This window comes from Idiomarina aquatica (assembly GCF_004362895.1).
Classification (GTDB): Bacteria; Pseudomonadota; Gammaproteobacteria; order Enterobacterales; family Alteromonadaceae; genus Idiomarina.
Window position 1 is genome coordinate 1 of record NZ_SNXI01000019.1, and the last position, 46,221, is coordinate 46,221.

A 46,221-nucleotide genomic window follows, 5' to 3' on the forward strand; every position below is an offset into this window, starting at 1 on the left:
GGCATTATCCTCGGGCAATAAAAAGGCGACCGCAACGTTATCCGATGCGGTCGCCTTATAAAGCGGCTAGCCATTAGCTTAACTGACAAGCATTAAGCCATCAGGCTCCGTTTTTATTTGCGCATGGTTAGGCTAAATTACGCGAGTTGTTGTTGCAGATGAGAAACAACGTCATCAATGCTTAATTTAACCTTGTCACCGCCTTTGCGTGACTGATACTCAACCATCCCTTCATCCAGGTTACGTTCGCCAATAACGATTTGATGAGGGATACCCACCAGCTCCATATCGGTAAACATAACGCCGGGACGCTCTTTACGGTCATCGAATAACACATCGATACCAGCGTCTTGCAGGGCTGCGTATAGCTTCTCGGTAGTTTCCTGAACGCGAGCTGATTTGTGCATATTCATGGGGATCAACACGGCCTGGAATGGCGCCAAATTATCCGGCCACTGAATACCACGGTCATCATGGTGTTGCTCAATTGCCGCCGCCACGATACGCGATACGCCAATACCGTAACAGCCCATGGTGAGGGTTTCGTGTTTGCCGGTTTCTGACAATACACCAACCTTCATCGCGTCACTGTACTTTTTACCGAGCTGGAAAATATGACCGACTTCGATACCGCGGGCAATTTTAATCTGACCCTGACCACAGGGGCTGGGGTCGCCCTCAACCACGTTACGCAGATCGGCAACTTCGGTTAAGGTCGCATCGCGGCTCCAGTTAACACCGGTTAACCAAACACCGTTTTCGCCGGCGCCACAGGCGAAATCAGCCAGGTTTGCCGCCGAGTGGTCAGCTATAACAAGGCCGTCAAATTGGGTTGGCCCGGTAAATACACTGTGCACACCGGTTAGCTTATGGTTGTCGAGCAAATTAATTGGGCTGGCCACTGCCGGGTGCTTTTCGGCTTTAATGGTATTGAGTTCGTGATCGGCACGAACAACTAACAACACATACTCTGCTTCGACGTTATCGCTGGCTTGTGCGACAACGCATTTTACCGCCTGTTGAGCATCCACTGACAAAGGTTGCAACAATGCCGCAAGATCATCACCTTTTACGTCGTGACGCTGCAGCTCCATAGTCGGCGCAGCGCGTTCAGTTGTCGGCGCTAACGCCTCCGCCATTTCGACATTGGCAGCGTAATCGGATTGGTCTGAAAACGCGATAGCATCTTCGCCGGAGCTGGCTAATACGTGAAACTCGTGCGATGAGTGACCACCGATAGAACCTGTGTCTGCGATAACAGGTCGGTAATCCAGTCCCAACCGCTCAAAAATACGACAATAAGCCTGATACATTTGATCGTAAGCTTGTTGTAACGATTCTTGCGTTAAATGAAACGAGTAGGCATCCTTCATCACAAACTCCCGCGCGCGCATCACGCCAAAGCGGGGTCTAATTTCGTCACGGAACTTGGTTTGTATTTGGAATAGTGTCAATGGTAGCTGTTTATAGCTGCTGATTTCTTTGCGCACCAGTTCACTGATTATTTCTTCGTGTGTTGGCCCCAGCAAAAAGTCGCGTTGGTGGCGATCTTTCAGACGCAGCAATTCCGGACCGTAGTCTTCCCAGCGACCTGATTCCTGCCATAAGTCTGCCGGCTGTACCATCGGCATCAGAATTTCCAGCGCATTAACGGCTTCCATTTCTTCGCGTACGACTTTCTCTACTTTACGCAGCACGCGTAAACCACTGGGCGTCCAGGTATATAAACCAGATGCCACTTTACGGATCATGCCCGCACGAAGCATCAATTGATGGCTGATGATCTCCGCGTCAGACGGGGTTTCCTTTAGGGTAGACAGTAAATATTGGCTGCTGCGCATGATGTCTTAGTCTCGTTTTATTTAACCCGAAAAAATTAGGCCGAAGTTTAACAGTGTCTGCCGCTTGTCAAAAGTCTTTTTGCTGACGTATTTCGGTTATTGTCAGGCATTGGCCGGTAACGTACCAGTTAAGTTCAAGATCATACAGCTGACTGACGTAATGTCGCTCAGGTTGTTTGCTGGCATGGTAGGCAGGGCGGGGGTCCTGGCGAAGAACCTCAATGATAACCTGGCGCAGGTTTTGATAGTGCTCAGACTTGGCCGCATTGCTGGTTAGCTCATCAATAAAGGCTTCTGCTGTTGCACTAAAACAGACCTCAAGCTGGTTGGGTTCATCGCCGGCAAACGCACTGCTTGCTTCAGGTATCGCGTCGACGTAAGGAACATAAGGCTTAATGTCCACGATGGGAGTTTGGTCGAGCAGATCAGCACCTGATACAACCAACTTTATTTGCGGTTTAACGACAACATCGACAAGTTTTACCACCGACATACCCAGGTTATTCGGCCGAAAGGGAGACCGCGTCGCAAATACGCCCAACTGCTTGTTGCCGCCCAAACGGGGTGGCCGAACACGTTCACGCCATTGGTGGCTGCGGTGCTGGTTAAACTCAAATATCAGCCACAAGTGAGAATACTGTTGTATGCCCTCGATACTGGCAGTATGGTCAAAGTCACCGACAAACGACACGGTGCTGATAACAGAAGGCGCTAATCCCGGTTGTCTGGGAATACTAAACTTGTCGGTAAAGGGTGATGTTATTAACGCTATAGGTTGCACAATATTGTCCATTAACGGATTAAAGTAAAATTTCGCTTTTTTCGCTAGATAATGATGTTATTCACCATGCTTATGGTGTGGTGGGCGGTCGAGTTAATAATAACCCATTGAAAAATATAAATAAATTAAATTGGCACACAGATTGCTCCAACTATTTTGAATGTCATGGCGACTGACTTAATAACACGCACTGACTAACTTAATCAATTTGTTGGATAAAAGAACAAAAAGGAATCTGTAGCATGTTTAAGCAAAAAGTATGGCCGATAGCAATTGGATTAATTGGTTTGGTAACACTGAGTTCGGCGGCTTGCGCCAAAGAAGAAGTGGTATCGCAGCATCAATTTACGGTATCGCAAACCACCGAAATAAGCATTGATAACTCGGTCGGCGAAATCGAGTTTATACGCGGTGACACCGATCAAATGGTAATTGAACTGACTATCAAGGAAACTGACGACGGCTTCTTTTACGGTGGTGGGGATGTTTACGCGGTCGACCTTGTCAGTGACTGGTCTGGTGAACAACTGCGTCTGTCAATTGAGCCTGACGAAGATGTGCAGGCGCACTGGCGCATAACCATGCCTAAAGTTGCGGAAATCAGCGTTGATATGGGTGTGGGCGAAATAAGCGGTGAAATTTATACCACACACAGTAGTTTTGACCTGGGTGTTGGTGAGATCAATCTTGATGTTTATGGTGAAGACATTGCCCGGATAAGTATTGATGCAGGGATTGGTGATAGCAAAATTACCGGCTTCAGTCAGGGCAAAAACGAAACCACTCGCGCGATGGTCAGTTCAGAGTCTGATGCGCATGGTAATGGCCAGTATCGATTAACTGCCGACGTTGGGGTTGGCGAAGCGCGTTTAAACGTCAAAGGCCTTAAGTAATCAACAATTAGCGCGCAGTTGTACCCGCTTTGGCAAAACAGCTGACCTGCGTGTAGCAACGCGAGTCAGCTGTTTTCGGTAATTGGTAGCATTGTAGTTGCAGTACACTGTCAGCACCGAAGCGAGCAGCATCTTCCCGCAAAAACTGCAATGCTTGTTGTTTTGATGCCGCGGGTTGATCTAAACGTGTTTGACAGCTATCGCCGGTAACCACACTCAATATGCGATAATTGGATGGCACCGAGCCTTCAATAACATCAATGTCATCGGGGTCAGTAACGGCAGGGGAGTTGTTACCCCCCGCAACCGGTTTACCGACGTCAAACGGACTTTGCCAGGATATGTCAGCACAACCGACAGTAAATACCGAAAGCACAGCAGTTAGCATGATTATTTTTAGTTTTTTTGTCATTGCTTTTGCTACCTAATGCCATCCCAATTTCACTAAATTAAGCCTTAGCGTATCAGAAAGTCGCTTAATGGACGACCGTTATCCACCGCTTTTTGCAGGGCTTTGGGCATGCGACCCTGGCCGGTCCAGGTTTTACGATCACCATTTTCGTCGGTAAATTCGTATTTTGGTGGTTTGGGGGCGCGTTTGCGGCTGGCTTTTGCGATTGGCTTACCACCAATTTCGTCTTCCAGAATGTCAGAAATATCAATGCCGGCTTCCTGCATTGTGCGTTTCAGTTCAGCAATTTTTTCGCGTTTTTGCTGACGCTCACGTTCAAGTTCTTCGGCCTCAGCTTCGCGTTTATTAACGACATTATTCAGTTTGTGTTGAACTTCTTTTAATTCGTCAATTGATAAGTCTTTTAATGCCGCATTTAAGCGACGTTCGTGATTAATAATTCGAATAAAGTCACTCATGTATTTTAGTCCTTAAACTATCGGTTTTATTATGAAACTAACAGGCGTTTATATTATAGGCTATTAAATAAAAAAACGAGCCGCAGCTCGTTTTTAAATGGTATAAACAGTTGTAATACAAAAGCACAATTACATATTAGGGTAGGTGGGGCCACCACCACCTTCGGGAACAACCCAATTAATATTCTGCGACGGGTCTTTAATATCACAGGTTTTGCAGTGAATGCAGTTTTGTGCATTTATTTTAAATACTTCTTTGCCATCTTCTTCTACAACTTCGTAAACACCAGCAGGGCAATAGCGTTGTGCAGGCTCAGCGAACTCGGGCAGATTGACCGTTAATGGAATATCTGCATCTTTTAACTGTAGATGACAAGGTTGATCTTCGGCATGATTAGTATTCGATAAAAATACCGATGACAGTCGATCAAAGGTTAATTTATTATCCGGTTTAGGATATTCAATAGGTTGGTGCTGAGCCGACTTTTCTGTGCATTTATAATCTGGTGTCCATTCTTTAAATTTGAACGGAAGTTTGCCGCCAAAATAATTTTGGTCCAACATATTATAAGCGCCGCCAAGCGTTGTACCCAGCTTATGAATAGCACCACCGAAATTACGTGAGCGATACAATTCATCAAATGCCCAGGATTGCTCAAATGCCTGAGTAAAGTCGGTTAACTCGGTGTGTTGCTGTTCGTTTTGCAATGCATTAAAGATTGATTCTGCGGCAATCATGCCGGATTTCATTGCGGTGTGATTACCTTTAATCTTAGCAAAATTCAGGGTGCCGGCATTACAGCCCACCATCAAGCCACCGGGGAATGTCATTTTAGGTAGCGAGTAATAGCCGCCTTTAGCAATTGCGCGGGCGCCATAACTGACACGTTTACCGTTCTCCAATACAGCTTTTATTGCCGGGTGGGTTTTATAGCGTTGAAACTCCTGGAATGGGTTCAGGTACGGGTTTTTGTAATTAAGGTCGATGATCAAACCTACATAAACCTGGCCATCTTCCGCGTGATATAAATAACCACCGCCGGAACCGTTATCGTTTAATGGCCAACCCGCGCTGTGAACCACTTTACCCGGCTCGTGAACATCGGCAGGCACGTCCCAGATTTCTTTAAAGCCAAGACCATAGTGTTGCGGCGTGCTGTCTTTATCCAGCTGGAACTGATTAATGAGTTGCTTACCCAAGTGGCCACGGCAGCCCTCTGCAAAAACGGTATACTTTGCCCGTAATTCCATACCCGGCATATAACCGTCTTTTTCACTGCCATCGGCGCCAACGCCCATGTCACCGGTTTGAATACCAGCGACACTACCGTCCTCGTTGTAAAGCACTTCGCTGGCAGCAAAGCCGGGGAATATTTCTACGCCCAATTGCTCCGCCTGCTCCGCCAGCCAACGGCATATGTTGCCCATACTGACAATATAATTGCCTTTATTATGGAACGTTTTAGGCACTGCAAAGCCGGGAACCTGAGATGCGCTTTGGTGGTCTTTCAGCAATAAAATCTCATCGCCGGTTACGGCAGTATTGAGTGGTGCTCCGCGCTCTTTCCAATCGGGAAAAAGTTCATTCATTGCTCGCGGCTCGAATACGGCGCCGGATAATATATGGGCACCGATGTCAGCGCCTTTTTCGACCACACAAATCATTAGTTCTTGATCATTGTCTTTTGCCAGCTGACCTAAGCGGCATGCTGTGGCAAGACCTGATGGACCAGCGCCAACAATAACAACATCAAAATCCATGCTTTCACGTTCCACGTTTACCTCCCCTCCACTAAGCGATCTGAATTGGGATCAGCCCGTGATAATTTTCGAGTAATTCGGTGATTTTTTCTGCCGGTAATGGGCGACTAAACAAATAACCCTGCCCAACGCCGCACTCGCGACTCATTAAAAAGTCGACTTGCTCAGGGGTTTCGATACCCTCAGCAACTAATTGAATATTTAAGTTTCTGGCTAAATTAATAATCGTTTGAACGATAACAGCATCATCTTCATTATCTGGCAGGTCGTTAATAAATGAGCGGTCAATTTTTAACGAGGTTACCGGAAAGTTTTTTAAATAAGATAATGATGAATAACCCACACCAAAGTCATCGATAGCCAAACTCATACCATTGTCACGTACCGCGTGCATAAAGTTGGTATGCGATTGAATGTTTTCGATAAAGACTTGTTCCGTTAATTCTAATTCAATTTTATCAGCCGGAACTTGCGCGCCGTGCACGGTACTCATAATGTCATCGACTAAGTGCGGAAGATGTAGCTGTTTGCCGGAAATATTAATCGCCATGGTGAGGTCTTCAAAGCCCGCTTTATGCCAATGATGTAATTGATTACAGGCTTCTTTTAAGACAAATTCTGATAATGGAATAATAAGTCCGGTATCTTCGGCTATCGGAATAAACTGATCAGGGCCGATCACGGTACCGTCTTCCTGAACCCATCTGACCAAGGCTTCTAAACCAACAATACGGTGGCTCAGTAATTCCACTTTGGGTTGGTAATAAACAACCAAAGACTCGTTTTCTACCGCATAACGAAGTTGTTTAACCAGCTCCAGCTTTTTCGCTAAATCACGGTGTACGGCTTTATTGTATAAATGATAGGTATTACGACCATTGTCCTTGGCTTGATAAAGTGCAGTGTCGGCATTACGAATTAAGTATTCGGCATTAAAATCTGCATCATTGGCAAAGGCAATACCGATGGACGCGCTGATAAATAATTCGTAATCATCAACAAAAAAGTGCGAATCAAGTGCTTTAAGTAACTGTTGTGTCAGGTCAATGACCTGCTGGCGATTGTCGGGTTTTAAAATAGCCAGCAGAAATTCATCGCCGCCGGAACGAGCCAGCCGGGAGTTTTTCGGCGCCAACTTACTAATACGGCGCGCGACCCGGCGTAATAGCTCGTCACCAACGGTATGGCCTAAGGCATCGTTAACTTCTTTAAACCGATCCAGGTCGATAAAAAGAATGGCGCTGTTGGCGCTGAGTTCAGTATTTTTTAATTGCTCATTAAGAATACGCATCAAAGCGTTACGGTTAATCAGATTAGTCAGTGCATCGTGTTCGGCCAGGTAAGCCATTTGTTTTTCGATGCGCTCACGTTCATCAATTTCGGTGTAAAGCTCAATATTTGCATCGGCCAGCTGCTGTGCTTTATAGCGACTTTGCGCGAGAATAAAAATTACGAAGGTGAGCATTGCAGTAATCAATAAACCGGCAAGCAATATAGCGATAGAAACACCACCGCGAAGCTGCGCCAGTTTATTCGACGTGAGCCAGATATTGAGTTGCCAAGAGTTCCCGAGTATTTGTAGCTGCCGTGTTTCCGTCCAGCTTTCCCGCAGGCTCATGTCACCGGCAAACTGATAGAGGGTTTTGCCCTGGTGGTTCAGTGACAACTGAAAACCCTCACTGATATTGCCGCGGATTACGTTATTGAGTAGATCCTGCATACTGATGATAAGGCCGAGAAACCCCTGTTTATCGTCGTTTTCTATGCGCGCAAACATGGCAACATCACTGCTTAAGCGGCCTAAGTTACCGGCACTTCCAACCATGGCATGACGGTTACCGGAAGACACCTGCAGGCGTTCAACTAAATCTGAGTCTTTAAACACCGTCCCTAACAGTTGGGGTTGGCGACTTGGCGGGAAAAAGCGTTGAATCTGCAGGGTTGGGGACAACCACGCAAGGCCCTGTACGCTTTGATAATAAAGCGTGATTAGTTCAGCGTCACGTTGCCAACTTTGCTCCAGTGAAGGTTGGTTTTGTTCCCATTCACGTGCCAATAACTCAGTTGCAAATAAGTGCGCCGTCATATTTTGACGTATTTCGCGCTGTAGATTGAATGCCTCTGTTTGCAGTGCATCCCGGGCGGCTTCATTTTCGCTTTGGCGCAAATAGCCGAACGCTGCAAGTGACACAATAATGCCAGCGCAGGCGGTCAGTAGAACTTGTTTAGCCCCTGGAAATAACGTCATAACGGCCTTTTAAAACTACGATTTATTATTACTCTTGCTGCAGCTCCGGGCGATCGCGAAATTCGTTTAACGCTTCCGGGTTTGCAAGAGCGTCCGTATTGTTAACGGTTTCACCATGGATCACCTGACGAACCGCTAATTCAACAATCTTACCACTGATTGTGCGGGGGATGTCACGCACTTGTAAAATAATAGCGGGAACGTGGCGCGGTGTCGCGTTTGCCCGGATGGTTTTCTTTATTTGCTGACGTAAGTCATCATCTAATGTGATGCCATCACGCAACTTAACGAATAACACAACGCGTTCGTCATCGTCTATCTGTTGGCCGACAGCAATACTTTCCAGCACCGCATCTATCTTCTCTACCTGGCGGTAAATTTCCGCCGTACCAATACGTACGCCACCCGGGTTTAGCACCGCATCAGAGCGGCCGTAAATAATCACACCATCATGTTCGGTAAGTTCGGCAAAGTCACCGTGAGCCCAGGTATTTTTAAAACGCGCGAAGTAGGCATTAAAGTACCGCTGGCCGTCGTCGTCATTCCAAAAACCAACCGGCATGCAGGGGAATGAGTTTTCACACACTAATTCACCTTTTTTGCCGCGGATGGCCTCGCCATTCTCGTTATAAATAGCAACCGCAAGTCCCAGTCCGCGGCATTGTAATTCGCCACGGTAAACGGGCAGGATAGGGCAGCCTAGTGCAAAACAAGAGACGATATCGGTACCGCCGGAAATCGATGACAAACAGAGGTCGGTTTTGATATCGCGGTACACGTAATCGAAACTTTCCGGCGGTAGTACCGAGCCGGTGGTTAATATGGCACGGAGTCTATCTAATTGGTGTGATTTACGCGGTTTTACGCCGGCTTTTTCCAGTGCCGCTAAATACTTAGCGCTGGTGCCAAACACAGTAATGCCTTCCTGCTCGGCAACGTCCCATAAAAATTCGGGTTCTGGTGCAAAGGGTGAACCGTCAAACAGTACCAGGGTGGCGCCGTGAGCCAGCCCGCTGACTAACCAGTTCCACATCATCCAGCCACAGGTAGTGAAGTAAAATAGGGTATCTTCGGCACGCAAATCGGTGTGCAGACCGTGTTCTTTTAAATGCTGTAACAAGGTACCGCCAGCGCCGTGCACAATACACTTTGGAACCCCGGTGGTGCCTGACGAGAACATGATATACAGGGGGTGATTAAAGTCGGTGGTAACAAACTCAATGTGGCGGGCGTCATTATCAATAAACGCATCGTAGCCCACCACAGTGTCACCGGCGAGGGTGTCGGATTGATCACTGAAATTAACAACGACCACGCACTCAACAGTATCTAGCTGACTGACGATATCCGCGACTTTGTCTTTGATATTAAGATTTTTGCCGTTGTAAAAATAACCATCAACCGTCAGCAGTACTTTTGGCTCGATCTGACCAAAACGGTCCAGCACCCCCTGCACACCAAAGTCGGGTGAACATGACGACCAGATAGCGCCAAGACTAGTGGTAGCTAACATGGCAACGATAGTTTCGATGCAGTTTGGCATCATCGCGGCAACGCGATCGCCTTTGCTAACGCCTTGTTGCTTAAGCCCCTCGGCAAATTGAGCCACCTGTTGGTAAAGCTCACTGTAGGTCAGTTGCTGACGGGCGCCATTTTCACCGCGAAACACCAGTGCAACTTTGTCATCACGATGACGTAACATGTTTTCAGCAAAGTTAAGGCTTGCTTGCGGGAACCATTTAGCGCCCGGCAACTTATCTTTTTTCTCCACCACGGTTGCGCCTTTATCGCCGATAACCTGAAAATAATCCCAAATCATCGACCAAAAGGTTTCGTTGTCGTCCAGCGACCATTGATATAAATCGTGGTAGTTGGCTAACGTCTGTTGGTGATCGGCATTAACTTGCTGTAAAAAGTGCGTCATATTGGCGTCAGCGATGGTATCTGCTGACGGCTGCCAAAGTTGTTCTGTTGTCATTATTTACTTCCCTTGCTTTGCCAGTTCGGCTAGTGCGACCTGAGAGCGTGGACCATGGCTTAAATGTTGGCAAATGGCATCGCCGGCGGCAATGAGTTTTTGTAAATTGACCCCTGTTTCGATGCCCATACCGTGCAACATGTAAACCACGTCTTCGGTGGCAACGTTACCACTGGCGCCTTTTGCATAGGGGCATCCCCCTAAGCCGGCGACTGCGCTGTCGATGGTTGCAACGCCAAGCGGCAGGCAAGCGGTAATATTAGCCAACGCCTGACCATAGGTATTATGAAAGTGTAACGCCAGGTGTTCCATCGGTACTTCGGCAGCCACCGCTTCCAGCATGGCCCGAGCTTGCCAGGGCGTGCCGACACCAATGGTATCGCCCAGTGAAACTTCATAACAGCCCATGTCATAAAGTGTTTTGGCGACACGTACAACATCGGTTAGAGGAACCTGACCCTGGTAAGGGCATCCCAGTACACACGAGACATAGCCACGTACGCGGATACCTTTTTCCTGAGCGGCGCTTATTACCGGCTCAAAACGTGCCAGTGACTCATCGATGCTGCAGTTGATGTTTTTTTGGCTGAACGCCTCAGAAGCGGCACCAAATACTGCAACTTCGTCGGTATTGACCGCCATGGCGTTTTCAAAACCTTTCAGGTTAGGCGTTAAGCCAGCATAAGTTACGTTATTGTCACGGTCGATAGCTTGCATAACGTCGGCACTGTCTGCCATTTGCGGAATCCATTTCGGACTGACAAAACTGGCCGCTTCGATATAACCTAACCCGGCCGCTGTTAATTGGTTAACCAAATCAATTTTGGCCTGGGTCGGCACGGCTTTCTCGTTTTGCAAGCCGTCGCGCGGACCCACTTCAACAATTTTAACGTGTTTGGGCAGGGCGTTAGTTGGCGTTGCCATCAGGCCTCCTCAGTCATAGCAATGAGCTCGTCACCATCACTGACGAGATCGCCGGCAGCATAGAATACATCAGTGACTTCACCCGCGTGGCCGGCGCGAATGGTGTATTCCATCTTCATCGCTTCCATAATCACCAGTGGTTGATCTTTCTCGACGCTATCACCTTTGCTTACCAGCACCTCCATAATGGTGCCATTCATGGGTGCGACTAAACCACCATGGGCGGCTTCATCAACCAGCGTATCGGTAACTTTATGGCGGTGCAGGGTAACCGGGCCTTGCTCAGTAAATACAGTCAACTCCTGGTCATCAGCGCAGACAAAGCGTTGGTAATGGCGGCCGTTACACACGACCGTCATTTGGTCATCGTTGATGCTAACCTGCCATTGCAACTCGCTGTCTGCAGCTTCGGTTACAAATACCGCATCGCGTTGTTCAATGGTGATGCTGTGCAACTGGTCTTGATACTGCAGTTCAACCGTATGCAAGTCGGCATCATTCATGCGTAAGGCATTGGCTTGATGCCAGGGACTATCGGTAGCAAAGTACGCGGTAGCAGAGTGCGCCTGCTGGCGACTGACAATATCGTAGAGTGCCGCTTCGGTGGCAACCTGATTAACATCGATATCAAGCTGCGGCATCAAGCTCTGCTCATGCTGCTGAATAAACTCGGTAGTCAAGTTCATTTGCACAAATTCAGGGTGGCTGGCTAAGCGATGTAGAAAATCAATATTGGTGGTTAAACCGGTTAACCGGTACTGCCGCAGCGCACGCTGTAATTTCAGCAATGCACGATCACGATCAGTATCCCAGACAATCAACTTGGCAATCATCGGGTCGTAAAACGAGGAGATCTCATCACCTTCGGTAATACCTGTGTCTATACGTACGCCTGGTTCTCCCTCGGGCGTGCGCAAATGCCGGATGGTACCGGTACAGGGCAGAAAGTCATTATCCGGATCTTCGGCATAAATACGCGCCTCAAAGGCATGGCCATTAACCTGAATGTCGTTTTGCGCCAGTGGTAACGGTTGTCCTGAGGCAACTAGTAACTGCCATTCCACCAAGTCCTGCCCGGTAATCAATTCGGTAACCGGATGCTCAACCTGCAAGCGTGTGTTCATCTCCATAAAGAAGAACTCACCGCTTTGGTCATATAAAAACTCGACCGTGCCCGCACCGACGTAGTCAATCGCCTGCGCTGCTTTAATCGCAGCTTCGCCCATGGCCTGGCGGGTGCGTTCGGTTAATGCCGGCGCCGGTGCTTCTTCCAGAACTTTTTGGTGACGACGCTGCACCGAACAGTCACGCTCAGCTAAGTAAACCGCGTTACCGTGTTCATCGCAGAAGACCTGAATTTCGACATGGCGAGGATTACGAATAAAGCGTTCGAATAACACCTTATCGTTGCCGAAAGACGATTTAGCTTCGCGTTTGGCCGAAGCGAGTGCTTGGTCAAACTCTGCTAAGCTCTCGACTACGCGCATGCCCTTACCACCGCCGCCATAAGCCGCTTTTAGCAATAACGGGAAACCCACTTCTTCAGCTTTTGCTTTTAAGGTTTCTGCGTCTTGCTCGCTGCCATGGTACCCCGGCACCAGCGGTACGCCGGCTTCCTGCATAATCGCCTTGGCGGCACTTTTAGAACCCATAGAAGCGATTGAGGCGACTGGCGGGCCGACAAAAATAATGTTTTGTTGCTGGCATAAGTCAGCAAAGTCTTCGTTTTCTGACAAAAAACCATAACCCGGATGGATCGCTTCAGCACCCGTTTGTTTGGCGGCAGCAATGATCTTATCGCCGCGCAGATAGCTTTCACTGCTGGCAGCAGGGCCAATATTGATGGCTTCATCCGCAAGTTTTACGTGACGCGCATGGCTGTCGGCATCAGAGTAAACTGCAATGGTGCGGATACCCATTTTTTTAGCCGTGGCGATAATACGACACGCAATTTCACCACGGTTGGCAATTAATAACGAGGTAATCATACCGTTTCCTAATTAGCTGTCGTTGCGCCAGGCGGCGGGGCGTTTTTCTAAAAATGCACTCAAGCCTTCCTGACCTTCATCCGAAACCCGAATTTTTGCAATGGCTTCGATGGTGTGTTTTCGTACCGAGGCGTCAATAGGGCGTGAGCCCACATTAGCGATAAGTGACTTGCAGGCATCCAGCGCCTGCGGGCTATTATTAAGCAGCGCGTCCAGCCATTCGGCTAATGCCGGTTCAAAGTCATCGACAATGCGGTGTACCAGTCCCAGTGCCAGCGCCTGCTCGGCAAAGAAACGTTCAGCCGTCAGCATATAACGGCGTGATTGCCGTTCGCCAATGGCTTTAACCACATACGGACTGATGACTGCCGGAATTAAACCGATTTTGACTTCGCTTAAGCAAAAACTGGTTTTAGGTTGCGCCAGCACCATATCGCAACACGCTGCTAAGCCAACAGCGCCACCAAATGCAGCCCCCTGAACCAGGGCAATGGTAGGTTTAGACAATTCATCTAACCGTTGCATGAGTAAGCTTAATTCGCCGGCATCATCAATATTTTGCTGGTAATCTTTGTCAGCCATGGAGCGCATCCAGTTAAGGTCAGCGCCGGCAGAAAAGTTTTTGCCTGCAGATTGCAGTACCAGAACACGCACCGCGTCATCGTTTTCTGCACTATTTAATGCCTCGATAAGTTCCGCGATCATGACATCGTCAAACGCATTATGTACGTCGGGACGGTTAAGGCTTAATCGCGCAACGCCCCGGGCGTCAACCTGATAACTTGTATATTGGCTCATCAGTCGGGCTCCGATTACATGCGGAAGACGCCGAAGCGGCTGTCTTCGATCGGTGCATTTAACGACGCGGCAATACTAAGGCCTAGAACGTCGCGCGTCTGCGCAGGGTCAATAATGCCATCATCCCATAAGCGTGCCGACGCATAATAGGGGTGCCCCTGCTGTTCGTACTGGTCGACAATCGGTTGCTTGAGCTTTTGCTCTTGCTCGTCACTCATCGACTCGCCTTTGCGGGCCAGGTTATCTTTGGTTACCTGCGCCATGACACCGGCAGCTTGCTCACCACCCATAACCGAGATACGTGCGTTTGGCCACATAAACATCATGGTTGGGTCATAAGCACGGCCACACATACCGTAGTTGCCGGCGCCATAGCTACCACCGATTAACACGGTAAACTTGGGCACCTGTGCACAAGAAACGGCCATGACCATCTTAGCACCGTGTTTGGCAATGCCTTCGGCTTCATACTTTTTCCCGACCATAAAGCCGGTAATATTCTGTAAAAACACCAGCGGAATTTTGCGCTGCGCGCACAGCTCGATAAAGTGAGCGCCTTTTTGCGCGCTTTCCGAGAATAAAATGCCATTGTTAGCAACAATACCTACCGGATAACCATGAATGCGGGCAAACCCGGTTACCAACGTATTACCATAGTTGGCTTTGAATTCGTCAAAGTCAGAATCGTCAACGACACGGGCTATTACCTCGTGGACGTCATAGGGTTTGCGCAGATCAGTACCGACAATGCCGTATAACTCTTTGCTGTCGTAGCGCGGCGGTTTAACCTCGCGACGATCGAGTTCGGTTGGTTTAGGACGGTTCAATCGAGCTACTGAGCGACGTGCCAATGCCAGCGCGTGTTCGTCGTTATGCGCAAAATGATCGGCCACGCCCGAGATACGGGTGTGTACATCGGCGCCGCCGAGTTCTTCGGCAGAAACTTCTTCACCGGTTGCCGCTTTAACCAGTGGCGGACCTGCGAGGAAGATAGTGCCTTGTTCTTTTACAATCACACTTTCATCAGCCATCGCAGGTACATAGGCGCCGCCGGCAGTACATAAGCCCATGACCACCGCAATTTGCGGAATACCCTTGGCTGACATGTTGGCCTGATTAAAGAAAATACGGCCGAAATGTTCTTTATCGGGGAATACTTCGTCCTGACGCGGCAGGTTAGCACCACCCGAATCGACTAAATAGATGCAGGGCAGGTGACAGCGCTCGGCAATTTCCTGCGCGCGAAGATGCTTCTTAACCGTTAGCGGATAATAAGTCCCGCCTTTAACCGTGGCATCATTAGCAACGATCATGCACTCGACGCCCTCGACCATGCCAATGCCGGCAACGACGCCAGCTGACGGAACATAATCATCGTAGCAGTCCCAGGCAGCGAATTGGCCAATTTCTAAAAACGGCGAGCCGGCATCAAGCAACTTGTTGATACGGTCACGGGGCAGTAACTTACCCCGTGACAGGTGGCGTTCCTGATATTTGGGGCCACCACCTTGTTTGATTTGCGCGACTTTTTGTTGCAGGTCATCGACCACACCTTGCATGGCCGTGTGATTGGTTTTGAACTGCTCGTCGCGGGTATTAACTTTACTGGTTAAAATCGCCACGGTTGCTCCTTATTTGGATTCGCTGAATAGCTCGCGACCAATCAGCATGCGACGGATTTCGGATGTACCGGCACCAATTTCATAGAGTTTTGCATCACGCAGCAGGCGCCCGGTTGGATACTCGTTAATGTAACCATTACCACCCAACAGCTGAATGGCATCCAGCGCTAACTGGGTTGCTAATTCGGCTGAGTACAGAATAGCACCGGCGGCATCTTTACGCGTGGTTTCGCCGCGGTCACATGACTGTGCAACGGCATAAACGTAAGCGCGCGCGGCATTGGTGCGGGTATACATGTCCGCCACCTTGCCTTGCACTAGCTGGAATTCGCCAATCGCTTTACCAAATTGTGTACGGTCATGTACATACGGCACCACGGTATCCAGACAGGCTTGCATGATACCTAACGGACCTGCCGCAAGTACGGCACGTTCATAATCCAGACCGCTCATAAGAACTTCGACACCGCCATTATATTCACCAAGGATATTCTCAGCCGGTACTTCAGCATCTTCGAATACCAATTCACAGGTATTAGAACCGCGCATACCTAATTTATCCAGTTTCTGCGCTTGCGAGAAGCCGGGGGTACCTTTTTCTACGATAAATGCGGTGATACCGCGTGAATTTTTCTCTGGGTCGGTTTTTGCGTAAATAACAAAAACGTCAGCATCCGGGCCATTGGTAATCCACATTTTGTTGCCGTTCAAGACGAACTTGTCGCCTTTTTTCTCGGCTTTAAGCTTCATGCTGACGACGTCAGAGCCAGCGTTTGGCTCACTCATTGCCAACGCACCGACGTGTTCACCGGTACAGAGTTTAGGTAAGTATTTTTGTTTTTGCTCGTCGTTGCCGTTACGGGCAATTTGGTTTACACACAAGTTAGAGTGTGCACCATAGCTTAAACCAACCGATGCAGATGCGCGGCTGATTTCTTCCATCGCGATAACGTGTTCCAGGTAACCCATACCTGAACCACCGTATTGTTCATCGACCGTTAGCCCTAACAGCCCCATGTCACCCAATTTGCGCCACAAATCGCCGGGGAACTCATTTTTTTCGTCGATTTCCGCTGCGCGCGGCGCTATTTCGGCGCGTGCAAAGGCATTAACCTGCTCACGCAGCATATCGGCGGTTTCACCCAGACCAAAATTGAAGGTGGTGTACTGACTGATCATAAAGACTCCTGAAATTAAACTTCTTTTACCGACGGTTTGATGTTTTCCAGTTCATCCTGACAGCGTTGTTCCAGGCCGGTCAGTTCCGTCAGCAATACGTTGATATCTTCCATTTGCTGTCGCAGCGAGTGTTTTTTCTCTGCGATAAGTTCCAAAACTTTTTGCAGTTGAGCGGCCGAACTATTGTCGGCGTCGTAAAGCTCGAATAAGCGTCGCGTCTCGGCTAATGAAAAGCCCAGTCGTTTACCGCGCAATACCAGCTTTAAACGAACTCTGTCTTTGTTGGTATAGATGCGATGCTGCCCCTGCCGCTTGGGCGAGAGCAAGCCTTCGTCTTCGTAAAAGCGAATGCTGCGGGTGGTAATGTCAAATTGTTTTGCCAATTCGCCGATCGTATAAGTTATTTTATTGCTCATCAGACTTGCTTTTTGGATGTCCTAAGATCTAAGCTTAGAGGAAGTTTACGTTAACGTAAAGTGCAAATCAGCCGTATTTGGAGGAAGAATGTCGAGCGACGCTATTGTCATCGTGGCCGCTAACCGCACGCCGATGGGCGGTTTTCAGGGCAGTTTAAGTGAAGTTAGTGCGCCCAACCTGGGTGCTACCGCTATTAAAGCCGCATTGAACAACAGCGGGTTGTCAGCCGAAGATGTTTCGGAAGTCATTATGGGTAATGTACTGCCCGCAGGCTTGGGTCAGGCACCCGCGCGCCAGGCAATGCTTTACGCGGGTCTGCCGCGCTCGACAGGCGCTACCACCATTAATAAAGTGTGTGGCTCTGGTCTTAAGGCAGCGATGCTCGCGCACGACTTAATTAAAGCGGGTTCGGCAGATGTTGTCGTTGCCGGAGGCATGGAAAGCATGTCTAACGCGCCGTACATGTTGCCAAAAGGGCGCAGCGGCTATCGTATGGGTCATGGCCAGGTGCTGGACCATATGATGCTTGATGGGCTGGAAGATGCCTACGAGCATCAGGCAATGGGCTGTTATGCGCAAACCACCGCTGATGACTACGGTCTTAACCGTGAAGCAATGGATGATTTTGCCATTAACTCCTTGACCAAGGCTCAAAAAGCCATCAAAGACGGTCTGTTTAACGGCGAAATCACACCGGTGACATATAGCACCCGCAAAGGTGATGTGACGGTAGACACCGACGAGCAACCGGGCAAAGCGCGGATGGACAAAATTCCTCAACTTAGACCTGCGTTTAAAAAGGACGGCACTATTACCGCGGCTAATTCAAGTTCCATTTCTGACGGTGCCGCGGCATTAATATTGATGCGCGAAAGCGAGGCGAAAGCCAAAGGTCTGACCCCATTGGCTCGCGTAATGGGTCATGCTACGCACTCGCAGGCGCCGGCAGAATTTACCGTTGCGCCGATTGGCGCGATGAACAGTCTGCTCAGCAAGCTGGACTGGCACAAAGACGACGTTGATCTATGGGAAATTAACGAAGCCTTTGCCATGGTCACGATGTTGGCGATTAACGAGATGAAACTGGATGCCAGTAAAGTTAACGTCCACGGTGGCGCCTGTGCCTTGGGTCACCCTATCGGTGCCAGCGGCGCACGTTTACTGGTAACACTGCTACATGCGCTTAAACAAACCGGTCAAAAGCGCGGTATTACCTCGCTGTGTATTGGTGGTGGCGAAGCCGTGGCACTCGCGGTCGAGATGCTTTAAGCGGCACGTAGCTGATTAACTCGTCCGGCGAGCCAGACGGCAAAAATAATGACAGCACCACCGATTAGCAGGCGACTGTAATCGGTGGTTTGTTGCCAAAATAGCACGTTGACGAGTATGCCCGCCGGGATTAGGGCGTTATTCATGGTAGCAAGTTGGCCGGTATTAACTTGTTTGCTGGCAATGTTCCAGCCCAGGTAACCCAGCCCGGAGGCGACAACGCCAAGCCATAGCAGGATGCCCCATTGCAGGGTAGACGAAGGCATTAGTTGGGCGTTGCCGAATAACGCAAAACCGATGGCAGCAACTACAGTGGCGCCAAAGAAAAACGCCGCAAATTGTTGTGTTTGGGCAAGTGCCGGGCCAGTTGGTAAACGTTTATAAGCAACCTGGCCTAAAGCAAAGCAGGCGTTGGCGGCCTGAATTAATAAAAAGCCGGTGACAAAATCGTCCGACAATGGTTGATAACGAATAACGGCTGCGCCAATAACAGAAATCGCAGCGGCCAGCCACCAAAGCAACGGCAGGTGGCGGCGATTTAAAATGAGTTCGTCGATGAGTGTGATGTAAAGCGGGGTGAAGATAGTGAACAACAACACCTCGGTGACGCTCAAATAGATAAACGCGTGGTACAAAAATAGGTACATGGTGCCAATTTGTATTGCGCCAATAGCGGCTAACTTGGCCAGTTGTGCGGGCTGCGAGCGTAAACTGCGCCAGCGGAAAAATGGCAAAATGGTGAGCAGTGCCAGTGCCATACGCACCAGAACGACAAAATAGCCGTCAACCTGGCCGGCCAGATAGACGCCAATCAAAGAAAAACTGGCGGCCCAGAGTAAAGTGATCAGTATGAGAAGAGTCATGCGTGGCTCACCAAATTAAATTTAAATCGTCCGACGACGTGTCAATGGGCGATAAGATAACACAACAAGAAGGTGAATTATGTCTAAGAAAGTGCCTCTGTATATCGACGGTGAATTTGTCGCGTCGAAGTCTGAACAGTGGATTCCGGTAACGAACCCGGCAACTCAGGAAGTTATTGCTGAAGCACCTTGCGCAACACAAAGCGAGATGGAAGCAGCGGTTGCCAGTGCCCGTGAAGCCTTCAAGACCTGGAAGGAAGTTGCGGTATCTGAGCGAGCGCGGGTAATGATGCGTTATCAGGCACTGTTAAAAGAGCACCATGACGAAATTGCCGAAATCCTGGCGCAGGAAACAGGCAAAACCTTTGAAGATGCCAAGGGTGATGTATGGCGCGGTATCGAAGTCGTTGAGCATGCGGCTAACATCCCTTCGCTGATGATGGGCGAGACGGTTGAAAACGTCGCGCGTTCTATCGATTCATACAGCTACACACAACCGCTGGGCATTTGCGCCGGCATTACGCCGTTTAACTTCCCGGCAATGATCCCGTTGTGGATGTTCCCGGTCGCGATTGCGGCAGGTAATACCTTTATTCTTAAGCCGTCTGAGCAAGACCCGTTAACGCCAACCCGTCTGGTTGAGTTATTTGAACAAGCAGGAGCGCCTAAAGGCGTGCTGCAAGTCTTGCATGGTGGTAAAGATCAGGTTGACTTTATTCTCGACCATCCGGAAATTCGCGCACTGTCATTTGTCGGTTCGGTCCCGGTTGCTGAGTATATTTATCGTCGCGGCACCGAAAATGGCAAACGGGTACAGGCCTTTGCCGGCGCTAAAAATCACTGTGTCATTATGCCGGATGCGAATAAACAGCAAGTAATTAATAACCTGGTGGGCTCGTCTGTAGGCGCTGCCGGTCAACGTTGCATGGCGATTTCGGTTGCGGTCTTTGTGGGCTCAGCGAAAGAGTGGATTCCGGAAGTGGCAGAAGCGATTGCGAAGGTTCGCCCGGGCGCCTGGAACGATGAAAACGCGGCCTATGGTCCGGTCATTAGTCCGCAAGCCAAAGAGCGCATCGAAAAAATCATTACCGAAGGCGAACAAGAAGGCGCCAAGCTACTGGTTGATGGGCGTAACTACGAAGTTGAAGGCTTACCTAAGGGTAACTGGGTTGGACCGACCGTATTCTCGGGTGTGACTCCGGATATGAATATTTATAAGACCGAAGTATTCGGCCCGGTACTGAGCATTACCGAAGTTGATACGCTGGAAGACGCACTGGAGATGGTTAATAACAATCCATACGGTAACGGCACCTCGATCTTTACCGCAAGCGGTGCCGCTGCGCGCAAATATCAGCACGAAGTCGAAGTGGGTCAGGTGGGTATCAACATTCCGATTCCGGTGCCACTGCCGTTCTTCTCGTTTACTGGCTGGAAGCGTTCATTCTTTGGCGATTTACATGCTTACGGTAAACAAGCTGTGCGTTTTTACACCGAGACTAAAACAGTCACCGCGCGCTGGTTCGAAAGCGATATCGAAGCCACCGGTCCAAACATGTCGATCCACCTGAAGTAAACGGGGTATTGCGATGAATTTTGAGTTAACCGAAGACCAACAAGCCTTTGTCGATACGGCAAAGGCATTTGCCGATAAAGAGCTGGCACCCTATGCAGCACAGTGGGACGAGGAGTCTCACTTTCCCATAGAGGTGTTTAAAAAAGCCGGTGAAATGGGCTTTATGGGTATGTACACCCCGGAAGACGCCGGTGGTTTTGGCATGAGCCGACTGGATGCGGCGCTGATATTTGAACAGCTGGCCGGTGGGTGCACCGCGACCACGGCGATGATGACCATTCATAACATGGTCAGCTGGATGATTGGCTCGTTTGGTCAGTCAGAGGTTGTGGAGCAGTGGGTACCGGAATTGGTAACAGGCGAAAAACTCGGTTCTTATTGTTTGACCGAGCCGGGTTCAGGCTCTGATGCTGCCAGCCTGCGAACCAGTGCCAAAAAAGACGGCGACGAGTACGTCATCAACGGCTCTAAAATGTTTATCTCCGGTGCCGGCTCAACCGATGTGTTAGTGGTGATGGCACGTACCGGTGAAGACGGCCCCAAAGGTATTTCAGCGTTTGTGGTACCTGCTGATGCTGAGGGTATCAGCTACGGCAAAAAAGAAGCGAAAATGGGCTGGAACGCCCAGCCAACACGTTTGGTCACTTTCGAAGATGTCCGTATTCCGGCAAAAAACTTGCTGGGCAGCGAAGGTGAAGGCTTTAAATTTGCCATGATGGGACTGGACGGTGGACGTATTAACATTGCCGTTTGTTCTGTTGGTACGGCGCAGGCGGCATTAAACACCGCTAAAGCGTACATGCAGGAACGCACCCAATTTGGTAAGCCGTTGGCGGCATTTCAGGCGCTGCAGTTTAAGTTAGCCGACATGGCGACTGAACTGGTGGCTGCACGTCAAATGGTGCGTCTGGCAGCATCAAAAGTTGATAATAATGATGCCGATAAAACCACCTACTGTGCGATGGCCAAACAGTTTGCTACCGATGTTGGCTTTAAGGTGTGTAACGAAGCACTGCAATTGCACGGCGGCTACGGTTACATCAAAGAATATCCGTTAGAACGCCATGTGCGTGACGTGCGTGTACATCAAATTCTCGAGGGCACTAACGAGGTGATGCGTCTAATCATTGGACGTCGTTTATTAGCCGACATCGACCGCGAAATTTTGTAAGGAGTTTCCATGCAAGACGTGGTATTGATCGAAGAAATCAACGCCGGTGAGAAAGTCATCGGCGTTGCCACATTAAATGCCGAAAAGTCACTTAATGCGCTGAGCCTGGCAATGGCCGAGAAATTGTTGCCCCAGTTAAAACAATGGGCTGACGATGATCGTGTCGCCTGTGTTTGGTTACAGGGCGCCGGCGAAAAAGCGTTCTGTGCCGGTGGTGACATCGTCGCGATGTATAAAGCCATGCAGGCCGAGCCGGGTAAGTTAGTCAGCGAAGTTGAGAACTTTTTCACCCAGGAATATCAACTGGATTATGCCATCCAAACCTTCCCTAAACCGCTAATTTGTTGGGCCGACGGGATTGTTATGGGCGGTGGTATGGGGCTGATGAATGGTGCCAGCCACCGCGTGGTTACCGATCGCTCTTTACTGGCGATGCCGGAAGTGACCATTGGTTTGTATCCGGACGTTGGAGCGACTTACTTTCTTAACCGCATGCCGCAGGGTTGTGGGTTATTTTTAGGTATGACCGGCGCCACCATGAATGCCAACGACGCGCTGTTTTTAAACCTTGCCGACCATTATCTGGGGCACAGCCATAAGCAAGCATTGCTGGAAAACCTGCAACAATTGCCGTGGGGTGACACAGGAGCCTTGAATAAACAAAAGGTAACCGACCTGCTCAACCAGATGGCCGCTGATGATGCGACGGACATGCCGGCCCCGCAGGTTGAACCAATGCATGCGCACATTAAGTCGCTGACTGCGGCTAACGACGTAACCGAGGTGGTCGCAGCAATTACAGCGGACACCACCGACGATAAATGGTTGAGCCGCGCGCGCAAAAATTTGGCCAATGGCTGTCCAATGACAGCTCACATTGTCTGGAATCAGTTACAACAGGGGCGTGACTTGTCTTTACCGGATTGCTTCCGGTTAGAGTTGACCTTGTCATGTAACTGCGCTGTTCGGGGCGATTTTGCCGAGGGTATCCGGGCGTTGTTAATCGACAAAGACAAGAACCCACAGTGGCAACATGCATCAGTCGCTGACGTTGATGCAGAGGATGTTGATGCCTTTTTTATGCCGCCCTGGGGCGATCGCACACATCCGTTGGCTAAACTCGAACACGTGCTTGAATCTGAGTAAAGCAACAGTTTAAAAAAGGAGTGCCGAACATGGCAACCGTAGCGTTTATTGGATTAGGTAATATGGGTGGGCCGATGGCGGCCAACCTGGCAAAAGCCGGACATCAGGTTAATGCCTTTGATTTGTCTGAAGCCGCCCTAAAAGCAGTGGAAGAAGCTGGCGCAAAAGCATTTAACAGTGCGAAGGACGCAATTAACGGCGTTGAGTTTGTGGTGTCGATGTTACCGGCTGACCATCACGTAGAAGGTGTTTACCTTGGTGATGATGGCTTGGTTAATTATTTAACCAAAGACCAGTTGGTGATTGATTGCAGTACTATCTCGTCAGAAGCCGCCATGTTTGTTGGCGGTGAGCTGGAAAAAGCCGGCATTGCCTTTATCGATGCACCGGTTTCCGGCGGTGTTGGTGGTGCTAAGGCCGGTACCCTGACGTTTATTTGTGGCGGCACAGAAAGCAATGTTGACCGTGCTCGTGTAGTGCTGAACGACATGGGTAAAAACGTATTCCGGGCCGGCGATGTTGGTGCCGGACAGATTGCTAAGATCTGTAACAACATGCTGTTATCCGTACTCATGGTAGGGACCTCAGAAGCCCTGCAGTTGGGTAAAGCCAATGGTCTGGACCCAAAAGTTTTGTCAGAAATTATGCTACAAAGCTCGGGACGTAACTGGACGCTGGAAGTTTATAATCCTTGTCCCGGTGTTATGGAGAACGTGCCATCGAGTAATGACTATCAGGGCGGTTTCCTGGTTGACTTGATGGCCAAGGATCTTGGCTTAGCGCAGCAAACTGCGCTAAAAGTCGGTGCTGCAACGCCGATGGGCGCGTTAACGCGTAACCTCTACCATAGCTGGTCACAGCAGGGTCATGGCCGCCAGGACTTTTCCAGTATTTTCAATTACGTTCAGCCAGCGCCAAAAAAGTAGTCAACAGGGGATTTATCTATGCAAGTTAAAAACAGTGTGATCGTCATCACCGGTGGAGCACAGGGGCTTGGCCTTGCCATGGCGGAAGACTTTGCTAAGCAGGGCGCCAAGCTCGCTCTTATCGACATTAACGGTGACGTATTAGGTGATGCGCAGGAACAATGCGAAAAGCTCGGCGCCGCTAAAGTTGTTGGTTACGAAGTTGATATTACCGATGAAGAGTCAGTAGAAACGGTATTTGAGCAAATTCAGCAGGAATTTGATGGTATCGATGTACTGGTTAACAACGCTGGCTTGCTTCGCGACGGTCTGTTAATTAAATTTAAAGACGGCGAATTGAAGCAAAAAATGCCATTGCAGCAGTTCCAGTCAGTGCTGGATGTCAACTTAACCGGTACCTTCTTGTGTGGTCGTGAAGCAGCTGCACAAATGGTAAAAGCCGGCAAAAAAGGCGTCATCATTAACATTTCCAGCGTTGCTCGTGCCGGTAACATCGGCCAGACCAACTATGCCGCAACTAAAGCCGGTGTGGTAGCGATGACAGTAACCTGGGCACGTGAACTCGGCCGTTATGGCATCCGTTGTGGCGCCATTGCACCGGGCTTTATCGAAACACCGATGACCGCCCAAATGAAACCCGAAGCGGTTGAACGAGCGTTATCTATGGTGCCGCTAAAACGTTGGGGTCAACCTAACGAAATCGCTCACAGCGCGCGTTATATTATCGAAAACGACTTCTTTAGTGGTCGTGTGGTCGAAATCGACGGCGGTGTGCGCTTGTAAGCACGATTTGTGTAAGCGATGCCATTAAAAGGCGTCTCTGTTATAGTGTCCGCATTCACTAGTGGCACCATGACAGAGGCGCTTTTTTTATGCACATGCGGTTAAAAACGATGAGGATAATAACTAACCATGCGTAAGTTACCGCCATTAAACGCGCTAAAATCGTTTGAAGTCGCTGCCCGCCATTTAAGCTTTACTAAAGCGGCGGAAGAACTGTTTGTGACTCAGGCGGCTGTCAGTCATCAGGTCAAAGCGCTGGAGGATTTTTTACAGCTCAAACTTTTTATCCGCCGTAACCGCTCGTTGTTGTTGACCGAAGAAGGGCAGGCCTATTACCTGCAGTTACGGGATATTTTTGAGCAATTAGTACAGGCGACCGATAAACTTCGCTTAGTTTCTGAGCGTGGCGCTCTGACCGTTTCGGTACCGCCCAGCTTTGCCATCTTATGGTTTGTACCGCGACTCAGTAGTTTCCGCGAAGAACACCCTGATATGGATATCCGCATTAAGGCAGTTGACGAAATCACCGGCTCACTGACTGATGACGTCGACGTTGCTATTTACTACGGCGATGGGCGCTGGCCACATGTTAAAAGTTACCGCTTACACAAAGAATATTTGTGGCCCGTTTGCTCGCCGCTGTTGATCGAACGCGCAGGTATTGAGCAGCCCGAAGACCTCCTGAAGCAGCCCTTATTGCATGACGAAACCCGTAATGCCTGGAAAGACTGGTTCGAAATGGTCGGTATTGATCAGTACCGCGGTGATAATGGTCCGGTTTTTAGTCACTCCAGCCTGGCTTTGCAAGCCGCAGTGCACGGGCAGGGGATTGCATTGGCTAACAATGTGCTGGCCAAGCCCGAAATTGACAGCGGCCATTTAGTCAGAGTTTTTCCGCAAGCCCTGCAGCGTAATAAAGCCTTTTATTTGGTATGTCGTGACAATCAGGCAGAAGTGGGTAAAATCGCGACCTTCCGGCAGTGGATACTGGACTTAGTAGAAAAAGAAGAGCAAGAGTTTAGCGAATGAGTTTAAGTCAGCAGGTACACTACCAGCAGCAAAATTTAGCTGGTCGGCAACGGATCGTTTTTTTGCATGGCTCCGGCGGCGGGCCCGATACCGCATTTATGAATTACTTTGCGGATAACTGCGTTGCCGCAGGTTACGAAGTGGTGCGCCCGGACTTCCCTTACTGGCAAAAAGTTCGCGAAACAGGCAAACCGCGCCCGCCAAATAAAATGCCGGTATTGGTCGATGCGATTGCCGAGCTGCTTAACACCTTGCAGCAAGACAATAAGCCGCTGGTATTGATGGGTAAATCGTTAGGCAGTCGGGTTATGTTACGCTTGGCCGAACAGCATAAACCGCACGCATTGGTGGCACTGGGCTTTCCTTTTAATCCGCCATCAAAGCCGCAAAATTCGCGCCTAGAGGAACTATCCATGGCGCAGGCTCCGGGGCTAATTTTGCAAGGTACGCGTGACCCCTTTAGTAAACCATTGCGGCAACAACCCTTTAATTTACCGGCAAACTGGCAGCTGCAGTGGTTGGAAGGCGCCGACCATGGCTTTGCAGCCACTAAAGCAAAATCGGCCCAGACACCGCTTATCTGGCAACAAGCCGCCGATGCCATACGAGGATTTATTGCATGAGCCAATTATTTTTGATTATTGCTGCGTTGTTAGGCGCGACAGGCGTTATGCTGGGCGCATTTGCCGCCCACGGACTGCGCGGCAGACTACCCGAGAACTTATTTAATGCGTTTGAAACGGGCGTAACCTATCAATCTTACCATGCGCTGGCTCTTATCGCGCTGGCGTTATGGTTAAAACAAACCAGCTCGCCATGGTTAGTTGCCAGCGGTTACCTGTGGCTGGCCGGGGTTGTATTATTTAGCGGCAGCCTTTATGCATTAGCACTGACCGGTATTAAATGGTTTGGCCCCATAACCCCTATCGGTGGGGTGTTGTTTATTTTAGGTTGGCTCGCTTTGCTAGTCGGCGCAGTAAAATTAGGAGCAGTGAGTTAAATGAGTGGCATTATTTTATTGTGTCGGGCAGGTTTTGAAAGCGACTGTGCGGCAGAAATACAGGATAAAGCAACCGAGCTGGGTATTTACGGCTATTGTCAGACCCAGCCTGATCAGGCTTACGTAACCTATCACTGTCAAGCCGAAGAAGCTGATCACATTGCCCGCAAACTGGCATTAAAAGAGCTGGTATTTGCCCGCGAAATGTTTGTACTGTTGAGCGCAATCAAACTCGCCGGCGTCGAAGATCGCGCCAGTGCGGTATTAGAGGCGTTGTTACCACACCAGGAGAGCTTTGCCCTGGCCGGCGATTTACGGGTCGAAACACCGGACACCAACGAAGCCAATCAACTCTCTAAGTTTTGTCGAAAATTCTCGGTACCGCTACGCCAAACGCTGCGCAAAGCCGAATTGCTAAGTAACAAGCCACTGGCTAAACGCCCCTTACTGCACGTGATGTTTGTTAACTCGGCACACGCATTAACGGGTTATTCATACAGTTATAATCAAACCCCACATGTTGGTGGTATCCTGCGCTTAAAAATGCCCAAAGACGGGCCGAGTCGTTCAACCTTAAAACTCGATGAAGCATTTCAGGTTTTTGTCCCCGAACACGAACGCGACAAGCGCATTCAAGCCGGTATGAAAGCCGTGGACTTAGGCGCCGCTCCCGGTGGCTGGACTTATCAATTAGTGCGCCGTGACATGATGGTTCAAGCCGTCGATAATGGCCCCATGGCGGATTCCCTGATGGAAACCGGGCAGGTTCAACACATCAAAGAGGATGGCTTCAAATTCCGGCCTAAGCGCAAAAATATCAATTGGTTAGTCTGCGATATGGTCGAGAAACCCGCACGAGTTGGCGAGCTAATGACAAGCTGGTTACTGGAAGGCGATTGTCAGGAAGCAATTTTTAACCTGAAACTTCCAATGCGCCAACGCTACGCCGCGGTTAAAGAGTACCTGGCACAAATTACCGAGCAACTACAAACGCACGGAACCAAGCCCTTCGAGATACAGGCCAAACATTTGTACCACGATCGCGAGGAAATCACGGTTCACTTACGTTGGTTGCCTAAATCCTAAATATAGCATGCGCTTGAAAACCATAAGCGGCAGCGTCGGTGGAGTCAGCGGTTAGGTCTAGTGATGTAGGCGGTGGATTGCTAAGCGGGGGTGTCTGCAGCCAGGGATGGCTGCAGACAAGCACCCAGGGATGGGTTTACGGCGTCCCTCGCTTAGTAACCACCGCTTGCATCGCTAAAGACCTAACCGCTGCCTTCAGCGACGCTGCTGTCCCCCGGGTTTCGAGCGCTATAGCCGCTCAATAACCGCGTCAGTAAAGTCGGTGGTACCGTGACTGCCACCCAGGTCGCGCGTGGTGCGGTCGCCGGATTCGATGACGTCAGCTAGTGCTTTGACAATTTTGTCGGCTTGCTCTGACATACCCAGGTATTCCAGCATTTGTACTGATGCCAGGATGACGGAGCTTGGGTTGGCCAGGTTTTTGCCGGCGATATCCGGGGCTGAACCGTGAACGGCTTCGAAGATCGCACAGTCTTTGCCGATATTTGCTCCCGGAGCCATGCCTAAACCGCCAACTAAGCCTGCGCACAAGTCAGACACGATATCGCCGAACAAGTTAGTGGTGACAATAACGTCGAAGTCTTCCGGGTTCATGACCAGACGCATGCAGGCGGCGTCGACGATCATTTCGGCTGATTCGATATCCGGATATTCTTCGGCAATTTCGCGTGCGACTTTCAGGAATAGGCCGGAGGTTGATTTAAGAATATTAGCCTTGTGTACTGCGGTGACTTTTTTACGGCCTTCGCGTTGGGCTAGTTCGTAAGCAAAACGAACAATGCGCTCAGCACCCTGGCGGGTGATTTTACTCATTGCCTCGGCTTCTGAGCCGTCTTCTGATACTTTCTGCCCTAATCCTGAGTACATGCCCTCGGTATTTTCGCGAACGGTAATAATATCGATATTGTCGTAGCGCGCTTGCGTACCTTTAAAGGATTTGACCGGACGCAGGTTGGCATACAAACCAAACTGCTTGCGCAGGCTCACGTTAATCGAGGTAAAACCTTCAACCACTGGTGTTGTTAGGGGACCTTTAAGGGTAATGCCATTGCGTTTTATCGCGTCGAGGGTGTTTTGTGGCAATAGTTCACCGGTTTTTTCTAACGCGGTCAGGCCGGCGTCGACAAATTCGTAATCGAAGTCACAGCCGACTTTGGTCAGAATTTTAATCGCTGAATCGACGATGTCCGGACCGATGCCGTCGCCGGGAATAACGGTAATTTTTGTACTCATAATGGTTCCTATATCCGTGTTACTGCATTACAACAGCGGGAGGTTTTTTTACGGCCTTTTTCTGCGGCAAAGTCTAGCACTGAAGGCTGTTGCAGACCAGTTAACTACTATCACTGAAATTGATTATAACTATACTTTTGGTAAATAAGTTAACGAGACGCGGATAACTCGGTCAACGGGCAATAAGGCAAACTTTTAGCGGTGGCTTCCGCCAACGCGCGATCGACTGAGCTGCTATCCAGTTTTAGCCGCGTCATGGCATCCGAGAATTGTTGTTTGGTCTGGTTGCTAAAAGCGGCATTTGGATGGAATACCCGCAACACCAGTAGATTGCAGATTCCCATTAAGGCAACCAGCGGATGGTCACTGTTGCCATCTACCAACATATGTAATTGTTTTTCTAATTGCCAGCGGGCGATGAGCTGACGCGCCAGACGCTGCTCGCCAACGGTGGTTTTAGTGTTATCGTTCAGACCAAGCCAACTGTGTTTAGTTAAACTATTTATTTGCTTTACGTCGGGCCAGTGTGATGCTCGCAATAGGCTGGGTTCACGAAATAAATCGGCGGCGGTGAGCAACGTCAGCAGTGGTGCCGGTGTTGGCAGCGGTGTTTTATTTGCGCGACTGAGTGCCGACAGAAGCTCAGTCAGTAAATTGAGCCGCTGCATTAATGACTGCTGCAGAGGTACCCGCTGTTGCATAAACTGCTGTTGCAGGGATGCCGTTGCTAATACGACTGAGGCTTTGGTGCCGCCCAACCATAAGTACAAATGTTTAAGGTCCATGCGCCAGGGGTCATTAGCCTGAAGATTTTCCTGAGCTGCAGCCATCCGAATACTCTCTGCCAGCAGCGGGCGTTGCTGAATGTGCCGGATAACCGGCGCCAGAGCGCCGCTACCGCTAGTATAACGTTTTATCGCCGATAGCAGCGGTTTCGGGGCTTTAAAGCTAACACTCGGAAGGTTCTGGTTCAGGGCACGGATATAGTCGAGTTGTTTCAGTATGTCATTATTTGGGTTGATGTCTGCCAACTGCCAGTTTTGGCATTCATTCGCGGTGATGCGCGTTAGCTTTTGGCGTTGCGCATCAAAGGTAAGCCAGCCGTCTGCTTCAGTTGTAAGCAGATAGCGTTGCTGTCCACTGGTGGTATTTTCCAGCAGCGCGCCTGTAGCCATTGTCGGCGGGCTGTTTAATTGCCTGGCGAACAACCAATAGCGGAAGCGGTATGGGCCGGTTAACAGTTGGCTGATCCCTTCAACGTCAGCTTCCAGTCGGGCATCAGCCAGGCACAATACCCACTGACAAAAATAATAACTATCGCTGGTACTGTTTACTTGCTGAGATTTAAATGCAGCGCACCATAGCGGCTGTTTTAAGCCAAGATCCTGCCATTTAGACAATGAGTCGTTTAGCGCGCGACAAATCACAGCAGCTGCCAGCACCCGTCGGGAGTGGGTATGAAGCTGTAATTGAATGGCTAGTTTCATGGCATCGACGGCGGCAACTATTGCGCGGGCACTGCTTTTATCTAGCTGATAATCGGGCAGGTGATACACCAATAGCTCTGGATAGCGATGGCGGCTATATTCGCTATCCAGTTGTTGTACCCATTGATAAATCGTAGCCGGCGTTGCTGATTGGAACGCTGATACTGCGCTTTCAATCAGTGCCTGTGAACGACTCATTGCAGTTCCTGATAGTCCTGATAGGCGTCATTTCCCCAGCCTACTAATTCGTTATCACGGAATAGCAGTGGGGTGCATTCATCCTTGGTGGTAATGCCGTCTGAGGTAACGTGATGCGTGCGGTAAAACAAAACCTGATGAGCACCGTTTGAGGTCTCTTTAGCTTCGTTAATATCCGGTGACCCCAGCATGCGAATAACATCGTCTTTACTCATACCAAACTCGAGTTGACCGATTTGCTTCGCATTGTAGGTTTCGCGCTCTTGCCACTTCATATCAGCGGGGTCAGCCTGGTAAAAAAACAGTACCAGGCCCACCACCGCAAGATAAGCGAAAATGCCGCCTGCAATGAGTAATACGATTTTACGCATGTGATCAGGCCTTAGTTACTCGGTCACAACTTTATAACACGGGTGATAAACCGAGCCGGGTAACTTCATTCGACCTTGCTCAACAAAGGCACGCAGTAATTCGTCCAGACGCTTCATCAGTGAGCGCTCGCCATTGATGGTAAACACACCGTGTTTACGGATCTGGCGAATACCTTCGTCTTTAACATTACCCGCGACAATCGCTGAAAACGCGCGGCGCAAATCGGCAGCAAGACGTTCTTTGGGCTGGTCGGGGTGTAAATTCAATGACGCAACGTTCTCATGTGTCGGTGCAAACGGACGCTGAAATTCTTCGTCAATTTTAAGCGTCCAGTTAAAGTAATAGGCATCGCCTGAGTCACGACGATACTGCTTAACAGCAGCCATACCCGCGTGCATGTGCTGAGCGACTGCAGCAGGGTCGTCAATGATAATGCGGTACAGATCTTTGGCTTCGTCACCGATAGTGGCGCCAATAAACTCATCCAGTGCATCAAAGTAAGCACGTGATGATTCAGGACCGGTTAAAATGACCGGCAGGCTTTGGCGCTTGTTATCAGGATGCATCAAAATACCCAACAGATAGAGCAGTTCTTCTGCGGTACCTGCGCCACCCGGGAAAATTACAATGCCGTGTGCTGAGCGCACAAAGGCTTCCAGACGCTTTTCGATATCCGGCAAAATAACTAATTCGTTAACGATCGGGTTCGGTGGCTCGGCCGCGATGATGCCCGGCTCAGTCAGTCCCAAATAGCGACCATCGCTGATACGTTGTTTCGCATGCCCGATGGTGGCGCCTTTCATAGGGCCTTTCATGGCGCCGGGGCCACAACCAGTACAAATGTTCAGTCCACGCAAGCCCAGATGGTAACCCACTTGCTTGGTGTATTTGTATTCCACCTCGTTAATGGAATGACCACCCCAGCAAACAACCATGCTCGGTTCTTGCATCGGTTTGAGGGTGCGAGCGTTGCGCAGAATGTCAAACACCACGTGCGTTAAGGTCGCGCTGTCTGCGGCCTGTAGTTCTGCTTCTGAGTAGCGTTCACCAGTAAAGAGGATATCGCGCAATACCGATTCAAGTAATTCACGAATACCGGCAATAACTTCACCGTCAACAAACGCCTCTTCGGGGGGCTCAATCAGTTCAAGTTTAATGCCCCGTTCTTTACGGATGATATTAACCTGAAAATCTTTGTAGGCATCGTATATATCAGCACTGCTGTCGGTATGGCTGCCGGCGTTCAATACCGCCAGGCAACAATTACGGAATAACTTATATAATTGACTATTAGAAGATTCTTTTAATCGTTCGATTTCGAGTTGTGATAGCAGGGACATGCTGCCCTGCGGAGAAATGCTTGCTCTCATGCTTATGACTTACTCCTGTTTAACCAGGGCGCAGTCGCAACGTCTTTTATTTACGCTGTTAGAATTTGATCCCGACCGCGCCGCTTGGCTTCATATAGTGCCTTATCGGCTGCTTCAAAAACAGTCACTACCGTGTCACTGCTTTGCAAAAATTGTGCAACGCCTATGGATACCGTGATGCGTATATCGTCGTTTTTAAATTTAAACGGGATATGACTAATTTTCTCACGGGCTGCTTCCAGTCGTTGTACTGCGTCCTTTAGTTGTGTCTGCGGGAAAATAATAACAAACTCTTCGCCGCCATAACGACAGACAAAGTCAGATGATTTAACTGACTTGCGCAACATGCTGGCGAGCACCTGTAGTGTTTTATCGCCGGCTATGTGGCCAAAATTATCATTAATGCGTTTAAAGTGGTCAATATCCGCGACCGCGATACACAGGGGTTCTTTATAGCGCGTCCAGCGTTCAAATTCCACCTCCAATCGTTCTTCGAATGCTGCGCGGTTGGGGAGTTTTGTTAACGCATCTTGTAAACTTTTGAACTTTTGCTCGGCCAGCTGGCGTTTATATTGCTCAATTTGGCGCTCCAGATGTTTCATGCGTCCGGCGGCTTTTGCGTACTGCTGCTCAAAATTTCGGCGCTCATCCTGCTCCAGGCTGAACTTTTGCTGCAGCGCCTGATTAATGGAACGCATGTGTTCACTGACTTGTGTTTTTAATTCAGCCAGTTGTGTAGCCGACTGGACCGAGTCATTCAACTGCTTCATATTGGATTGCAGCTGTTGATTGAGTTCACCTGATTTAACGTCGAACTCGCCGCGCATCTCAAGCGTGTTTTGTAACGCCCCCTGAACCAGCCCCAGCGTTTGATTCAGCTCTAACAGAAAGCTTTGGGCCGATTGTCGTTCATCGTTAATGGTTTTAAAAATCTGTTTGATTAACTGCAGCGTGAGTTCAGTAAACTGTGCCGTGGTCAGCGGCTTGGCCAGTTGCACCTTAATTCGTTGGACTAATTGACCGGTTGCGCCATCAAATTCTACCTGCGCCAGTAATTCAAGCAGGGCTTTGGTGGGGGGCTTTTGTTCGTCGTCTGAGGCATAGCCGACAATTTCTGCGGCGGACTCTGTAAACAGGTTAAGTAACCCAAGCAAAATAGGAATGTAATGACTGACCGCTATACTCGGCGAGTCCATCTGCTCTTCCAGCTTGGCTAATTCCGTTCGTAATGACTTTGGAAGCTTTTGTTGGCGCAGATAATCTAAGGTTTCGTTTGCCTGCTGATTGGTTTGCTTGAGCTGGCGTTGAACCGTCACCGTATGGCGCTGAATGATTTGGTGTGCATCTTCTATAGCAGATTCTAACTCAGCCATACCGGCGTTGCGTTGTAGTAGCCCCCGCAATTTAACCAGTTTGTTGTCTAACTCGTGGTCCTGGCCTGAGCAGGCGTGTGTCAGCTTAACGATTAAGTCTGACAGCACCTGATAGTCATGATTGTAGGTGTCTTCCAGTTGTTTTCGCGACTGCGCGTTTTGTTGCAGGCGCTTACTTAACTGATCGATTTTTTCTTCATTCGTATAGGAGTTATTCAAAGTCAGGCCTTACTTTTTTGACTGAGCAGTACAACAGATAACAATGCCTAGTATACGTTATTTGGCACAGTATAGGCCATGACTGAACGATGAAATGTCACTAACCTATTGATTTAAGGCATTAGTCTTATCCAACGCCGACAGATTAAAATTTATGTTAGCCTTAAATTCACCTTGTCACAGCTATATAAAAAATACTAGAGGATCCATAACGGTGTTAAAACAAACGCTTATTGCCAGTGCCATTTTAACGGCATTGCCTGCTACTGCCGCTGACGTTGATTACTTTATCGACCTGACAGAGCCTACCCATCACACCGGTGACGTTCGCATTAACTTCCCGGCTACCGACAAAGCTTACTTAGATGTCAAAATGCCAGCCTGGCGCACCGGCTATTATCGGATTTTAAATTTAGCCAATGGTGTACGCGACTTTCGTGTGCAAACTGACGATGGCGACACGCTAAACTGGCATAAGGTTGACAAAAGTACCTGGCGGATCGAACTGCCTGAATCGGCTCGTGACGATGAAATTGTGGTTGATTACCAAATTTATGCCGATTTGCTGGGCCGTCGCGCACGTCATATCGACGACTCACATGCGTATCTGGACGCATCGGCAGTATTTATGTATGCGGATGAGTATCGCCAGCAGCCGGTATCGGTCGAATTAGACGTACTCGATAACTGGCGTAGCGTCTCGGGCATGGACAGCACCGATGAACATCGTTTTGTTGCCGATAACTGGGATATCTTAGTGGATAGCCCCATCGAGACAGGGATTAACGACCTGTATAAATTCGAAGTCGATGGTCGTGACTACGAACTGGTGATTTGGGGCGAAGGAAACCTTGATCACGAACAGACGGTGGAAGATTTAAAAGCATTGGTAACCACCGGCCCTGAAATTTGGGAGGGTTACCCCTACGAGCGCTATGTATTTATGGTGCACCTGACAACCGGAGCCGGCGGCGCCACCGAACATCGCAACTCAACCATTATTCAGCGCCCGCGTTATCGCTACGGCGAGCGCGATGACTATCTGTCATTTATGTCGACCGCATCGCACGAATTTGTGCACACCTGGAACGTAAAAGCCTATCGCCCAAGTCCGTTGGTGCCGTATGACTACCAAAAAGAGAATTACACCGATCTGTTTTGGCTGGCAGAAGGCTCGACTAGCTATTTTCAGGATCATTTGTTGTTAGCGGCTGACATCATGGAACCGGACGAGTACTTTGAGCGTCTGGCAACCGATGTTGAACGCCATTACCGCAAGCCGGGCAACGAGGTGATGTCGGTTGCTGAGGCGTCTTTTGAAGCCTGGAGTGATCAGTACGGTGATCGCGCGCAGAACTTCTCGGTTAATATTTATTCGGAAGGCGCCATGGTTTCCTGGTTGCTTGATATGGCATTGATAGAAGCCACTGCCGGCGAAGTCAGCTACCGTGACGTACACAACGAGCTTTATCAGCGCTTCGACGCTGATGAGGTTGGCTTTACCGCCGACGACGTACTGCAAATTCTGAACGATTTGACCGGTAATTCATGGCAATCCTGGTGGCAAGAGAACATTGAGCAACCCATTGGCGATTTGCCTTTTGCCGATATGTTGCAAACAGTCGGGCTTGAACTGACATTTGCTTCGGCCGATGAGCAACAGGCATGGGTTGGCTGGAGCGGTAATGCTGCGGCTACGGGTATCGAGTTAACTCGTGTCGAGCGTAATAGCCCGGCCTGGGATGCAGGTTTTACCCCCGGCGATGTCATCGTTGCATATGACGGCTTCCGCGCCGCCGGTGGTCGTTTTGACGAAGCATTAGCAGAGTACGAAATCGGTAGCGAAGTTGAAGTTACCTATTTCCGCCGGGATGAATTACACACGGCTACGCTGGTGATTGGTGAAGAACAACATACCGGCGCAAAAATCACGCCGGTAGCTGAACCATCTGCGAAGCAACAGGCGCGCTTTTTGCAATGGTTGGGCATTGCTCACCCTAACGCATAACGGGCTAGTGATTACCTGGTGATTACCTAGTTATTGACGCGCCAGTCGCCCGACGGCTGGCGCCTTTTCAAAGTTTGAACGGAATGGGTTAATATCCAGTCCTCCCCGCCGCGTATAACGCGCATAAACGCTGAGCTTTTGAAAACCGAGTCGAGTTAAGTCCTGAAAAATACGCTCTACACATTGTTCGTGGAATTCATTGTGGCGCCGGAAGCTAATCAGATAGCGCAGCAAAGAGGCGGTATCTAACCCGGGGCCAACTCCATGTATGTAGACTGAACCCCAATCGGGCTGATTGGTGATGAGGCAGTTGGACTTGAGTAAATGGCTTTTAAAGTGTTGTTCAGTCGGGTCGTTACCCGTTATCTGTAGTAGTCCGGGATCGTAATTATAAGCCGTAATGGTAATGTCTTGCTCATCGATCAGGTCACCGGGTAAATCATCGATAGTGGCGTGAGTAACGGCTGAAATGGGTTTTAACTCCACCTCCACCGGGGCACCGGCACATTGACTTAAATCTTCCCGCATCAGTTTTTCAACCTGCTGCCAGTCAGCAAACCGCGATTCGTTAAAACTATTTAAATAAAGCTTGAACGATTTAGATTCGACCAGGTTCGGACTGTTAGCGGGAACTGTAAAATAGCCAACGGCAACTTGCGGCAACCCGTTGTTATTTAACCAGGACAACTCGTAGCCGGTCCAAAAATCATCGCCCACGAAGGGCAGGTTGTTGTCATTAATACCGATGGTTTGTCGATTAAGCGCGCGCGGCACGGCTCGCAACTGTGCCGCATCGTAGGCGCTCGGATAGTCGGTTGACTGACCTAAATTCAAGTGTTGTAACGGGTTATCGTTTGGCATTTACTGACTCCACACATACAATGCGCGTAGTTTAAAGCTATTTATAGGTGAGTACCAGATGAGCACGGCCCTGGATCGATTAATCGAGCGTTATGTCAACGAGGTCAGCCCGTTGCATGCGGAGTATGTGAGCGAATGGCAAAGCCCCATTTATGTAAATGTAATAGACGATGACGTGGTTGAGTGGCAACCGGTCAAACAGCAACCGCCATTGGATTTCTCACCATTAGAAGCTGCGCTCGAACTGACCTTTCACGAACACGTAAAAAGTTTTTATGGGCGCTGGTTCAGTGGCGATTTGGCCGTTTCCGTAACGCATAATGATGAACAGCATGGTGTATCGTTATTGCAGGCACAGGGACCGGAAGATGCCGAACGGCTGCTGCAGAATATTACCGGTCATATCTTGATGAAGCGCAAACTAAAGCAGCCGGAAACGGTATTTATTGGCCTGGTTGATGAGGTCGACGACCTTTTATTGTCGATTGATAATGCCACTGGAGCCATTGGACTGGAATGGATTGGTAAGCCACAACACGAAGTACTTTATGCGGAACTGGATGACTTTTTAGCGGCGTGCACACCAGTAAATTTGGCTAAATAATTGCGAATTTCACTATCACTGACAGAACTCACCGCACGCACGCAGATGGCATGACGACACGTGATGAGTGTACACCGATCGTTTTCATCGATGATAAATTGACGGGAACCGGCGAATTGGCACTCGACAAGGTCAAAAAATCTCGCTAGCTTGAGGGTTAAATAACTAAAAAATACAAGAGAGTACGAATGACAGACGTTGCAGAACAAAATATCACCGGTGAATTGGTTTATTTGGTTGCAGAAGACCTTAAAGCTGCTGCGTCACTCTTGTATCAAACCTATCATGATGACGAACTATTCAAACGAATATTTCGGGCAGAAAAGCCTGATTATGATAAACGTTTGCGTGCCGCTATCCGTGAAGATTTGACCTCTTTTTGGGAAAGCGGTCAGCCAATCGTGGGTATTAAGGACGGCGACACCTTGTTGGGTGTCGCCTGCCTAACCCGCCCCGGGGCCAGTTTTGGTCCTGATCGTTTTTGGCACTGGCGTATCTCGATGCTAATGACAGCTGGTTTTTTAAGTACCCGGCAGGTGCTGGAAAAAGAACGGCGTATTCAGCAGGCGATGCCTGATGTTCCTTACCATATGCTGGCGTTCATTGCAGTATCGCCGCAATATCAACACCATGGATTAGGTCAGTTGTTAGTTAAAGCGGCAGATACGCTGTTACATGAGGACAATGAATCGCAGGGTATCGGTGTTTACGTTACACGCGAGGACTATCGCGAGTTTTTTGTTAAACGCGGCTATCAGCCGTTAGCAAAAATAGAAGTTGCCGAACTGCCCGGCGAAATTCTTTTTCACTCGCGAGACTGACACCGCGCTAACTGCTAATGCATCGGTGTACTGTCGGGCATCCTGAAAGGTGGCAATTCAACGCCAATTAATTGCTGGTTATGCAACTCCAGGTCACCTTCGTAGCGGGTTTCGCCATCACTGCTAAATCCCATTTTAAAAATAGCCCGCCAACCCGGCTGGCGGCCCTTGAATGACCAGCGAGTTGTATCGCGGCGAACATCTAATAACTGTAACCCTTGCTGCTTACAATAATAGGCAGCATGGCGGTAGGCACTCTCTGACTGCTGCCGGTGTTGCCAAAATATCCAGCCCAGCAAGAGTAACCCCAGTAGGATAATTACATCGAGTAGCGTCATAGATTAACTCTGCACGTTTTGTTTTAAGCGATTTAACGCTTGCGAACTGTCATCGCTTAACTGACCTTGTGCTAATAAACTCAGCACCAGCGGCCGCAATTGCGGCAGGCTGATAACATCCTGGAACAACGCATCAAACAATACGGAATCCAGCAACGCGATCTGGTGAATATACTGCGCTAGCGTATCGTGTTCGGCCAATGCCGGCCACAACCGCGCCGACATAATAGTCAATAAATCTGCATCAGCCTTTGGCACAAGCTGTCGTATGAGTTTCTTAACGCTGCCATGCTCGGCGCAGGAAGCAAGCGCACGCAGGGCATCGCGTTTGACGGCTGGATCGGTTGATCGCTCATCATCCATCATCGCCACCAGCGCATCCCGTAATTTCGCCGGCACATCCTGATGCTCAAGTGCAGCTGCTAGCTGGTTTCTTACAGGTGCGGGGTATTGGTCAAAGCATTCGGCAATAGTTGCGGTTAATTGTGGCAGTTGCTGTAATCGTGCTGCGCAATCATGCAGTCCCTGCATGCCAATATTTTTCCAGTCATTTTGTTGTCCGCTAAGAAAAGCCTCCGCATCGTCAAAGTAAATACTGGGGGCTGCCCGCCGGTTGACGGCGATGCGTGCATGTAGTGCCGCGCGTTGTGTCTCAGTCGGGGTAAACAGGTAGGGGTTCTGTTTTAATTGCTCTTCCTGCTCATTAGTTAAGCTGCCGGTAATTTCATGACCCAAGGCACTCACAACAAACTCCAGATAATGGTCTCTTGCGCCGACGCTCAGTAACCCGCGTTCGTCCAGCGGTAACTGAATAAACCACAAATAATCATTATCCGGTTGTTGGCGATGCTTAAATAAAACGGCAAGTTGCGCTTGCTTCCTTATCGGATACGGATAGGGTTGCTGCTGGCGCTCGATACTGTCAAAGGCCTCCGGGTCGAGCTCACGCAGACAACGCCCCATATCATAGACCTGATAATCTGCCTGGCCAGCCTGCAAAAATTCGCCGATCGTACTGATTGATTGCGTCACAACAACTCCAAAAACTTGAATTTTATGTAGGTTTAACTCACTATTGCGCTCATTATATCGGTTTTGTAGAACAATGTGGTAACGGAGTCTCCGATGGAGCAGTATCAACGGGCAGCTCGTTTGCTGGACAGAATAGAACGAGAACTTAACGGTTTGGGGTTATGGCAGTCGCATCAGCCTCCCGTGCAGGCGCTGGAAAGCCAGCAACCCTTCGCCACGGATACCCTGGAGTTTCATCAGTGGCTACAATTTGTGCTTATCCCCAGAATGTGGGCGCTGATTGATGGCCAACAGCCGCTCCCCTCATCAATTGCAGTAAGCCCGATGGCGGCGCATACGTTCCGTAACGAGCTTGAGCAACACGAGCAACTGATTGAGCTGATACGTGAGTTCGATGTGCTGCTCAGTGGTACCGACCCGTTGCAGGATGACGTTTAGTGTCGGAATCGTTATTACCCATAATTTACCAAGACCAACATCTTGTCGTTATTGATAAACCCTCAGGCTTGTTAGTTCACCGCAGCCGTTTGGCGAGCGACGCCAAAGTTTTTGCCATGCAGTTGCTACGCGATCAACTCGGCCAACACGTGTATCCGCTGCATCGTTTAGATCGGCCAACCTCAGGCCTGCTGGTGTTCGCATTAGATAGCGATACCGCACGCTTAGTTAACGAGCAATGGGCCGAACGCAGTGTCGAGAAAACTTACCATGCGGTAGTTCGGGGCTATGTTGATGATGGCGGCATTATTGATTATCCACTAAAAGAAGAGCTGGATAAGATTGCTGACAAAGATGCCCGCGGCGATAAGGAAGCACAGCAGGCGGTGACCGAGTATCGATGTCTGAAACGAATCGAATTACCCTTTAAGGTTAGCAAAAAACACGATACCAGCCGCTATTCGTTAGTCGAACTCAAGCCAAAAACCGGCCGCAAACACCAATTAAGGCGCCATATGTCGCACATTCGGCATCCGATTATTGGTGACAGCCGCCATGGGGAAGGGCGGCATAATCGTTTTTTCCGTGATCAGTTTGGTTGTGACCGGTTATTGTTAGCAGCAACTCAGATTCGTTTTCAACATCCACACAGCAAAGAGATACTGGATCTGTCCATTGATATCCCCGATGAACTACTGCGGGCGTTTGCCTATGTCAGTTAAATGGATTTTTCTGCTAATCACACTACTTTTAAGCGCTTGTTCCAGCGCCCCCAGCATTTACCTTAATGAACGTTATCTGACCGAAACAGATATTAAACCTGTCCGGACGATGCTTTCAGAACAAGGCTTTAGCGTAGAAGTGGTGGATATCCCATTTCCGAACAATGTAAACGCCTCAACACTAATGTATAGCCCGCTTTTGTCAGCTGAAAAAACGCTGGATACCGTGTTAAAAACACTCGAGCAAGAGGGGTATTCATCGGTTACCGTTATTCCCTTAAAACAGGGCAATCATTTATATAAACAAAATAGTGTTGGATTGTATTTATTGCCTCCCGGAATTAAGTCTTTGGCGGCATCGGACCAAAACTATGCTCACCAGTACCATAGTGAAAGCTGTCCCAGCGAGCCCTCGCTGACGTTGAAAAGAGACAAGACATTTATATACGAAAGTAAAGATAATCAACTAGTCGGGCGTTGGGAAGTTCCGGATATGCCGTATCTGCGGTTATATAGTAAGCAGCCTTACATCAATTTTTATTATCGTATTTCGAATGAAACCCGTTCTGATAAGTTAGGCGACGTTGATATCGTTACCTTAACCCCCATGAGCGATAGCTCTGATATCGCGGCTTGCCGAATGGTTTATGGTGTAAGGCGTTGAGTTAGAAGCTCTTAAAGCGTCGGATAAGTGGAAAACTTTTACTGTCTTCTCAGCTCTCCTTTTGTAAGCCTCCTGAGCTCATCCCTCAGATAGTAAAGACACGAAAAATTTAGACGTAGTTTTAGATTGAAAATATTTAGCAACACTTTCGTTGCTGGACATTGGCTCGGGTGATGATATGTTGACCAACGAATCAATAGGGACATTGAGGTACTATAATGCGACAGCTATTAATCGCTATAATGTCATGCTTGTTCATTTGTGCGGCATTAGCAACGGATACGGTAGAGTACCGTACACAGCTAACCTTGTTACCGGAAGACTCGGCATTAAGCGCTATAACTACACTGGAAGTACCACAACAGTATTTGGCTGATGGTTCTGTTGCCTTATTTTTAAATCAGAAATTTGCGGTGACGTCTGTATCAGGGACAGGGGTAGAGAGCTATGCTGTGAAGCAATCCAACAAGGTGCCAATTTGGAATGAAGTGATCGTCAAATTCAGCTCAACGGATAAGACGACGAATGAATGGGTAACAATCGAGTACTCCGGGGCCATCGATAACGACGCACAACATGGTAATTTCATTACCCCCTCCCAAGTTCACCTCAGCATTGACTCGGCCTGGTATCCTGTTTTTAGTGATTTTTCGACTCCAATCAGAGGTACCGTCAATATCGAACTCAGTGAAGATTGGACAGTTTTTGCCCCTGGGCAGGTGAGCAGTGACAGGAGCAAGCATAGTGTTCAAAGCACAAGCCCGACAATCGACGTATCGCTCTATGCAGAAAAAAATCCCAACAGCATATCTAACGGAGGCTTTACGGTTGTCCACGACGAAAGCAACGCCGAGAACGCAGAATTCGTCTTGAGCGCGGGGCTACAATGCCTCCAAAGAATGAATCAGCGGTTCGGGAGTCATGCACCGCTAAACTCTGCTCAAGTTATTCTTCTTAAACGTCCAGGACCTAGCTTCGCCAGAGGCAATCACATTTCGTTAAATTCCCAAAATTTGGGCACAAAAGTTCATACACATCAATATTTATGCCATGAAATCGCACACAACTGGACCGACTTCGCCAGCGCGATGTCACACGACTACTGGATGATTGAATCGTTTGCCGAATACATTTCAGCTAAAGAGGTCGAGCGTATTTATGGCGAAGAAGAATTCCAAAAAATCGTGAAACAATGGAATCAGCGCTCTGAGGGTGAAGCGTTTGTCTGGCGGCCGGATACTAATCGCAGAGCAACGCATAAAGTTAATTACGGACTCGGTCCTATCGCTTTAATGAAGTTACAGGAAAAGCTCGGGAAAGAAGCTTTTGCTGAACTCATTTATTGGTATATGGTGCACGATGTGACCGAAACAGAAGATTTAATCAAGCGTATTGAAACGCTGTCCGATAGCACTATAGCGCGCTGGTTCAGTGCTTTGTTGGCCGGCGATTACTCTTGAACGCGTGCCGATAAAACGTGTCATGACGAAAGCGAAACAGCTGTTAATTGTTCTGGAAAAACCGTGAAGTCCATGCTTAATATTTTATTATTAAACATGATGTAAAGATAAGAGATGAGTATAAAGGGAATTTCATGCGGGTTATTGTGTTAATCGTGTTACTTGTCAGCACTTTTTCGGCGGTGGCTGACAGGATAGACGCCAAAGATTGGTTACTCTGGACAGAGTACAAAACACAGCTGCCTTTTCATTCGGCTTTAACTATTTTTCCGCCGGTTAGTATTCGGGCGCACGACAACCGATTAACCGGAGCCATAGCTGCGCCTTATTCAATGAGCGATGACAACAATCGTTTGATTTCCGAGTTTTTAGTTGTTGTTATCGATGCCTCAGGTAAATCGCATTTTTTGCAGCCTAAACTTAATAGTGTCGGCTTCGCTGAGGAGCAGGGAATAGCAATGTCGCTGTTTGAGTCCACCTCTTTTACTGACGGCGATGTCATTGTGCGGTTATATAAAGCCAACAATGAGGCCAATCGTTTGGAATTAGAGCAATATTTACAGGCGAAGGCCAAAAACAATAAAGGCATTAAACAAGCACTTGCACAGTTAACCATTACCGCGCCGAAATTAGGTAAAATATGGGACGTTGATAAGCAAACCCGACAAGGGTTAACTCTTGGAGCGAGAGACCAGTCAGCTAAATGGACCATTGTCCAGATTTACAGCGAAGGCTGCGGTTTTTGTCGTAAGGCTATCCCTAAAATGAACGCATTAAATAACGACTCTGACCACGATATTACTGTTATTGGATTGGTGGGCACGAATAATACTGACGGTTTTAAAGATCACATGACCGCTAGCAATATTTCTTATCCTTTCGTTGTTTATGAAGGCGAGTTCGTTGAGTCTGCGCTTTTACAAGCGCTAGGTCAGCTCGGCTTTCCGACTTATTTTGTTCTAGACGAAAATGAGAAGGTCCTTGGGATTTACGTAGGAAACGAATTTGATGAGTGGCTCGAAAGGTTAGGCCCGCTCTGAGCGAGGAACGGGCAGTGGCAAGTACTAACTTAGTAAGGTAGGCTGCCCCACTAGGTATAACTATTAACCTATGGTGTAGTAGTTCAACTGAGGAAGTTTCAAATGGATATTAGAGCGACTGTCTGGGGACAAATCCTTTTTGTTTTGGCAGTAATAGTCATATTTTTCACAATAAGATTTGCACGGAAAAAAGCGAATAACCTCCCTTTAGTAGGCTTTTATGCAATCCTGCTCAATTTCTTATTTCCACCGGGTGGCTGGATTTACTGCGGCTACTGGTACTTCAAGTAGCTCTAGTTTACCTCGTAAGTCGAGGTAAGCTCTGAGGCTCAGGCCCTTTAGCAAGCGTTTGTCACCGTCTGCAAAGAGCGAGCAGCGGACCTTCTGATTTTCAGCCTATTCCAACTAGTGGCTAGCTTTACCGTTATCAGTAAGTATGGGTGTTGCTAGCGATACAAGGCAAACTCACTTCGAATATTGCGCGTGTTGTTGTGTTGTGTATTTAAGTCGTTTACTGTCAATCACATAACAAAAAATAAAGATTAGATATTGTGCGAGGTAGACTGTAACTGAGCATGCTCAAATCGGCTTTGCTAACTCGGAACCTCTCAAGTCAGGAATGCCTGCTTGATCAGTAAGTTAAGAAACAAAAACTGTCAATTGTGCGAGTTTTTAAATGCGCACACAAAATATAAAAATGTTAGGTGTAAATGGTATCAGTCAAGATCAAGTTGGCAAATTAAGGGAGAAAATCTTTGGCAAAGGTAAGCTTTCTGGATAAGAGAATTTTCAGGCAATTTCTTGAAGTTGTCTCTGTAATAAGTGTAGTGGCGTCCCTTACATTTATTTTTGTTGAGATACCTAAAGGTTGCAAGCTCGCAGTGGGTGGCATATTTTTAATATTGCTTTTATTGGTTTACGTGGCTCTGTGGGTTAGATCTAATAACTTGCAGCAGATTCACACTAAAATCGAGGGAAGTGATGTCATAATTAAACAAGGGGATATATTTGAACAGCCTGATTTTAAAGTCATAGCATTTAATGAGTATTTAGATACGCAAGTGGATGAAAAAATTATATCTGGCAACTCACTGAATGGCATATTCATTAAGAGCCATCTTGACACCTCAGTTGTTGATCTTGATCGTTATATCGAAAAATATCCTTTCGAAGATGAAGATGTTGTTGGCAAAAATCCGGAGAGAAAGAGCGGAAAAAAGACGCGCTTCGAAATTGGATCAATTTGTGTATATGGTGAGTATCTTTTAACAGCTTTTTCGAAATTTGATGATAAAAACCGAGCTCGGTTGACGATGCCGGAGTATCTCGGCTTTCTTATTAAATTCTGGGACAAGGTAAATAGAATCTATGCACAAAAAAGCGTTTCGGTCCCGATTTTCGGATCAGGGATAACGCGGATTAAGGAGCACAAAAATATCAGTGATGAAGACTTGCTTAAGATCATGCTTTGGACATTCAGGATTAGTGAAATGCGATTCAAATATCCAGCAAAACTAACTATTATTATTCATCCGAAGAAAATGGACACTATTAACTTGCTCGATATTAAATCGTCCAACAATGGGCTTTAACAATTAGCACCAATAACGAAAATTATAAGGTTAGGATCAGAAATGGCATATCGAAACGGAAATTATTCAGCATTTTACGTCAGTGAGCCTTTCACTGAAGGTAGTCTGGGCGCTCATGCAACTAGAGATTTTGTAAGCTACAGCAGGCCTTGTTGATCAAATCATTATTGAGGGTAAACTCCCCCTTTCCCCAACTCGGGGTTAGCGCACCATTTCGCTCACAGGCATACCAAGGCGTGT

The 46,221-nt window shown here is 48.6% G+C and carries 43 protein-coding genes; 21 read left to right on the top strand and 22 right to left on the bottom strand.

Going from position 1 to position 46,221, the window contains the following annotated elements; all coding sequences use genetic code 11:
- Positions 1 to 137: 137 nt before the first annotated feature.
- A complete protein-coding gene (locus DEU29_RS11550; RefSeq protein ID WP_133540513.1) occupies positions 138 to 1,841 on the bottom strand; it encodes a proline--tRNA ligase in 1,704 nt (567 codons plus the stop codon).
- 67 nt (positions 1,842 to 1,908) lie between these two features.
- A complete protein-coding gene (gene tsaA / locus DEU29_RS11555) occupies positions 1,909 to 2,622 on the bottom strand; it encodes a tRNA (N6-threonylcarbamoyladenosine(37)-N6)-methyltransferase TrmO (protein WP_243734584.1) in 714 nt (237 codons plus the stop codon).
- A gap of 242 nt (positions 2,623 to 2,864) precedes the next feature.
- Here tsaA and DEU29_RS11560 point away from each other — a divergent pair, with 242 nt between their 5' ends.
- Positions 2,865 to 3,515 (top strand): hypothetical protein, encoded by a 651-nt coding sequence (locus DEU29_RS11560; RefSeq protein WP_133540515.1) that lies wholly within the window; start codon positions 2,865 to 2,867, stop codon positions 3,513 to 3,515.
- 7 nt (positions 3,516 to 3,522) lie between these two features.
- Here DEU29_RS11560 and rcsF read toward each other — a convergent pair whose 3' ends face one another.
- The 11 genes from rcsF to DEU29_RS11615 form a co-directional block, all read right to left on the bottom strand.
- On the bottom strand, positions 3,523 to 3,927 hold the full coding sequence (gene rcsF / locus DEU29_RS11565) for an Rcs stress response system protein RcsF (protein WP_133540516.1): 405 nt from the start codon (positions 3,925 to 3,927) through the stop codon (positions 3,523 to 3,525).
- 44 nt (positions 3,928 to 3,971) lie between these two features.
- Complete coding sequence (locus DEU29_RS11570; RefSeq protein WP_133540517.1) at positions 3,972 to 4,385, bottom strand: H-NS family nucleoid-associated regulatory protein; 414 nt, start codon at positions 4,383 to 4,385, stop codon at positions 3,972 to 3,974.
- Between the two features lie 129 nt (positions 4,386 to 4,514).
- Positions 4,515 to 6,161: an electron transfer flavoprotein-ubiquinone oxidoreductase gene (locus tag DEU29_RS11575; protein WP_133540518.1), complete on the bottom strand. Its 1,647-nt coding sequence runs from the start codon at positions 6,159 to 6,161 to the stop codon at positions 4,515 to 4,517.
- 16 nt (positions 6,162 to 6,177) lie between these two features.
- Positions 6,178 to 8,394 (bottom strand): putative bifunctional diguanylate cyclase/phosphodiesterase, encoded by a 2,217-nt coding sequence (locus tag DEU29_RS11580; RefSeq protein ID WP_133540519.1) that lies wholly within the window; start codon positions 8,392 to 8,394, stop codon positions 6,178 to 6,180.
- Positions 8,395 to 8,422: 28 nt separating this feature from the next.
- Positions 8,423 to 10,372, bottom strand: coding sequence for an acetoacetate--CoA ligase (locus tag DEU29_RS11585; RefSeq protein WP_133540520.1), 1,950 nt, complete (start codon positions 10,370 to 10,372; stop codon positions 8,423 to 8,425).
- 3 nt (positions 10,373 to 10,375) lie between these two features.
- Entirely contained in the window at positions 10,376 to 11,296 is a 921-nt protein-coding gene (locus tag DEU29_RS11590) for a hydroxymethylglutaryl-CoA lyase (protein ID WP_133540521.1), read from the bottom strand.
- Positions 11,296 to 13,284 (bottom strand): acetyl/propionyl/methylcrotonyl-CoA carboxylase subunit alpha, encoded by a 1,989-nt coding sequence (locus DEU29_RS11595; protein WP_133540522.1) that lies wholly within the window; start codon positions 13,282 to 13,284, stop codon positions 11,296 to 11,298. Before DEU29_RS11595 ends, DEU29_RS11590 begins: the two co-directional genes overlap by 1 nt.
- A gap of 12 nt (positions 13,285 to 13,296) precedes the next feature.
- Complete coding sequence (locus DEU29_RS11600) at positions 13,297 to 14,082, bottom strand: enoyl-CoA hydratase-related protein (RefSeq protein WP_133540523.1); 786 nt, start codon at positions 14,080 to 14,082, stop codon at positions 13,297 to 13,299.
- Between the two features lie 14 nt (positions 14,083 to 14,096).
- Positions 14,097 to 15,704 carry a carboxyl transferase domain-containing protein gene (locus tag DEU29_RS11605; RefSeq protein WP_133540524.1) on the bottom strand — a complete coding sequence of 536 codons (1,608 nt, stop codon included), beginning with the start codon at positions 15,702 to 15,704 and terminating at the stop codon, positions 14,097 to 14,099.
- A 9-nt stretch (positions 15,705 to 15,713) separates the two neighbouring features.
- Positions 15,714 to 16,883, bottom strand: a complete 1,170-nt coding sequence (locus tag DEU29_RS11610; RefSeq protein ID WP_133540525.1) for an isovaleryl-CoA dehydrogenase — start codon at positions 16,881 to 16,883, stop codon at positions 15,714 to 15,716.
- A 14-nt stretch (positions 16,884 to 16,897) separates the two neighbouring features.
- Positions 16,898 to 17,299, bottom strand: a complete 402-nt coding sequence (locus tag DEU29_RS11615) for a MerR family transcriptional regulator (RefSeq protein WP_133540526.1) — start codon at positions 17,297 to 17,299, stop codon at positions 16,898 to 16,900.
- Positions 17,300 to 17,387: 88 nt separating this feature from the next.
- Between DEU29_RS11615 and DEU29_RS11620 the strand changes: the two genes are divergently transcribed.
- Positions 17,388 to 18,569 carry an acetyl-CoA C-acyltransferase gene (locus DEU29_RS11620; protein WP_133540527.1) on the top strand — a complete coding sequence of 394 codons (1,182 nt, stop codon included), beginning with the start codon at positions 17,388 to 17,390 and terminating at the stop codon, positions 18,567 to 18,569.
- Here the strand turns inward: DEU29_RS11620 and DEU29_RS11625 are convergent.
- On the bottom strand, positions 18,566 to 19,432 hold the full coding sequence (locus tag DEU29_RS11625) for an EamA family transporter (protein ID WP_133540528.1): 867 nt from the start codon (positions 19,430 to 19,432) through the stop codon (positions 18,566 to 18,568). The genes DEU29_RS11620 and DEU29_RS11625 overlap by 4 nt on opposite strands.
- A 79-nt stretch (positions 19,433 to 19,511) precedes the next feature.
- Between DEU29_RS11625 and DEU29_RS11630 the strand changes: the two genes are divergently transcribed.
- The 9 genes from DEU29_RS11630 (at position 19,512) to rlmM (ending at position 28,149) form a co-directional block, all read left to right on the top strand.
- On the top strand, positions 19,512 to 21,008 hold the full coding sequence (locus DEU29_RS11630; RefSeq protein ID WP_133540529.1) for a CoA-acylating methylmalonate-semialdehyde dehydrogenase: 1,497 nt from the start codon (positions 19,512 to 19,514) through the stop codon (positions 21,006 to 21,008).
- Positions 21,009 to 21,021: 13 nt separating this feature from the next.
- Complete coding sequence (locus DEU29_RS11635; protein WP_133540530.1) at positions 21,022 to 22,179, top strand: acyl-CoA dehydrogenase family protein; 1,158 nt, start codon at positions 21,022 to 21,024, stop codon at positions 22,177 to 22,179.
- A gap of 9 nt (positions 22,180 to 22,188) precedes the next feature.
- The gene (locus DEU29_RS11640; RefSeq protein WP_133540531.1) at positions 22,189 to 23,325 is read left to right on the top strand and encodes an enoyl-CoA hydratase/isomerase family protein; all 1,137 of its coding nucleotides are present in this window, start codon (positions 22,189 to 22,191) and stop codon (positions 23,323 to 23,325) included.
- A 29-nt stretch (positions 23,326 to 23,354) separates the two neighbouring features.
- The gene (gene mmsB, locus DEU29_RS11645; protein ID WP_133540532.1) at positions 23,355 to 24,251 is read left to right on the top strand and encodes a 3-hydroxyisobutyrate dehydrogenase; all 897 of its coding nucleotides are present in this window, start codon (positions 23,355 to 23,357) and stop codon (positions 24,249 to 24,251) included.
- Positions 24,252 to 24,269: 18 nt separating this feature from the next.
- Positions 24,270 to 25,034 carry an SDR family oxidoreductase gene (locus DEU29_RS11650; RefSeq protein ID WP_133540533.1) on the top strand — a complete coding sequence of 255 codons (765 nt, stop codon included), beginning with the start codon at positions 24,270 to 24,272 and terminating at the stop codon, positions 25,032 to 25,034.
- Positions 25,035 to 25,163: 129 nt separating this feature from the next.
- A complete protein-coding gene (locus DEU29_RS11655) occupies positions 25,164 to 26,063 on the top strand; it encodes a transcriptional regulator GcvA (RefSeq protein ID WP_133540534.1) in 900 nt (299 codons plus the stop codon).
- Positions 26,060 to 26,686, top strand: a complete 627-nt coding sequence (locus DEU29_RS11660; RefSeq protein ID WP_133540535.1) for an alpha/beta fold hydrolase — start codon at positions 26,060 to 26,062, stop codon at positions 26,684 to 26,686. Before DEU29_RS11655 ends, DEU29_RS11660 begins: the two co-directional genes overlap by 4 nt.
- Positions 26,683 to 27,063 carry a DUF423 domain-containing protein gene (locus DEU29_RS11665; protein WP_133540536.1) on the top strand — a complete coding sequence of 127 codons (381 nt, stop codon included), beginning with the start codon at positions 26,683 to 26,685 and terminating at the stop codon, positions 27,061 to 27,063. Before DEU29_RS11660 ends, DEU29_RS11665 begins: the two co-directional genes overlap by 4 nt.
- Positions 27,064 to 28,149, top strand: a complete 1,086-nt coding sequence (gene rlmM / locus DEU29_RS11670) for a 23S rRNA (cytidine(2498)-2'-O)-methyltransferase RlmM (RefSeq protein ID WP_133540537.1) — start codon at positions 27,064 to 27,066, stop codon at positions 28,147 to 28,149. It begins immediately after the preceding gene.
- 228 nt (positions 28,150 to 28,377) lie between these two features.
- On the opposite strand, the gene DEU29_RS11675 is transcribed toward rlmM, so the two are convergent.
- From DEU29_RS11675 to DEU29_RS11695, 5 genes are all read right to left on the bottom strand, one after another.
- Complete coding sequence (locus tag DEU29_RS11675) at positions 28,378 to 29,382, bottom strand: isocitrate dehydrogenase (RefSeq protein WP_133540538.1); 1,005 nt, start codon at positions 29,380 to 29,382, stop codon at positions 28,378 to 28,380.
- Between the two features lie 149 nt (positions 29,383 to 29,531).
- On the bottom strand, positions 29,532 to 31,067 hold the full coding sequence (locus tag DEU29_RS11680; protein WP_133540539.1) for a hypothetical protein: 1,536 nt from the start codon (positions 31,065 to 31,067) through the stop codon (positions 29,532 to 29,534).
- A complete protein-coding gene (locus tag DEU29_RS11685) occupies positions 31,064 to 31,438 on the bottom strand; it encodes a DUF3192 domain-containing protein (RefSeq protein WP_133540540.1) in 375 nt (124 codons plus the stop codon). Before DEU29_RS11685 ends, DEU29_RS11680 begins: the two co-directional genes overlap by 4 nt.
- Before the next feature lie 15 nt (positions 31,439 to 31,453).
- The gene (ppnN, locus tag DEU29_RS11690) at positions 31,454 to 32,809 is read right to left on the bottom strand and encodes a nucleotide 5'-monophosphate nucleosidase PpnN (RefSeq protein WP_133540541.1); all 1,356 of its coding nucleotides are present in this window, start codon (positions 32,807 to 32,809) and stop codon (positions 31,454 to 31,456) included.
- Positions 32,810 to 32,859: 50 nt separating this feature from the next.
- The gene (locus DEU29_RS11695) at positions 32,860 to 34,401 is read right to left on the bottom strand and encodes a GGDEF domain-containing protein (protein WP_133540542.1); all 1,542 of its coding nucleotides are present in this window, start codon (positions 34,399 to 34,401) and stop codon (positions 32,860 to 32,862) included.
- Positions 34,402 to 34,615: 214 nt separating this feature from the next.
- On the opposite strand from DEU29_RS11695, the gene DEU29_RS11700 reads away from it, so the two are divergent.
- Positions 34,616 to 36,409, top strand: a complete 1,794-nt coding sequence (locus tag DEU29_RS11700; RefSeq protein ID WP_243734587.1) for a M61 family metallopeptidase — start codon at positions 34,616 to 34,618, stop codon at positions 36,407 to 36,409.
- Between the two features lie 30 nt (positions 36,410 to 36,439).
- Here the strand turns inward: DEU29_RS11700 and queF are convergent, their stop codons facing one another.
- Positions 36,440 to 37,270 (bottom strand): NADPH-dependent 7-cyano-7-deazaguanine reductase QueF, encoded by an 831-nt coding sequence (gene queF, locus DEU29_RS11705; RefSeq protein ID WP_133540544.1) that lies wholly within the window; start codon positions 37,268 to 37,270, stop codon positions 36,440 to 36,442.
- Between the two features lie 58 nt (positions 37,271 to 37,328).
- Here queF and syd point away from each other — a divergent pair, with 58 nt between their 5' ends.
- The 3 genes from syd to DEU29_RS11720 are packed head-to-tail and all read left to right on the top strand — an operon-like array spanning position 37,329 to position 38,695.
- Positions 37,329 to 37,874, top strand: a complete 546-nt coding sequence (gene syd, locus DEU29_RS11710) for a SecY-interacting protein (RefSeq protein ID WP_133540545.1) — start codon at positions 37,329 to 37,331, stop codon at positions 37,872 to 37,874.
- 14 nt (positions 37,875 to 37,888) lie between these two features.
- Positions 37,889 to 38,023, top strand: coding sequence for a DUF3192 domain-containing protein (locus DEU29_RS11715; RefSeq protein WP_279513250.1), 135 nt, complete (start codon positions 37,889 to 37,891; stop codon positions 38,021 to 38,023).
- A gap of 39 nt (positions 38,024 to 38,062) precedes the next feature.
- Positions 38,063 to 38,695 (top strand): GNAT family N-acetyltransferase, encoded by a 633-nt coding sequence (locus DEU29_RS11720; protein WP_133540547.1) that lies wholly within the window; start codon positions 38,063 to 38,065, stop codon positions 38,693 to 38,695.
- A 14-nt stretch (positions 38,696 to 38,709) separates the two neighbouring features.
- On the opposite strand, the gene DEU29_RS11725 is transcribed toward DEU29_RS11720, so the two are convergent.
- Together DEU29_RS11725 and DEU29_RS11730 are read right to left on the bottom strand one after the other, a co-directional pair.
- Positions 38,710 to 39,033, bottom strand: a complete 324-nt coding sequence (locus DEU29_RS11725) for a DUF3301 domain-containing protein (RefSeq protein ID WP_133540548.1) — start codon at positions 39,031 to 39,033, stop codon at positions 38,710 to 38,712.
- A 3-nt stretch (positions 39,034 to 39,036) separates the two neighbouring features.
- The gene (locus DEU29_RS11730) at positions 39,037 to 40,065 is read right to left on the bottom strand and encodes a DUF3549 family protein (RefSeq protein ID WP_133540549.1); all 1,029 of its coding nucleotides are present in this window, start codon (positions 40,063 to 40,065) and stop codon (positions 39,037 to 39,039) included.
- 93 nt (positions 40,066 to 40,158) lie between these two features.
- Between DEU29_RS11730 and DEU29_RS11735 the strand changes: the two genes are divergently transcribed.
- The 6 genes from DEU29_RS11735 (at position 40,159) to DEU29_RS11765 (ending at position 45,981) form a co-directional block, all read left to right on the top strand.
- Entirely contained in the window at positions 40,159 to 40,503 is a 345-nt protein-coding gene (locus DEU29_RS11735; RefSeq protein WP_133540550.1) for a YqcC family protein, read from the top strand.
- Positions 40,503 to 41,225 (top strand): tRNA pseudouridine(65) synthase TruC, encoded by a 723-nt coding sequence (truC, locus tag DEU29_RS11740; protein ID WP_133540551.1) that lies wholly within the window; start codon positions 40,503 to 40,505, stop codon positions 41,223 to 41,225. The genes DEU29_RS11735 and truC overlap by 1 nt, the downstream gene beginning before the upstream one ends.
- A complete protein-coding gene (locus DEU29_RS11745; protein ID WP_133540552.1) occupies positions 41,215 to 41,889 on the top strand; it encodes a hypothetical protein in 675 nt (224 codons plus the stop codon). The genes truC and DEU29_RS11745 overlap by 11 nt, the downstream gene beginning before the upstream one ends.
- Before the next feature lie 218 nt (positions 41,890 to 42,107).
- A complete protein-coding gene (locus DEU29_RS11750) occupies positions 42,108 to 43,349 on the top strand; it encodes a hypothetical protein (RefSeq protein ID WP_133540553.1) in 1,242 nt (413 codons plus the stop codon).
- A gap of 134 nt (positions 43,350 to 43,483) precedes the next feature.
- Positions 43,484 to 44,389 (top strand): TlpA family protein disulfide reductase, encoded by a 906-nt coding sequence (locus tag DEU29_RS11755; RefSeq protein ID WP_133540554.1) that lies wholly within the window; start codon positions 43,484 to 43,486, stop codon positions 44,387 to 44,389.
- Between the two features lie 755 nt (positions 44,390 to 45,144).
- On the top strand, positions 45,145 to 45,981 hold the full coding sequence (locus DEU29_RS11765; protein WP_133540556.1) for a macro domain-containing protein: 837 nt from the start codon (positions 45,145 to 45,147) through the stop codon (positions 45,979 to 45,981).
- Positions 45,982 to 46,221: the final 240 nt, after the last annotated feature.

Bases quoted from the DNA above. Each gene is read 5' to 3' on its own strand.
- DEU29_RS11550 (WP_133540513.1), bottom strand. From the start codon at position 1,841: ATGCGCAGCAGCCAATATTTACTGTCTACCCTAAAGGAAACCCCGTCT.
- DEU29_RS11560 (WP_133540515.1), top strand. From the start codon at position 2,865: ATGTTTAAGCAAAAAGTATGGCCGATAGCAATTGGATTAATTGGTTTG.
- rcsF (WP_133540516.1), bottom strand. From the start codon at position 3,927: ATGACAAAAAAACTAAAAATAATCATGCTAACTGCTGTGCTTTCGGTA.
- DEU29_RS11570 (WP_133540517.1), bottom strand. From the start codon at position 4,385: ATGAGTGACTTTATTCGAATTATTAATCACGAACGTCGCTTAAATGCG.
- DEU29_RS11580 (WP_133540519.1), bottom strand. From the start codon at position 8,394: ATGACGTTATTTCCAGGGGCTAAACAAGTTCTACTGACCGCCTGCGCT.
- DEU29_RS11585 (WP_133540520.1), bottom strand. From the start codon at position 10,372: ATGACAACAGAACAACTTTGGCAGCCGTCAGCAGATACCATCGCTGAC.
- DEU29_RS11590 (WP_133540521.1), bottom strand. From the start codon at position 11,296: ATGGCAACGCCAACTAACGCCCTGCCCAAACACGTTAAAATTGTTGAA.
- DEU29_RS11595 (WP_133540522.1), bottom strand. From the start codon at position 13,284: ATGATTACCTCGTTATTAATTGCCAACCGTGGTGAAATTGCGTGTCGT.
- DEU29_RS11600 (WP_133540523.1), bottom strand. From the start codon at position 14,082: ATGAGCCAATATACAAGTTATCAGGTTGACGCCCGGGGCGTTGCGCGA.
- DEU29_RS11610 (WP_133540525.1), bottom strand. From the start codon at position 16,883: ATGATCAGTCAGTACACCACCTTCAATTTTGGTCTGGGTGAAACCGCC.
- DEU29_RS11615 (WP_133540526.1), bottom strand. From the start codon at position 17,299: ATGAGCAATAAAATAACTTATACGATCGGCGAATTGGCAAAACAATTT.
- DEU29_RS11620 (WP_133540527.1), top strand. From the start codon at position 17,388: ATGTCGAGCGACGCTATTGTCATCGTGGCCGCTAACCGCACGCCGATG.
- DEU29_RS11625 (WP_133540528.1), bottom strand. From the start codon at position 19,432: ATGACTCTTCTCATACTGATCACTTTACTCTGGGCCGCCAGTTTTTCT.
- DEU29_RS11630 (WP_133540529.1), top strand. From the start codon at position 19,512: ATGTCTAAGAAAGTGCCTCTGTATATCGACGGTGAATTTGTCGCGTCG.
- DEU29_RS11635 (WP_133540530.1), top strand. From the start codon at position 21,022: ATGAATTTTGAGTTAACCGAAGACCAACAAGCCTTTGTCGATACGGCA.
- DEU29_RS11640 (WP_133540531.1), top strand. From the start codon at position 22,189: ATGCAAGACGTGGTATTGATCGAAGAAATCAACGCCGGTGAGAAAGTC.
- mmsB (WP_133540532.1), top strand. From the start codon at position 23,355: ATGGCAACCGTAGCGTTTATTGGATTAGGTAATATGGGTGGGCCGATG.
- DEU29_RS11650 (WP_133540533.1), top strand. From the start codon at position 24,270: ATGCAAGTTAAAAACAGTGTGATCGTCATCACCGGTGGAGCACAGGGG.
- DEU29_RS11655 (WP_133540534.1), top strand. From the start codon at position 25,164: ATGCGTAAGTTACCGCCATTAAACGCGCTAAAATCGTTTGAAGTCGCT.
- DEU29_RS11660 (WP_133540535.1), top strand. From the start codon at position 26,060: ATGAGTTTAAGTCAGCAGGTACACTACCAGCAGCAAAATTTAGCTGGT.
- DEU29_RS11665 (WP_133540536.1), top strand. From the start codon at position 26,683: ATGAGCCAATTATTTTTGATTATTGCTGCGTTGTTAGGCGCGACAGGC.
- rlmM (WP_133540537.1), top strand. From the start codon at position 27,064: ATGAGTGGCATTATTTTATTGTGTCGGGCAGGTTTTGAAAGCGACTGT.
- DEU29_RS11675 (WP_133540538.1), bottom strand. From the start codon at position 29,382: ATGAGTACAAAAATTACCGTTATTCCCGGCGACGGCATCGGTCCGGAC.
- DEU29_RS11680 (WP_133540539.1), bottom strand. From the start codon at position 31,067: ATGAGTCGTTCACAGGCACTGATTGAAAGCGCAGTATCAGCGTTCCAA.
- DEU29_RS11685 (WP_133540540.1), bottom strand. From the start codon at position 31,438: ATGCGTAAAATCGTATTACTCATTGCAGGCGGCATTTTCGCTTATCTT.
- ppnN (WP_133540541.1), bottom strand. From the start codon at position 32,809: ATGAGAGCAAGCATTTCTCCGCAGGGCAGCATGTCCCTGCTATCACAA.
- queF (WP_133540544.1), bottom strand. From the start codon at position 37,270: ATGCCAAACGATAACCCGTTACAACACTTGAATTTAGGTCAGTCAACC.
- syd (WP_133540545.1), top strand. From the start codon at position 37,329: ATGAGCACGGCCCTGGATCGATTAATCGAGCGTTATGTCAACGAGGTC.
- DEU29_RS11720 (WP_133540547.1), top strand. From the start codon at position 38,063: ATGACAGACGTTGCAGAACAAAATATCACCGGTGAATTGGTTTATTTG.
- DEU29_RS11725 (WP_133540548.1), bottom strand. From the start codon at position 39,033: ATGACGCTACTCGATGTAATTATCCTACTGGGGTTACTCTTGCTGGGC.
- DEU29_RS11735 (WP_133540550.1), top strand. From the start codon at position 40,159: ATGGAGCAGTATCAACGGGCAGCTCGTTTGCTGGACAGAATAGAACGA.
- DEU29_RS11745 (WP_133540552.1), top strand. From the start codon at position 41,215: ATGTCAGTTAAATGGATTTTTCTGCTAATCACACTACTTTTAAGCGCT.
- DEU29_RS11750 (WP_133540553.1), top strand. From the start codon at position 42,108: ATGCGACAGCTATTAATCGCTATAATGTCATGCTTGTTCATTTGTGCG.
- DEU29_RS11755 (WP_133540554.1), top strand. From the start codon at position 43,484: ATGCGGGTTATTGTGTTAATCGTGTTACTTGTCAGCACTTTTTCGGCG.